34 protein-coding genes and 6 pseudogenes are annotated in these 49,497 nt (G+C 39.8%); 35 read left to right on the plus strand and 5 right to left on the minus strand.

The features are described from left to right. Window positions 1–760 precede the first annotated feature (760 nt). The 10 genes from ltrA (at window position 761) to AC1TO6_RS19665 (ending at window position 15,260) form a co-directional block, all read left to right on the plus strand. Window positions 761–2,578: a group II intron reverse transcriptase/maturase gene (gene ltrA, locus AC1TO6_RS19620; RefSeq protein ID WP_482103293.1), complete on the plus strand. Its 1,818-nt coding sequence runs from the start codon at window positions 761–763 to the stop codon at window positions 2,576–2,578. A gap of 587 nt (window positions 2,579–3,165) precedes the next feature. Continuing rightward, window positions 3,166–4,434 carry a M20 family metallopeptidase gene (locus tag AC1TO6_RS19625; RefSeq protein ID WP_482103320.1) on the plus strand — a complete coding sequence of 423 codons (1,269 nt, stop codon included), beginning with the start codon at window positions 3,166–3,168 and terminating at the stop codon, window positions 4,432–4,434. 447 nt (window positions 4,435–4,881) lie between these two features. Continuing rightward, window positions 4,882–5,388, plus strand: coding sequence for a hypothetical protein (locus tag AC1TO6_RS19630; protein ID WP_482103321.1), 507 nt, complete (start codon window positions 4,882–4,884; stop codon window positions 5,386–5,388). Between the two features lie 193 nt (window positions 5,389–5,581). Next, window positions 5,582–6,559 carry an NAD(P)H-dependent flavin oxidoreductase gene (locus tag AC1TO6_RS19635; RefSeq protein ID WP_482103294.1) on the plus strand — a complete coding sequence of 326 codons (978 nt, stop codon included), beginning with the start codon at window positions 5,582–5,584 and terminating at the stop codon, window positions 6,557–6,559. 225 nt (window positions 6,560–6,784) lie between these two features. After that, entirely contained in the window at window positions 6,785–7,198 is a 414-nt protein-coding gene (locus AC1TO6_RS19640; RefSeq protein WP_482103295.1) for a hypothetical protein, read from the plus strand. Between the two features lie 21 nt (window positions 7,199–7,219). Further along, entirely contained in the window at window positions 7,220–8,875 is a 1,656-nt protein-coding gene (locus AC1TO6_RS19645) for a type IV secretory system conjugative DNA transfer family protein (protein WP_482103296.1), read from the plus strand. Window positions 8,876–8,937: 62 nt separating this feature from the next. Then, window positions 8,938–9,759, plus strand: coding sequence for a S1 RNA-binding domain-containing protein (locus AC1TO6_RS19650; protein WP_482103297.1), 822 nt, complete (start codon window positions 8,938–8,940; stop codon window positions 9,757–9,759). Window positions 9,760–9,826: 67 nt separating this feature from the next. After that, window positions 9,827–10,540, plus strand: coding sequence for a hypothetical protein (locus tag AC1TO6_RS19655; RefSeq protein WP_482103298.1), 714 nt, complete (start codon window positions 9,827–9,829; stop codon window positions 10,538–10,540). A 534-nt stretch (window positions 10,541–11,074) separates the two neighbouring features. Next, window positions 11,075–13,546 (plus strand): beta-glucosidase family protein, encoded by a 2,472-nt coding sequence (locus AC1TO6_RS19660; RefSeq protein WP_482103299.1) that lies wholly within the window; start codon window positions 11,075–11,077, stop codon window positions 13,544–13,546. Between the two features lie 259 nt (window positions 13,547–13,805). Beyond that, window positions 13,806–15,260: a right-handed parallel beta-helix repeat-containing protein gene (locus AC1TO6_RS19665; RefSeq protein WP_482103322.1), complete on the plus strand. Its 1,455-nt coding sequence runs from the start codon at window positions 13,806–13,808 to the stop codon at window positions 15,258–15,260. A 655-nt stretch (window positions 15,261–15,915) separates the two neighbouring features. On the opposite strand, the gene AC1TO6_RS19670 is transcribed toward AC1TO6_RS19665, so the two are convergent. Next, entirely contained in the window at window positions 15,916–16,524 is a 609-nt protein-coding gene (locus AC1TO6_RS19670; protein WP_482103300.1) for a hypothetical protein, read from the minus strand. A 461-nt stretch (window positions 16,525–16,985) separates the two neighbouring features. Between AC1TO6_RS19670 and AC1TO6_RS19675 the strand changes: the two genes are divergently transcribed. Further along, complete coding sequence (locus AC1TO6_RS19675; RefSeq protein ID WP_482103301.1) at window positions 16,986–17,549, plus strand: recombinase family protein; 564 nt, start codon at window positions 16,986–16,988, stop codon at window positions 17,547–17,549. 249 nt (window positions 17,550–17,798) lie between these two features. Here AC1TO6_RS19675 and codY read toward each other — a convergent pair whose 3' ends face one another. Both codY and AC1TO6_RS19685 read right to left on the minus strand, forming a co-directional pair. Continuing rightward, window positions 17,799–18,575, minus strand: a complete 777-nt coding sequence (gene codY, locus AC1TO6_RS19680) for a GTP-sensing pleiotropic transcriptional regulator CodY (protein ID WP_482103302.1) — start codon at window positions 18,573–18,575, stop codon at window positions 17,799–17,801. An 86-nt stretch (window positions 18,576–18,661) separates the two neighbouring features. Continuing rightward, window positions 18,662–19,019 (minus strand): annotated as a pseudogene (locus AC1TO6_RS19685) (HslU--HslV peptidase ATPase subunit); the annotation flags it as partial. 3 nt (window positions 19,020–19,022) lie between these two features. Between AC1TO6_RS19685 and AC1TO6_RS19690 the strand changes: the two are divergent. The 5 genes and pseudogenes from AC1TO6_RS19690 to AC1TO6_RS19710 form a co-directional block, all read left to right on the plus strand. Continuing rightward, window positions 19,023–19,352: pseudogene (locus AC1TO6_RS19690) on the plus strand (glutamate synthase); the annotation flags it as partial. Between the two features lie 638 nt (window positions 19,353–19,990). Further along, window positions 19,991–20,101, plus strand: a pseudogene (locus AC1TO6_RS19695) (lipid II flippase family protein); the annotation flags it as partial. A 168-nt stretch (window positions 20,102–20,269) separates the two neighbouring features. After that, window positions 20,270–20,389: a C39 family peptidase gene (locus tag AC1TO6_RS19700; RefSeq protein ID WP_482103323.1), complete on the plus strand. Its 120-nt coding sequence runs from the start codon at window positions 20,270–20,272 to the stop codon at window positions 20,387–20,389. Window positions 20,390–20,415: 26 nt separating this feature from the next. Continuing rightward, the gene (locus AC1TO6_RS19705) at window positions 20,416–20,628 is read left to right on the plus strand and encodes a Spo0E family sporulation regulatory protein-aspartic acid phosphatase (protein ID WP_482103324.1); all 213 of its coding nucleotides are present in this window, start codon (window positions 20,416–20,418) and stop codon (window positions 20,626–20,628) included. Window positions 20,629–21,016: 388 nt separating this feature from the next. Continuing rightward, window positions 21,017–21,139 (plus strand): annotated as a pseudogene (locus AC1TO6_RS19710) (recombinase family protein); the annotation flags it as partial. A gap of 735 nt (window positions 21,140–21,874) precedes the next feature. Here the strand turns inward: AC1TO6_RS19710 and AC1TO6_RS19715 are convergent. Beyond that, window positions 21,875–22,435: a biotin transporter BioY gene (locus tag AC1TO6_RS19715; protein WP_482103325.1), complete on the minus strand. Its 561-nt coding sequence runs from the start codon at window positions 22,433–22,435 to the stop codon at window positions 21,875–21,877. A 98-nt stretch (window positions 22,436–22,533) separates the two neighbouring features. Between AC1TO6_RS19715 and bioD the strand changes: the two genes are divergently transcribed. The 3 genes and pseudogenes from bioD to AC1TO6_RS19730 form a co-directional block, all read left to right on the plus strand. Next, the gene (gene bioD, locus AC1TO6_RS19720) at window positions 22,534–23,262 is read left to right on the plus strand and encodes a dethiobiotin synthase (RefSeq protein ID WP_482103303.1); all 729 of its coding nucleotides are present in this window, start codon (window positions 22,534–22,536) and stop codon (window positions 23,260–23,262) included. After that, the gene (bioA, locus tag AC1TO6_RS19725; protein WP_482103304.1) at window positions 23,240–24,580 is read left to right on the plus strand and encodes an adenosylmethionine--8-amino-7-oxononanoate transaminase; all 1,341 of its coding nucleotides are present in this window, start codon (window positions 23,240–23,242) and stop codon (window positions 24,578–24,580) included. Before bioD ends, bioA begins: the two co-directional genes overlap by 23 nt. A gap of 33 nt (window positions 24,581–24,613) precedes the next feature. Then, a pseudogene (locus AC1TO6_RS19730) lies at window positions 24,614–24,889 on the plus strand (cupin domain-containing protein); the annotation flags it as partial. A gap of 1,488 nt (window positions 24,890–26,377) precedes the next feature. Here AC1TO6_RS19730 and AC1TO6_RS19735 read toward each other — a convergent pair. Beyond that, a complete protein-coding gene (locus tag AC1TO6_RS19735) occupies window positions 26,378–27,187 on the minus strand; it encodes an IclR family transcriptional regulator (protein ID WP_482103305.1) in 810 nt (269 codons plus the stop codon). Between the two features lie 635 nt (window positions 27,188–27,822). Between AC1TO6_RS19735 and AC1TO6_RS19740 the strand changes: the two genes are divergently transcribed. From AC1TO6_RS19740 to AC1TO6_RS19815, 16 genes and pseudogenes are all read left to right on the plus strand, one after another. Further along, a complete protein-coding gene (locus tag AC1TO6_RS19740; RefSeq protein WP_482103306.1) occupies window positions 27,823–29,016 on the plus strand; it encodes a thiolase family protein in 1,194 nt (397 codons plus the stop codon). Window positions 29,017–29,135: 119 nt separating this feature from the next. Further along, complete coding sequence (locus tag AC1TO6_RS19745; protein ID WP_482103307.1) at window positions 29,136–30,323, plus strand: CaiB/BaiF CoA transferase family protein; 1,188 nt, start codon at window positions 29,136–29,138, stop codon at window positions 30,321–30,323. 1 nt (window position 30,324) lies between these two features. Further along, window positions 30,325–31,173 carry a 3-hydroxyacyl-CoA dehydrogenase gene (locus tag AC1TO6_RS19750; protein WP_482103308.1) on the plus strand — a complete coding sequence of 283 codons (849 nt, stop codon included), beginning with the start codon at window positions 30,325–30,327 and terminating at the stop codon, window positions 31,171–31,173. Between the two features lie 82 nt (window positions 31,174–31,255). Next, window positions 31,256–32,413: an acyl-CoA dehydrogenase family protein gene (locus AC1TO6_RS19755; RefSeq protein WP_482103309.1), complete on the plus strand. Its 1,158-nt coding sequence runs from the start codon at window positions 31,256–31,258 to the stop codon at window positions 32,411–32,413. 90 nt (window positions 32,414–32,503) lie between these two features. After that, window positions 32,504–33,277 carry an electron transfer flavoprotein subunit beta/FixA family protein gene (locus AC1TO6_RS19760; protein ID WP_482103310.1) on the plus strand — a complete coding sequence of 258 codons (774 nt, stop codon included), beginning with the start codon at window positions 32,504–32,506 and terminating at the stop codon, window positions 33,275–33,277. 31 nt (window positions 33,278–33,308) lie between these two features. Next, entirely contained in the window at window positions 33,309–34,286 is a 978-nt protein-coding gene (locus tag AC1TO6_RS19765) for an electron transfer flavoprotein subunit alpha/FixB family protein (RefSeq protein WP_482103311.1), read from the plus strand. Window positions 34,287–34,413: 127 nt separating this feature from the next. Next, the gene (locus tag AC1TO6_RS19770; RefSeq protein WP_482103312.1) at window positions 34,414–36,486 is read left to right on the plus strand and encodes a (Fe-S)-binding protein; all 2,073 of its coding nucleotides are present in this window, start codon (window positions 34,414–34,416) and stop codon (window positions 36,484–36,486) included. Between the two features lie 82 nt (window positions 36,487–36,568). Continuing rightward, entirely contained in the window at window positions 36,569–37,345 is a 777-nt protein-coding gene (locus AC1TO6_RS19775; RefSeq protein ID WP_482103313.1) for an enoyl-CoA hydratase/isomerase family protein, read from the plus strand. A 173-nt stretch (window positions 37,346–37,518) separates the two neighbouring features. After that, window positions 37,519–37,793, plus strand: a pseudogene (locus AC1TO6_RS19780) (IS4 family transposase); the annotation flags it as partial. A gap of 481 nt (window positions 37,794–38,274) precedes the next feature. Then, a complete protein-coding gene (locus AC1TO6_RS19785) occupies window positions 38,275–40,254 on the plus strand; it encodes a sigma-54-dependent Fis family transcriptional regulator (protein ID WP_482103314.1) in 1,980 nt (659 codons plus the stop codon). 829 nt (window positions 40,255–41,083) lie between these two features. Then, window positions 41,084–41,257, plus strand: coding sequence for an IS66 family insertion sequence element accessory protein TnpB (gene tnpB, locus AC1TO6_RS19790; RefSeq protein WP_482103326.1), 174 nt, complete (start codon window positions 41,084–41,086; stop codon window positions 41,255–41,257). A 762-nt stretch (window positions 41,258–42,019) separates the two neighbouring features. Then, window positions 42,020–43,069: a 2,3-butanediol dehydrogenase gene (locus AC1TO6_RS19795; protein WP_482103315.1), complete on the plus strand. Its 1,050-nt coding sequence runs from the start codon at window positions 42,020–42,022 to the stop codon at window positions 43,067–43,069. Between the two features lie 861 nt (window positions 43,070–43,930). After that, window positions 43,931–45,562 carry a flavin-containing monooxygenase gene (locus AC1TO6_RS19800; RefSeq protein WP_482103316.1) on the plus strand — a complete coding sequence of 544 codons (1,632 nt, stop codon included), beginning with the start codon at window positions 43,931–43,933 and terminating at the stop codon, window positions 45,560–45,562. Window positions 45,563–45,907: 345 nt separating this feature from the next. Next, window positions 45,908–47,332: an NAD-dependent succinate-semialdehyde dehydrogenase gene (locus AC1TO6_RS19805; RefSeq protein ID WP_482103317.1), complete on the plus strand. Its 1,425-nt coding sequence runs from the start codon at window positions 45,908–45,910 to the stop codon at window positions 47,330–47,332. 837 nt (window positions 47,333–48,169) lie between these two features. Continuing rightward, window positions 48,170–49,111, plus strand: a complete 942-nt coding sequence (locus AC1TO6_RS19810) for a 3-hydroxyacyl-CoA dehydrogenase NAD-binding domain-containing protein (RefSeq protein WP_482103318.1) — start codon at window positions 48,170–48,172, stop codon at window positions 49,109–49,111. A gap of 101 nt (window positions 49,112–49,212) precedes the next feature. Beyond that, window positions 49,213–49,494 carry an excalibur calcium-binding domain-containing protein gene (locus AC1TO6_RS19815; RefSeq protein ID WP_482103319.1) on the plus strand — a complete coding sequence of 94 codons (282 nt, stop codon included), beginning with the start codon at window positions 49,213–49,215 and terminating at the stop codon, window positions 49,492–49,494. The last annotated feature ends 3 nt before the right edge of the window (window positions 49,495–49,497 follow it).

Consider the following 49,497-nt stretch of genomic DNA (forward strand, 5'->3'; position numbering starts at 1 on the left):
TGCGAAACGTTCCTGATTCAAATGAAATGTGGTCACACAATTTCGGTAAAGGTCAGGCAGTTTCAGGTTTCTGGAAATTGAAGGGTTATATCGAGGAGTCGAATGAGGAGGTAACGCTCTGAAAGGCTTCCCCTGCGTCGAGTAGCACGCTGATTAGTAAGAAAAAGCGTGTTATAAGCTCGGCTAATAGGCGCGAGAATTTACCGTAACAGTCCGGCTGACGAAAGCCTACCCGAGGGGGTGGTGTAAATCATGGTGCTTGGGTTGAACAGATATGGTGAGGATGCAATGTAAAATACAATAACATACTGTATTGCTGACGAACTTCTGAATGTACGGGTCTAGACGCACATTATATAGAAATGTATTTACTACTAAATGTAGGGTTAGCTGTGGATGAGTAAGAATCGACTATATAAAAATCCATCTTGTGTTACAGGCACATGTAATGCTAACAGGCTCATAGGAAGCACCTAAGTTTGTTCTATAATAGATATAACTCAACGTTGTAAGCTGATAACGTGGAGGGCTTACTCCTGGTGAAGCGTTGGAAAGGAAAATAGGCGTGAGAATAGCGACTACATAACTTTTCTTCATATCAGTGAAAGTGGTGGCACAGTACCGTTGAAGCGTGTAATGAACGTGGAGGGATAGCCACTAGACTAATAAAAGATTCATTCAACCATGCAAGACAGTTCTTCAACGATTAATAAGGTTCCTGTAAGACTAATAGAGGTTCAGCTCCGAAGGAGCCACCGACTTGTTAAAACGAAAGAAACTGAGGCACAACGAGTATTATGATATGCAATATCATTTTGATTCTTTATACGCTCGAAGTGCTGATGGTCAAAATTTTTATGGATTACTCGATTTAATGCAATCCGATGAAAACATTCGATTAGCTTATCGTAATATTAAACGAAATACCGGCAGTAGAACGGCTGGATATGATGAATTAACGATTGAGGATATAAGTCAATTGTCCGTAGTGGAAGTTGTATCAACGATTCAACGAATGTTTGAACGTTATAAACCCAAAGCCGTTCGTCGGGTTTTTATCCCGAAGGCAAATGGGAAAACACGTCCATTAGGGATTCCGACCATTTGGGATAGATTATTCCAACAGTGTATTCTTCAAGTGCTTGAGCCAATTTGTGAAGCAAAGTTTTACAAACATAGCTATGGTTTTAGACCGAATCGCAGTACACATCATGCAAAAGCTAGGTTCGAGACGCTCATTAATCGGGCGTGTTTATATCACTGTGTAGACGTCGATATTAAAGGGTTCTTTGACAATGTAAATCATGCCAAACTATTAAAACAAATGTGGTCGCTTGGTATTCGTGATAAGGCACTGCTCTCTATTATCTCGCGTCTACTAAAAGCTGAAATTATAGGGGAAGGATTCCCAACCAAAGGCACCCCCCAAGGGGGTATATTATCGCCCCTGTTATCTAACATTGTATTAGATGAATTAGATTGGTGGGTTAGTAAACAATGGGAAAGCCTAGAAACACGAAAACCATATAAATCGTATGCTGGCAGATACAATGCATTGAAAAAATCGAACTTGAAACACTGCTATATTGTAAGATACGCAGATGATTTTAAAATTCTTTGTCGCACTCGCGCGCAAGCGATAAAAATGCATTATGCAGTGAAAGATTTTCTTCAAACAAGGCTTCACCTTGAAATTAGTGAGGAAAAATCAAAAGTGGTCAACTTAAAGAAAAACTCATCAGAGTTTTTAGGATTTCGTCTTAAGGCACATCGGAAGCAGACGAATAAAAGAACTCTTTACGTTGCACGATCACATATGACCAAAAAGTCACTCGATAATGTACAGATAAAGCTTAAACAAGCAATAAAGGTAATTCAGAAACACCAATCACCTGAAAATGTTTGGCGATTCAATACGGTAATAATGGGCATACAGAATTATTATTCCGCAGCATCGCACATCACATTAGACTTAAATAAGCTGAGCGGTCGTCTTAATAAAGCGTTATTCAATCGTTTAAACGAAATGAGGAAAGAAGCAACGTTTCAGGAACTCACAAAAACCTTACAGAAACGGTATAAGGGTTATGAATGTAAACTTTATAAAATAAAAGGAATGATACTTGTCCCGATCCATGCCCAACGTTGTAAGGTGAATCTTAATTTTTCTCAATCAATCTGTAACTACACTACCGTAGGTAGAAATAAAATCCACCAAAGTTTGCGGGCGATTAATAAACAAACACTTGCTTATGTGATGAAACAATATATACCAAGTCGTTCCATCGACTACAATGATAATCGGATTAGCCGATTTATTGCGCAATACGGGAAATGTGCCATTACAGGAATTGAATTAGGAATGCGCGATTGGCATTGTCATTCTAAGACACCATTCCATCTCACAAAAGATGATTCATACGGGAATTTAATGATATTATACCAACCTGTTCATCGTCTGATTCATATAAGAAATCGAGAGAAAATAAAGGTGCTTTTAAACGCACTCAAGTTAAATGAAAAGCAACTAAAAAAGGTCAATGAATTGCGTGAGCAATGTCTGAACGAAGCAATCTGATTCTATATTTCATCTTGCATATACATAAAAATACTGAATGAATTGGATTAGTTGGAGCGCCGTATGCTGGGGAACTCGCACGTACGGTGTGAAGTGGGGGAAAAGCCGGCGATAACGTCAAAAGCTTACCTATCACTATAACAAAGGTAAGATTTTAAATAATCTATTTGACACAAAACACGTTCCATTCAGCGATTGAATGAAACGTGTTATTTTTATTGTCTTTTTACGGAAGGGAGAAATCAAAACGTGTTCTTCAAAACTAAAATCTGTAAAAATAAGCTGTATATCTACCCGGAAGCGGAAGTCCATGTAGCAAAACGAGACCGAACTAGCTGATACAATTTTCTAGTGTAGCTATTAATTTGAATTTTTAAAAGTATCCTTAATTTATAAAAAAACCATCTGTAATGGATAGCACAGGGAAATTTAGATTTACAGCTTTAAGCACATTTTCAAGACGCTACCTATATAGGTCTTTTGTTCAAAAAACTCTAGTATATGATCTAGGAAAATCACATAGAATAGTAAAGAAATAATGTGACTATTACTGGATGTGGAGGGAATATATTCATATGAGTATCAGAATGATTCGGCAGCTGATTAGGTCAAGGCAACAGGAATTAGTCGAACTTGCTGCTTCATTTATTAGAATTCCATCCGAAAATCCATCGCCCGATTTTAAGAAGCAATCGGCAGAAATGGGAACCCATATTAGCCGATACCTAGCAGCAAAAGGGTTTTTGATTACCGAGCACCGCAGTAGTGAAAATTCGCTAGTTACCGTAGTCTGTGATGCTCCCTTAACTAGGGTACCCGGACCACGACTCCTATTTTGCGGACATACAGATGTCGTACCGGCAGGCGACCGTTCACGTTGGACCTTTGACCCTTTTTCGGGAAAAGTCAGATCAGGTATGCTTTTGGGTCGGGGAGCCTCCGACATGAAGGGCGGCTTGGCATCAATGATCTTTGTGGCTGGACTGCTTCAGGAGTTTGCCCCCACTCTTAATTTGAAAGGTAGCCTAGGATTAATTGCTTCTCCGGATGAAGAGAGTGGCGGTATTGAGGTAGCCTCTCTCCTGGATCAAGGATTGATTAAGGGAGATGCTTGTCTTATTGGCGAACCAACGCACACCCACCATCCAGTTGTTGGTGAAAAGGCCATGGCATGGATGCGGGTGACTATACCAGGTCAGACCGGGCATGGCAGCCAACAACCGCTTTCTGGAATCTCCGCTATACGAAGAGGGGTAGCCGCAGTCGAAGCACTAGCTAAACTATGGGAGCTCAAAGCAACGCCTCCGGCAGAGCTTAGTCAGCTTTTGTACAATACTGAATGGTTCCTGTCTCAGGGTCAAGGACATCCTTTAATGTCACAATTACTATATCGTCCCTCTTACCATCCAGGTATAATCCAGGGCGGAACAAAGGTAAATGTCATCGCAGACAAGTGCATCATTGAAGTGGATACCCGGGTTCCATTCGGTATGAAGACCGAGACTGTACAGAATGTCGCCAAGAGTCTTGTCAAAGCTGTAGCGCCAGGTGCTGTTATAGAGCCAATCGTACCCTATAATAACCCGAACTGGACCCTAGAGAATCGTCCAATTGTGCGGTCTATCGAATTGGGGATTCAGCGTGTCCTTGGAGTGGAGCAACCTGTCTTCAGCGTACTCTCGCTTGGTTCTAGTGATGCCACTCACTTCCGGCGCCATGGCATTGATACCGCCTTTTATGGTCCGGGGCAGCAACATACTATCCATGGGTACGATGAGCAGGTTTCAGTGGAGAACTTAGTAGAATCTGCCGAGATATATGCTGAGACGGCAGTCCAGTATCTTAGGTCAATTTAAATTTATTTTCACCAAAGTTTATGTATAGTCAGGATTTTGACGAATTATAAAGTTAAGATAGAACCACTAGTATTAATAAGGTCTAGCATTATATAGTCTATATATGTATATTGCTATTTCAGTTGTTGAATAAATTTCTATTTATAATTTCACAAAACACGTTTCATTCAACGATTGAATGAAACGTGTTATTTTTATTGCCTTTTTACGAAAGGAGGAAGTCGTAAAGTGGTTTTTTGAACTAAATTTGTAGAAGTGAGCTGTATATCTACCCGAAAGTCGAAGTCAATGTAAAGTAGCTAAGCAAGTTAAGATTTCGCGTTCCTAAATCGTTGAACAAAAGCTATTTTGAAAAGCGTAAAGAGGATAGTGTTGGAAGATTCTGATAGATAGGCTATAATTCTATCTATATAATAAAAAAGTGGGGATGAAAATATGAAGTTTTCAATGGATTCCGGTGATACTAATTTTATTGGTGTAGTAAATGCAGAGAAATATAAATCATTTGTGCATGAAGATTGGAAGTTAGATATTCTCTTACAACATTTTTCTAACGAAATGGAAAAAGGAGATATTTTGGTGTTTCAGATGACGGATGAAGGAATAGAACATTCTTGGAAAGTAGAAGTACAAATTGGAACGGAAGAAATAGTTCGAAATTGTTATAGGAAAGCTGTAGGTTATATTAAAGTAACTGAGAATAAATTATACTTAGTTGACTATGACTGTCTAACTATGGCGGCTCAATTTGAAAGTGATAAAGTACCAAATGAAAATTGCTCCAATTACAAAGTTAATATCGGAAATGGTATTTATATGGTTGAGGTAGTTCAATTTTATAATGTAGATAAGGATGAATATATTGGGAATAAAGATGCCGATATATTACTGAATTTTATAAAAGTATCCGACTTCAAACAAGTAGCTAATACTGTTTTCTGGTGTAACTATTAAGTTGAGTTTCATAAAGCATCCTTAATTTACTGTAAGGGTAGCTTTTTCTTATTGAACAAACGAGCAGAATAGCACATAAGGTCTTTCTTTTTTGGTATACAATCAACTCAAAAGATTATAAAACGTTAGAGGATTAATAATTTTTTGTGTTGATTATATAAAATAGAACATCTGAAAAGGAGTGGGAGAAATATTGAAAACACGAGTAACGGAGATTTTAGGAATTAAATATCCAATTGTACAAGGGGGACTTGCTTATCTTGCTTATGCTGAACTGGCTGCTGCGGTCTCGAATGCAGGGGGACTGGGACAAATTACTGCGGCAACGCTTGGTTCACCTGAAAAACTTCGAGAGGAAATTCGTAAAGTACGCACACTTACCGATAAGCCATTCGCCGTAAACTTTGCTATTGCAAGACATGACGGGCATTATAAAGAACTACTTGAAGTTGCCATTGAGGAAAAAGTACCGGCAATTTCAATTACTGGCGCTAATCCACAACCAATTTTCCAACGAATTAAAGAAGAAAATATTAAAACACTTGTTCTTGTAGCAGGTGTTAGACAAGCACAAAAAGCGGAAGAACTCGGTGCTGATATGGTAATGGTAGTTGGCCAAGAAGGCGGAGGACATTTAGGACGTGAGGATATTGGCACAATGGTTCTTACTCCTCGTGTGGTCGATTCCGTATCAATTCCAGTATTAGCAAGTGGTGGCATTGGAGATGGACGAGGTTTGTTAGCAGCTTTAGCTTTAGGAGCAGAAGGAATCGAAATGGGTACTCGCTTTATTGCTACCCAAGAGTGCGTTCATGCAAATGAGAAATACAAACAGGCAATCCTTCATGCAAAAGAGACGGATACAGTAATTATTAAGAGATCATTAGGCTCGCCGGGACGAGTGTTGAAATCTGAATATACTCTGAATATTATTGAACGTGAAAAGGAAGGCGCAACCTATGAAGACCTGCAAGATATAGTTAGTGGAAAAGCTAATTGTAGGTATATCTATGATGGAATTGAAACAGACGGTTTCGGATGGGTTGGACAGGTAATCGGTCTAATCGACGATATTCCAACGGTTCAGGAGTTATTTGATGAGATGATGTTAACAGCAGAAAAAGGATTGAATCGTATAGATAATATTATTGGAGAACGAACTCACAGATAGTTTTTAACTATATTTATTCCTAATCACTGAATCGGTACTGGTTGCTTCGGAAACCTTTTTTTACAATGAAAAATTGTGAAATAATGTACTTAAACTATAGGGTAGATTTACTTGGACAAGGGTAAGATTTTAAATAATCTATTTGATACAAAACACGTTCCATTCAACCATTGAATGAAACGTGTTATTTTTATTGTCTTTTTACGGAAGGGGGGAAATTTAAGTATGTTTTTCAAAACTAAAATCTGTAGAAATAAGCTGTACATCTACCCGGAAGTCGAAGCCCATGTATCAAAACAAAGCCCAACCGAATTAATCGAGTTGGGTTTTGTCGTCCTTGAAACATCCCTCCAATTGTTGAGGATAATGGATACCCAAAACTTCAAAAAGGATATGCGGTTTTGGGTGAAACGTATATCCCACAATGCCAATACGCTACCTGAATTATTATGGAAAGAAGGTGAACAGTCAAATCAACTAATGATAAGAAAGCAGAACAAAGAGCACCTAGAATTACTCAGATTTAAAATATCCAAAACAATTCAGACGTTGTTCAGCTTTGAAGAATATAATCGTGCACCGTTCAAAATGGACCAGATACATGAGTACTTCGGCAAATGGGATTGGATAAAGAAATGAGATTGAGAGGAGGTGATGCAGATGGGAATGCCCATCGTATGGCAGGGGAGTGATTGCTTCACTCATATGCTTGCCGTAGGCCCTACTCGATGTGGTAAGACGGCAAGCATATTGAAACCTATGATTTATCAATTGTTGCTACAGAAGAAACGAGGTGTTCCGTTAGGTATATCCGTTGTCGAGCCTAAAGGGGATGTGGCGGCAATGGTAAATGAAATGTGTTTAGAAATGGATATCCCGTGTATTCACGTAGACCCTGACAAACCCAATTCTGCGAGCTTTAATCCAATGGAGGGTGATACAGATACAGTGGCGGAAGCAACAGTCGTTGTATTAAAAGGATTGTTTGGAAAACAGGATGCTTTCTTCGCAACCGTTCAGGAACTATCGGCACGTAACGTCACGAAGCTACTAAAAGAACTGCATGGCAACAACATGGATATTGTCGATGTAATGAACACGCTACGTGATCAAAATGTCTTGCAGCAAAAGGTGTCGGAACTGAAGCATCGAGATGGAATGACTGACTTGGTCCATTTCTTTGAATCAGAATTACTCGGAAGCATGCGTGAGAAATACCAGCAATTCGTAATTGGATTAAGAGCCCAACTTGAAAATATCGTCAGTAACGAAGCGCTCCGTACAATCATGACGGGTAAAAGTGATGTGAACATTGATGAACATTTGGAAAAAGGCGGCGTCCTTGCGGTCAATACGGCACTTGGTAAGTTACGTAAAGCGGGTGACGCCTTCGGCCAATTCATGATCATGCACTTGCAAAATGGAACGTTTAGGAGACCGGGAACTGAAGATACACGCATTCCCCATTTTTTGATTGTAGATGAATACAGTCGCTATATTCATCCAGATGTAGAGATCTTCTTATCACTCGCTGCCGAATATAAGGTAGCGGGTATTTTTGCGACCCAATCACTTGGTCAACTTGAAATCGAATCAGGAAATCTTGGTCCGAAAGCAATGAAACAAGCGATTCTTACATCTTGCCGAAACAAAATCTGTTTTGGCGGTATATCCGCACAGGACGCTCAAGACTTTGCAGATGAATTCGGCAAAGATAAAGTCATCATGCGGCAAAGCACATATAAGAATCGAATACTATTGCCACGACTATTCCCTGACTCGTACCGGGACACGGAAGATGAAGAGTATCGTTTCGATCCAACAGATTTAATGGACGGCATACCGAAATTTAACTACGTCCATAAACTCCTGCAGGACGGTACACCGCAGAAGCCAGCGTTAGCTAAAGGTCAATTTGTTCCCCGTAATTGGAAGGAGCTGAGGGAATGGGAAGATGGAACGTCTTTTAAAAAGTTGAAGGGGAACAGGCTACTCAAGCATCTTTACAGTCGAATGAAGATGAAAAAAGAACAGGTGGCTGAACTTAGACAGACGAATCAAGAGGGGTCTGAATCAGCAATTGAAACAATTATCCAGCCCGAACTTGAAGCGCTATATTCTTTTGAAGAAGCTCCTGATAAAACACAACATGATGCTGACATGAAACACGTCCCTAAACCCAAAAAGGAATTGAAAGAACCGATGAAGTCCGATGTCCAACAATTGAAAGCAAAGGATGCACAGTTACCGGTTACAAAAACAAAAATAAAAGATACGAGCAATGTAGTGAAGTCTAATGACGGATTTTGGGATTAGCAAAATGAAACGAGTTTCAATGTCTCGAAAAAAATATACTAATGAAATGGAGAGATATTAAAATGGCTGAAAATAATATGCAAGTTCTAATTGAAGGTTTTGACCCATCGAAAGTGGAAGCGGTAAATAACTTTGATAAGGATTGGAAACAGGTCTACGGCGCACATCAAAATAACTCGATCATCCAGGCTCCAATCATCGGAATTGAAAAGCTACTTGATAAGCCATGTGCCGTTGTAGGTGTTGGAAACATTCGTGGATTCATCCCCTTGGAGTTTACAGGAGCAACCAACCTTCGGCAGCTTCGTGCTATGACAGGGCAATCAATAGCGTTCAAAGTATTGAATTATGACAGGGAGGCGGAAGTGTTCACTGGCTCGCGTCTTGCGGCTCTGGATCACATGGCAACCATTACACTCAAAAAAATCGAAGTGGACGATGAAATCATTGCTGTGGTTCGTAATGTCAGCCCCTCACTTGTCCGTGCTGATATCGGTGGAATAGAAGTGAAGATCCCTCTTGAAGAAATCAGGTACGGTTGGATTGATGATTTAACAGAAGAGGTCAAGCAAGGTGATCATTTGAAAGTTAAAGTCTTGGTAATAGATAAGGATGAGAAGAAGGTGACAGTCAGTGCAAAGGCGACACAAGAGAACCCGTGGCTTCGTTCTATCGGTCGATATTCGTCAGGTAATGAATACGTCGGCACAGTTTCCGGTGTACGTGAATACGGTGTATTCATCAATTTGGAAGACGGTGTGGATTCTTTGGCCCGTCACTTGAAGTTTCAAAACGTTAAAAGGGGTGATCGGGTGCTTGTCCGTGTATTGGAAACAGATGCACAGAAAGAACAGATCCGTACCCGTATTACTCGTGTGCTATGAAAATTATCAGGGGTTGCGTAAGATTGACGTAACCCTATAAAAACTCTAATAAGAGAAGGAGATAGTCATGTCACTTAGTCTATATTCTTTATCACACGATTGGTCGCTGCACTGGACACGTATCCCATCGAATATAAAGCGATCAATCTACGTCAACGGTGAATCACCAAAAGAACGGAAGGCTTTAGAGGCGCTTGCGGCAATAGGGTTAATCGAGGGAGTACAACTCTTCCGTTTATTTTCTTTGGATAAGAAACGTCTCAAACGAATGGTAATAGAGAAGAAAATCGTTCGTCATGAGATCCATCGAAACAAGCAGGTCATACCAATTTTTACACTGGGAATAAACGGAGCAGTCGTTTCTGGGCTGAATGACTGTTACGAAAGTAATTATTGGGTTGAATACAAAACAGAGGATGTTTTGAAACGTCTTCTGTTCTTTCAGTTACATCGACATTTTCCAGAATCAAAAGTATTACCGACACAAGAACCATTCAGTGGGATGATCCAATTTCAGGGCAGTCCAATCTATGTATATGTATTGCGTGGTGATATAAATGATTTGCTCATATATTTAAAGTGGAGCGGTAAACATTTCAACGAGCGTCTAATCATTATTACGGAATCAATTAGACATTTACAACCACTAAAGGTAACTGCCGAAACTCTCAAAGTTAGGGTGGCTGTAGATGTAGATTTACGGGATGATAATGAAGACCGTAAAAAGCTGTTTTATTTCTTGGATGAATCCGCCGAGTTTGTAAGCGAAGTAAAAGTATAGGAGGAACATAGAATTAGCTTCCTTTTTGTGCAAAAGAGACTTGAAAAGGCCATCATTCTCCTGGATTGACCTCCCATACCTATGGCACGCCGGTATAATCAGAAATATAGCTTATATTATTTCCATTTGATCCATATTCAAAGCCTTTTACCGTTCGTACATGAAAATAAGGGTCAATACGTATTTATTCATTACATGCCACCTTCGATTGGATTTCCAAATGTTATAGTAATAATAACTTATTTGATAAATAGAAGTTCTTCCATCTTGTTTCAGCATATTGAGAATAATGAAGTATAATGCTCATTTAAATTTATTTATTTTGATTGTTTATTTGGCGAATCATTGATTGCTACAGCGTTTGAATATTTTCGGGACTTTGGGAGCGTTACTAATATCGTGTTTTTTGTTACTGTTTTGTAATCAAACGATTATACTAGTGTAATAGTATTTCTGTATACTAATATAGTTAGTAAGGGAGTAAACGAAATTATTTCAATACTAATAGAAAAATAGATATAAGGGAGAAATAAGATGAAAAAACGAATTAATTTAATTTTTTTGACAGCAACGATTTTCATGTCTACATTAGTAATTCCTGCTAATGCGATGAACGCGGAAGGGGCTAGCCCCTGGATGAACACCCAGCTCTCTGCTGAGGAGCGCACCGAGCTGCTTCTCGATGAGATGACGATGGAACAGAAGATTCAGCAGACCGCTATCTCGCGCTTCAATGAGAATGACACTGGTGAAACGGTCGTCATCGACAAGAATGGTAGCAGTAAGTACCAGAACGGCGAATTCGCGCCCGAGGGTACCCTGCCTGGGTGTGAGTGGCAGGACACTGGCCGGCAGATCCGTGGGATCGAGGATCTGGGCATCCCCACAATCCGCATGGCCAACGGTGGTACGGGCGTGAAGGGCGGATCGTGTGGCAATGACCCAGAAGCTACTGGCCTGCCGTCATCCCTGGCTATGGCCGGGACTTTCGACCGCGAGTTGAACTATGAGGCCGGCCGGATTCTCGGCGAGGAGACACGGGCCTTCGCGCATCACGTGTTGCTCGGACCAGGCATGAACCTTGTACGTCACCCGTACAATGGCCGGAACTATGAGTACTTTAGTGAGGACCCGTACTTGACGGGTACCCTGGCGACCGAGCAGGTCAAGGGCATCCAGGACCAAGGGGTCCATGCCCAGCTCAAGCACCTGGCCGGCAACGAGCAGGAGACCGAGCGATGGACGATGGGTGTCCAGGTTCCCTCACAGGCCATGAACGAGCTGTACATGCTGCCATTCGAGATGACCGTCAAGGATGCTGACCCAGCCTCCGTGATGTGCTCGTTCCCGGATGTCAACGGCACCTATGCTTGTGACAGCTCTGAATTGCTCCAAGATGCCCTGCGGGACAACTGGGGCTTCGACGGTTACGTCATGAGTGATCGTCGCGCGGTTCACGACACGGTAGCTGCCATCAAGGCGGGCATGAATGTCGAGCTCGACTGGGCACCACAGTACTACACTCAAGAGAAAATCCAAGAGGCCCTCGACTCTGGTCAGGTGACCGATGACGACATTGATAATCTACTTCGTCCGCGGTATATCAAGATGATTGAGTTCGGCCATATGGATGAGCCTTACGACAAGTTCATGCCGGAGATCGTCGATCCGATTGCCAACGGCGCAAGCGCACGTCAGATGGCCGAGGAAGGGTCCGTACTATTGAAGAACAATGACGACTTCCTGCCACTGGACGGCGAGCCGAAGTCGATCGCGCTGATCGGCGTCGAGTGGTTCGCCGGTGAGGCCAAGATGCCCCCGCGCTCCACTAAGGACACCAACGAGAACGTTGTGACCCCTTATACGGTCACTCCGCAAGAGGGCCTAGAGAACGTCATCGAGGAGCTTGGTTACGACACTGAAGTAACGTACAACGATGGCCGTGATCCGGAGGCTGCTGCCAAGCTGGCCGCTGAGTCCGATGTCGTGCTTCTCATGATCGGTGACAACCCACATGAGACCGTGGACCGCCAGACACTCGGCTTCCCGGCTATCGATCTCGACACGCGAAGTAAGCAAGTGGACTGGGTGGAGCAGGAGCCGCTGATCGACGCGGTTCTAGAGGCCAATGCGGAGAACACCGCTGTGGTCCTGAAGACCTCCGGTACGGTGCTTATGCCATGGCTGGATGAGGTCCCTGCAGTCCTACAGGCGTGGTACCCGGGAATGGAGGATGGCAATGCCGTGGCCAACTTGCTCTACGGTAAAGTCAATCCTTCCGGCAAGCTGCCTATGACGTTCGGTGCGACCGAGCGTGAAGCTGCCTTCGCGACTGAGGAGCAGTTCCCTGGAACGCGTCAAGATACTGGCAAGCCAGGTGGCCCAGGCGCGTACGGTGACGGTTCCGACCAGCTAATCGCCCAGTACACCGAAGGCCTTGAGATGGGCTACCGCTGGTACGAGGCTAACGATGTGAAGCCGGTCTTCTCATTCGGGTACGGCCTGTCGTACACGACTTTCGAGTATGACGACCTCAAGATGAAGAAAGTCCGCGGTGAAGGCAACGGCAACAACGGTTCGTTGTCCGGTATTGACGTGTCCTTCACAATCACGAATACTGGTGACGTTGCCGGCAAAGAAGCGGCACAAGTCTACCTGACACTGCCGAACGAGGCAGGGCAGCCAACTAAGCGTCTTGTCAACTTCGAGAAGGTTGACCTTGAGCCGGGTGAGAGTCAACGCGTGACTGTGCGCATTAACCAGACTGACTCCAACCACCCGTTCTCCTATTTCATTCCGGAAGAACCGGACAACTTGGCGAACTGGGCTGATGGCGAGTGGGCTACTGTTGATGGAAAATACCGCGTGCATGTCGGTGGTTCCTCGGCAGACACTCCGTTGGAAAAAGACATCCCGTTGAACTTCAAACTCAACAAGGACAACAACAAAGGCAACAATGGCAACAATAAAGACAACAACAATGGTAACAATGGCAACAACCAATGACAACAGAAATGGCAAGGGGGACTCTAATCGGTAGGCCCCTGCCCATGGGATGACGTCTGCGACCCGGTAGGGGTCGTCAGGCATCCCGAAGGTATGAGCCCGCGGGCTCGGCGAATCAAGCCGAGCTCAGCGGGCTCACTGTTTTTCTCGACGCCTCAATGGGAGACGAGAGGGACGAAAAGATACAAGGAAGGACGTGAGAAGTCTGATGAAGGGACCCTTTGGGAACAGCTGGCGAGGTCCGGCGCATTTGTGGTGGGTGGCCCTTGGCCTAGTGGTCTTCTTGACCGCATGCACCGTCGAGGAATCCGATGGGCCGGTCGGGAGAGATGACGCCGTGGGACCAGCCCCGTCCGGGCACGGCGACTGGCAGGTCCCCGGCTTGGTGAACCGGTCCGGCAAGCCGATCGAGGTGCCGACGCCGGGTCCAGCCACTGGAAGGACCCTGGACGTCACGGACTTCGGGGCAGATCCGGATCCGGACTCACACGACGATGCAGCAGCCATCCGGGAGGCCCTGGAAGCGGCAGAACCGGGTGACGAGGTCGTGCTGCCGGCCGGCACGTATGACCTGCGCTCCACTGACTCGGCTGACGAGTCGACGAACATTGTGTTGCGCAGCGGCGTGGACCTGCGCGGCGAGGGCCAGGAGCGCACCGTGCTGCTGACCTCCCTCGACGGCGAGGATGACAGCCGGGTGATTCGCGGCTCCGGCGTCCAAGACGCTATCGTCGCTGACTTCACCATCACCTCTCGTCATGAGGGTCCACTCGGCGACGACCCCGACGACGGCGACGTGGGTGGCGGCCCGATGTACGGGATCTACCTCGGAGCCTATGAAGGGAAGGCCAGCTCCCGGGTCCTTGTGGAGAACCTGAGCATCCGTAGGTTCGAGCGCCACGGGATCTCCGTCAAGGCCAGCCGTGAAGTGACACTCTCTGGAAACTACGTAAGTGAGGCAACTGCCGTTGGCCCCGGCGGACAGGGCTACGGCATCGCTATCGAGGGCTCAAGGGACCAGCGCGACCCGGATGCTGCCAACGATTCCCGGCACAATGTCGCCATCGGCAATACCTTCGATGGCAGGCATCTGCGGCATGCCATTCTTCTGCAGTTCCCTACGCACAACAATCTCGTGGCGGAGAACACCATCGTCGGCAGCATCCTCGACGCCATCGACCTGCACGGCGAGGGTGAATACCTGAACGAGGTCCGGGACAATACGGTCATCGGCGGGCAGCGTGCGGGCATCGCGCTGGGCAATTCCGGCGGGTCCAAGAACAAGCACGACGCCTCAGGACCTGGAAACTGGGTGTACTCCAACGACCTGATTGGAAACCGTCAGGGAATCCTCGTCATCCTGGGAACTCCTGACACCCTCATCGAGGACAACAGGATCACCGCCGGGGAGGATTCGAAGGCCGGCATCGAGGTCCGCAATGCGCCGGGCACAAGGTTGCACGGTAACCACATCACTGGAGGGACTGACGGGTTCTGGGCCATCCGGCTCAATGAGGACCGCGGTACTGACGGACGGGGCACAGGAATTCCCTCAGGCATCAGGATTGAGTGCAACGTCATTCGACAGGCCGCCAACGGCATCAGGATCGATGCAGGGGAGGACCTCAGCGTGGTGGAAAACGTCTTCGACGGCATCGACGGAGCCGAGCTGAGGGTGGCCGACGGGATTGAGGTGAGCCGGTCGGCCCAGTAATGGTTGGACAGCAGTCCGGTCCGGATGGCTACGGTCTCGGCAATAAAGTGCTTTAGATTGAGTAACTATTTTGCAATTTTTATGTATTAAATATTCCACAATCGGGCGTGATTGTGGAGCAACTCAAGTAGAAAATGACCAAACTTTTTTATGAAAACCAACTTAAATCTGCTAGAAAGGAATCCATTTTTAAAATGGATTCCTTTCTACATTAAAGGTTAAGTAATTCCCTTCGATTTGCTATCACTTTTTGAAATTGATATAATATATACATATTTCATTAGTTTTCACGTCACCTTTTTTCACGGGTGAAAGTTGTTAAACCTTTATTCATTACTAAAGGAGATTCGACACAAATGTTTAGCCTTTGTATTTTTATTTACTTTGAGAAAAGTTAGGCGGACGTTTTACGTCACAAAATTGCTGTATGCACACTAGATACTTACGCATTTTTTGCGTGATATATACTTTAAAAGCCGATTGATCCCATCAAAAAAAACTAGCTACCGGGGCAACTAGTTCAATGATTTTTACTTTAGATAGTCAATTTTCTTTTCGATTTTCTTGGACCCGCACTGAAAAGAATTAGAGAATTCCCTATAAAGCCCTGTACATTCTTATATCCATTACACCAGTAGTCCTACTCCAATCCTATCTAGTTGACTCCTTCTAATCCTTTTAAAAATTCATAACAAATTTCACTTTTAGAAAGACCTTTTTTCTCCATTTCATTATACTCTAAAACTAAACCGGGATTACGAACAACACAAAATGTAACAAATGCACCTGAACCACTCGCCATAAGAGAGAAACGTATGTCATCAATTTTATTAATATCTACCTTGATATCTTTAAAAAATTGAATTGTATTTTCACAAGTTTTCATGCCTTGTATGTACATATCTATTTTTCGATTAACTTCCGCAACGGATTCCAAAGATGATGTCTTTCTTTCTATTTCTCTAAATTCATCACGTATTTTGAAGAATCTGTAGTTTAAGAATTTAGCGTTTGGATGAGATAACTTAAAAACCATAAATGAAAGTCTTTGACCAATTGGATCAATGATAAAAGAGTATGCTATCAGCAACGCAATTCCACCAATCCATCCAGTAAAAATGAAACTAATTATTAGAACAATCCAAGTTGCTATACCTGCCCAAAGATAAATTGACCCACTTTTTGTACCATTATTAGAAGCACCAAGTAAATTTAGAAAATTAGTGACTAAAAGAATAAAAGCAAAAGCATACCACAAATCCATAACAATCCTCCATCCTAAATTTAACTTTCTCGCTAAGTGGTGTTGGGATCAGACTAACGGATGGGCTCTATGGCGCCGTTCATCGACCTTCCTTTCTCAGCCAAAGTATCCCCGTTCTATAAACATTTTAATCCTCTATTGTGTAGCGCCGATTTTGCGCAACATGGCTAACGGATGCGTTACTGAGATTAGCTGTCGCATGACTGTTTGGTGGCTGTTGCCTATTACACTGCCCTTTACTGTGGCGCTATACAGACATCAAAGGACAATTACCTTTTTCAGGGGAATTGTGTTTTTTATCATTTCGTCGATTTTATTGTACTTTTCCTTAAGGTGAGTTGAAGAGAGGTGCCATAACTTTTAAGTATTGACACCATTTTCGGAATGCAGTAATATCAAGGTATCAAGTGGTGTCGTAACTAAGAGTCATAAGTAGATTGTAAAAAAAGGGGCAAATACATATGAAATATGGTTATGGTCGTGTAAGTACAGCGTCACAAGATTTAGAGTTACAGCTGCAGACATTGGAAAGTGAAGGTTGTGACAAAATCTATTCCGAGAAATTCACTGGAACTAAAGCGGATCGTCCCCAATTTATAGAGTTACTTTCATTGCTGAAAAAAGGGGATACATTGGTAGTTACAAAGCTAGACCGTTTCGCAAGATCGGCAGAGGATGGGGTAAATTTAATCAAAGAATTGCTTTCAAAAGGAATCAAAGTCCACATATTAAATATGGGACTTGTAGAGGATACATCAATGGGCAGATTAATTTTAAGAATGTTATCAGCGATTGCGGAATTTGACAGGGATATGATCGTTGAACGATTGGCAGAGGGGAAAGCAATTGCGAGGAAGAATCCTGATTTTCGTGAAGGTAGACCGAAAAAATTCACTAAAAAGCAAGTAGCACATGCTTTACACCTACTGCAAACGAATTCCTATACGCAAGTAGAAGAAATTACTGGGATTTCTAAAAGCACACTAATCCGTGCCAAAAGAGAAGTAGCTAAAGGAGGCAGATAATGATAGCCTAGAAATCACTTTCAGATTATCAAAGGGAGTATGAAAGAATCATCCATGCAGTCCCCTCATGAAACGTTAGGGACTCAGGACGCTTTCAACTGCTCTTTTTTAAAAGATAAGAATGTACAAGTTTTGAAGCGGCCGCATACGCGTTTCGCCGCCACAGTATTAGGGTTTCGGCTCCCCCTTATAAGTCGCCTTCGCTTAGTTTATATAGGAATTCATTTGTTCAACATATCTATTACATATTTATGACTTTTGTTTTTCAAGTTCTTCAAGGAATTTATTATTAAGGACCTTGATATATGTCCCTTTCATTCCTAGGGAACGAGATTCAATGACGCCAGCACTTTCTAGTTTACGAAGCGCATTTACGATTACAGAACGTGTAATACCTACACGGTCAGCAATTTTAGATGCTACTAGTAGACCTTCATTGCCATCAAGCTCATGGAAAATGTGCTCAATCGCTTCGTGTTCACTATATGAAAGTGAATTGATAGCCATTTGAACAACTGCTTTACTACGTGCTTCGATTTCAATTTTCTCTGATTTCTCACGTAAAATTTCCATTCCAACAACAGTCGCACCATATTCCGCAAGGATTAAATCATCGTCCTGGAAATCATCTTTAATTCTTGCCAAGATTAGCGTGCCAAGACGCTCACCGCCGCCAATGATTGGAACAATCGTCGTCAAGCCATCATTTAATAATTCACGATTTTCAATCGGGAAGACAGTATGCTTGCTGTCCACATCCAAGTTAGGAGAAGTCTCTCTCACTTCAAACAAGCGGTTTGTATATTCTTCAGAGAATTTGCGATCTATGAGCATTTGCTTCATGCGTTCATTTTCAATTTGGTGATGTATTTCTAGACCGAGTAATTTCCCTTTTCTGCTGACGATGAAAGCATTACAGTCGATAACAGAACTAAGCTTCTCAGCCATTTCCTTAAAATTCACTGTTTTCCCTGCCGATTCTTGTAGCATTGCATTAATTTCACGTGTTTTTGATAATAAATTCATTTGTTTTTTTCCTCCTCATAATATTTGCTTTGCACTTAATAACACTCTAAATTTTTATAATCATCGGATGAATTTAAGAATTTAAACTAAAGTGAATACTGTGATAAATCTTTATTTTTCGCGATATCATTTAGCTTTTCATCGACATACCTCGGTGTTATTTTGATTGTTGTCGGTCCGATATCAGCCGCTTCATACGATAGTTCTTCGAGTAATTTCTCCAAAATTTTATGTAAACGTCTTGCAACGATATTCTCAGTATCATCATTCACTTAAAATGCAAGTTCAGCAAGTCGGCTGATCGCTTCGTCTGTGAAATTCAAAACAACATTTTCCGTATTGAGCAATTTTTCGTGACGGATGAGAGAAAAATCAGACTCTTTTAAAATACCTTTAAAATCATGCTTTGTCAATTTTTCAAGTTCAATACCGAATTGGAAAGCGAATATTGATGCAGCAACAGAAAGTGTTGGAGCACTTGCTCCACTGATTGATCCGAATCTCCTCAGCTGTGGGACCGTCCATCCGCATGGCGAAGAGGAGTTGAGACATCCGGAGAAGAATTTTTACATCGTCGGTATGAAGAGCTATGAACGCGCTCCTACATTCCTAATGGAAACTGGCTATGAACGAGTGCGTTCAATAGTGGCATATCTGACGGGCGATTATGAATCGGCAAAAAAAGTGGAACTGGATTTACCGGAAACAGGAGTATGTAGTCTGAACCTTACGCTAACAAAGCAAGACAAGTCGTGTTGTAATGCTACATCCTGTTAAGAATACATTGACACTGTTTTATCTGAGATACCGAGTAACACCGAAATTTTGGGGTTACTATTTCAAGTGAAACGGCATGCGAGTTTCTTCCTGCTTAAAAACACCTTTGTGCTCTCGTTCAATTAACGTTAGATATGCTGGTGAATAACTTTCGGATGGATATAAGAAGTGCCTGATGTCAGCGCTTGAATTGTTAATAATGATGAACACCCAACAATTAGCAACCGGACAAACTGAAAAACTCTTACAGTAAATAAACAGCCACCGACTCGATTGAGAAAGTGGCTGTTTGCGTTATCTAAATTTAATCACAAAACTAACACGGAACTAACAAAAGTCACAGTCCAATGTTGAAACCGGAGGAAAGAAAATCAGTAACGTACCACTGAAATTAAAGCTACGGAACAGTGTATATTATCGTCGAACATAGTGTAAGATCAAGAAAAGCGAGCCTTACCCTCAGAAAATAGATTAACGTTTGCGGGAACTCGATTCAGAAGTATTCTTCATGAATTCAAAAAAACTGGCTGTATGTTTGAACATGTGGAATTCGATTGTAACTCATTTCTTGTATGATGAAGATTTGAAATATGCTTAGGAAGTAAATTGCTGTTCCATAAAAAGAAGTTACTATATACGCACTGTATGCAGCCTTACTAATACCTGAGCGAGCTGCCACAGCAGTTATGGCAGCCGGTTTAATTTACAGCATAACCATTTTATTAATTCTTTTCATTGATCCCAAAATGGTCTTTAACTAGTAGGTTCAGAAGTAACTAGTACATCGTACAAAAATCCCCTCTACTAGCGAAGTAGAAGTATATGTTGGAGCAGGATTAACGAAAGAATCGCTCACTTTTACTGTAGAAAAAGAAAGCGAAGAAATTCTGATTCAAACTCATACGCAGCAAACAACAATTGCGGTTCCTGTAGTATTACAAGAACCGGTTTTCCCTACCGGCTGTGAAATCACATCCCTTACAGCCATCTTCAACTACTACGGCGAAACAGTGACGAAGGAGGAAATCATTAATTGAAGCAGAATATATCATTTGGAGGGAGAGTGAAAAGGCTATTGAATGAAAAAGCTTTGTTTCGTCAAATTGAAATCAAGAGAAAACTCATGTCCAGAAGGTCGAAAACTTTCGGATATACGCACCCTCTTGTCGTCGCGTGCAGTCAAGAATTGGATCTGTTAATCAATAGATATCAAGAAAAAAGTATCGTAATCAAAAGAAGAGCTGCTCACTCCATCCAGGGCACCTTCTACAAATGACTGCCATGAAAAATAATTTATGTTAGATTCAAACGAAGAATAAAAAGATCACTCAATATAAAACAGCCTAACCCCTTGATGTGAATGGGTTTATGCTGTTTTTTTCGAATGTAACATATTTATATTATGTTACATTCGACGAAATGATAAAAAAGACAATTACCCCGAAAAAGGTAATTGCCCTTTGATGTACGTGCTAAAAGAAAATGACAAAGGTGTCGACAACACTCCTTGTAGTATTATTTTATCCACCTCGGATATAAATGTTACGACACTTGAACTAAAAAATATTTTAAATCTCCGCAATAGCACTCCTTAGAACGATATCTCTAATAAGGGGATATTTTTTCAGGAGTAAACTTTGAACTTTTCCCAGTTATAGAGAAGGATAGACAAAATCTATTCCGAGAAATTTACTGGAACTAAAGCCGATCGTCCCCAATTTGTAGAGTTACTTTCGTTGCTGAAAAAAGGTGATACATTGGTAGTTACAAAACTAGACCGTTTCGCAGTGGATTATCAAGGGCTTCAACATTCAACTGGTGTGGTTCTCCGGAATCTGATTCTAGTAAAATATCAAAGGTTGTAAACCAATATCAATAAGTCCAATTGACATATTTAAGAAGCGAGTTTAAGCGGGTGGACGTTCGAAAGGTTATATAATAGGTTTTCGAACGATACTTTATTGTGTATTTCATTTCAAACACAGCGTTCGTAAATGTGTACTTTTACGAACGAATTTTGGAACAAACTCTACAAGTGATAGAACAAACAAATGGACACTATGAAATAAGTGGAAAACAGTGAACTTAAAAAAGAAACGGATACGATATTGCATTGTTCACGGGGGGGTAATTAGCGTGCAATTGGGGCCATGACTATATTCTTTGTTAATCTGAAATGAATTATGACCTTGTGAAAGAAGAAATGTAAGAAAACACAAATAGAAATTAAAGAAAAGTGACCAAATTTGAACTGAAAGTCGATTACTGTACAAGCGTTTCAAGAAAATAAAAAGCAATATTTTCAGTGGCCTTCAGCTTCAAGCGTTCTTCTTTAAAAAAGAGATTTTCTGTTCTACTATTGACTATCGTTGCATTCCTTTATAAAAAAGGAATGATTCCATCCTATAGTAGACGAAAACAGCAAGTTTATTACAATGCTGGAACTCCGATGACTTCGGTCGTGGGTGTTTTAGTTTTTTATAGGAAAAGAACTTTCCATTTGTGTAAATACACCGTTTCTACTAAACCTCCACAGAATATCGCGCTTTGAGCTTTAGGGCAGCCTTCACTTTTGGTAGAGCGGTAAGTGAAATAACGGTCACAACGATATCAAGTGGCAAGTATACAACCATCCACGACCAAGCCATCCCGTAACTGAACCCTTCAGGTGCAGCAGCCCAAAACTTCATTGCTAAATACATAAGGTTCGTGCCAATGATATAGTTCATGACTAACACAAAAAAACCAGCAACTATATAGTTTTCTTTCTCGTTCTCTGTAAACTTTCCAACGATATACGCAACGAAAATAAATGAAATAATAAATCCGAATGTAGGACTTACGAGAATGCCAATACCTCCTTTGAATCCCGCAAAAACAGGAGCCCCCGCAAGTCCAATGAAGATATACGCCATCATAGAGATTGCGCCAAGTCGACTCCCCAATAAACCACCGGCCATAATGGCAAACAATAATTGAAATGTAATCGGTACACTACCAATTGTTAGAAAGGGTGCTACATTCGCCCCAATCCCCATCAATGCAGCAAATAGTGCACATAGAATAATGTCTTTTGTTCTCATTTTCATATTATCACTCTCTTTCAATTGGATTGAAAACTATTATTACATGTGTTAACCTTAATGTAAATATAGTTAACGCAAATAGGGAGGGAAGTAGGATGGCAGGCTATTTTATTTGCGGCACAGATACAGATGTTGGAAAGACGGTGGCAACGGTCTTGCTCGGTCAAGCTTTAATTGACAATGATTTAGCGGTTGATTTTTATAAACCGGTCCAAAGTGGAGGGCAGTATATCGATGGTCAGCTCGTTGCGCCAGATGTCGAATTGTATAAGACCGTTCTTGCCGAAGTAGAAAAAAGATATACATACTTATTCAAAAAACCATGTTCTCCGCATTACGCAGCATCGATTGAAGGAAAGTCGATAGACGTAACTGAATTGGTGAGACAATTGAAACGACGCTCATCCGGCACCAAATATTTACTCGCTGAAGGGGCGGGAGGGCTTTATGTTCCACTGAACAATGGGGGGAGTTGTGTCATTGATCTAGTACAAGCGAGCGGACTTTCTACAATTATCGTTGCAAGGACAGGTATCGGAACAATCAATCACACGATATTAACTGTGGAAGCATTACGTAATCGTGGCATTTTAATAGAAGGGGTCATCTTTTCAAGTACGCAGAAGATCGAAAAAGAAAATGAAGAGGATAATATCGAGATGGTTAAAAAACTCACTAATTTATCAATTATCGGAACTATTCCTTATACAAAAAACCTTGAAGAAAAACTTCGGGATCAACGTTTCCGATCATCAATCGTTAGCACGTGGAAAATTGAAAACTTGAAAGAGAGTGATGAAAATGCAAGCAGAACAGCTATATGAGTTAGGTAATAAACATATGTGGCTTCCTTTTACACAGATGAAAGATTATGAAGAAAATCCACTTATTATTGCGAGTGGTGAAGGGGTAAGAGTGAAAGACATCCACGGGAACGAGTATTTGGATGCGTATTCTTCTCTTTGGTTGAACGTCCACGGTCACCGTAAAAAAGAAATTGACGAAGCAATCAAAAATCAGCTTGAGTCAATCGCTCATTCGACTTTACTTGGTGTAATGAATGTACCGTCTATTAAACTTGCGGCGAGGCTCATTGAAATTGCACCGGCATCATTGTCACGTGTTTTCTATTCGGATAGCGGAGCGGAATCTGTCGAAATCGCCATTAAAATGGCTTATCAGTATTGGCAAAATGAAGGATTTAAAAAGAAATCAAAGTTTGTAGCACTTAGTAACGGATACCATGGTGATTCTGTTGGTGCGATGAGTGTAGGAGCAATCGAATTGTATCACCAGGTTTACAGTAAATTAATGTTTGCATCGTATACAATTCCTTTTCCATCTGCTTATCACCATCCGTCAGGAAATGGGGAACTTGCGAAAGAGGAATCATTACAAGCTTTACGGGAGTTATTTGAAGAGAAAAGTGATGAGCTTGCGGGGTTATTTGTAGAGTCCATGGTGCAAGGTGCTGGCGGCATGAACTTGATGCCTCCGGGCTATTTAAAAGGACTGGAGGCGCTTTGCCGTGAGTATGATGTATTTCTCATCGTGGATGAAGTGGCCACTGGTTTTGGCCGTACTGGAAAAATGTTCGCCGTTGAACATGAAAACGTACAACCCGACATTATGACAATCGCAAAAGGCATTACAGGTGGGTATTTACCAATTGCGGCGACTTTGACAAGTGAACGCATTTATAACGCTTTCTACGCGGATTATTCAGAAATGAAAACATTTTTCCATGGGCACTCGTATACTGGAAATCAGCTAGGCTGTGCTGCGGCGCTCGCAAACCTTGATCTCTTTGTAAGTGAAAATTTAGTGGTAGAAGCTGCAAAGAAATCATCTTATGTGCGTGAAAGGCTCGAACAAATCGCCAAGCTTCCACACGTCGGCGATATTCGTCAATTAGGTCTAATATGCGGAATCGAACTTGTCGACGATAAAGAAACAAAAAAAGCGTTTCAAGCTACAGATCGTGTTGCATATAAAGCAACACTAAGTATGCGCAAACAAGGTCTTCTAACTCGTCCACTCGGTGATGTAATTGTCTTTATGCCACCGCTTGCTGCGTCCTACAGTGAACTAGACGAGATGCTTTCAATTATGAAAAATGCGATTGAAGAAATTTCAACTTGAAGGTATCCATTGACTCTCATCAATACGAATATGAAAGCGCCACGCCATACACATTCGGTCATTTACCATGCGCATAAAGGATCGGGTTATACGGTCATTAACGGTATCCGTTTCGACTGGAAGAAAGGCGATTACTTCGTCGTACCGAACTGGGCATAGCATGAACATGTGGCTTCTGAAGACGCTTATCTGTTCTCCGTGAACGACCTGCCGATTATGGATCGTTTCGAATTGGAACAGGGGGAAGTGTACGATTCGAATAATGGCTATCAGGAAGTAACCGGTGAATTCAAAGCGGATTACCGTTAATTTAGAATTCCGAGGCAGTGAATAGAATAACTACGCTACAGCCAAAGAAGAGCAGAGGACCCCTTCTTTAAACAACCTTTCCTGTGGATGTTTGGAAGGGGTTATGTGTTGCTGCATAGCTCTACTAAATAGTTGCTACATAAGGGGTTGAGGACATCTGAATACCATAGATGAATTCAAGTATAATTCTGAAAAGTAAAGGTAAATTAGAATGAATCCCTTGCCATCTAGGATTGCATTGGGAAAAATTATACCATCAAGCATGGGGCATTGATCTTTTAAATAGGCAATACGGAGCGACAGATTTTATTTGATTTCCACTATCTGCGGCAATCTTAATTTACCTCCGCTCGTCCAACCTCGATTTAACATGGACAGGAAAAGGGGAGTCAGTGATTTTAACATCTGCCTTATCTCCTTTGTGAATACAATAACAACACTCCCCAAATATCCAAACTTTGCAGCTGAACAGTGATAGGGCTTGACCTTAGTAGGTTTGGTAGAAATAACTCTTTCAGTTGTCTTTCTAAGCTTTGTTCCTTCGTACTAACTCGTGCATAGCCAAAGATTATTTGAATATGTTTGAACAGGGTATACTCTGAATCAACAATAATAAAATCTACATGTGTTTTGCAAAAACAAAATACAGAGTTGTGAATGATGAGTACATAATATTGCAACTTGACATAGAGCCTCCACGAGTATGAATACTATGCCAGGAAAGCCAGCCTGCCACTTTGGTCGATAAATTGCACTTATTTTAACTAATCTTCTCATGTGAAGGTAGCTGGGTTTTTAAGTTTGAAGTGCAAAATAACACTTAAAGCAAGAGCAAATTAACATCCAAAGTGACAAGAGGTTAATCAGATGTCATATATTAGCGCGTCATAAGTTGTTTTTTAATCAATTATACAAAAAGCAGTAGACCTAAGTCTGCTGCTTTTTGCTTCATTACATCAAAAGAGATTTCAATTACTTTGCATTTTTACAAATCTGAGGAAACTACTTAATCTCGCCTTCATTTCTAATTTTGATTTGCCAATCGAATGGCGGGAAATACCCCCGTCGTTATGCAATTGATTCAATTGGTTGATTATACAATCTCTCTAATAGGAAAGTGTTCTGTGTTGAACAGAATGCTTTCCTTTTCTATTTAGTGTGAACATTAGTGAAAATATTATTTAAGTAACAAAACCTAAGCGTCAAGTAGCACAAAATAAAAAAGTACTCTTTATCAAAAAAATGTTAGTAATTTCGTAAAACCTATATTTCTTTCGAAACTCGTAAAGAAACAAGTAGCTTAGTTTTTATATGAAAATGGAAATCGGTAGCGGACGAAGCTTATCCTTTGATGATTCATGAAATTGATTCGCTTAATATGTTTATTAATGAACAAAATTTAATTTGTTCTTTGATCTAAAAGAAAAGATGCCTCTTTATGTATGAGTTGATGATTACTCATACATAAAGAGGCATCTGCTATCAATTTTACTTTACATTATTTCTAGGAACCTCAATCGGAGTTTTACCACCCATAATATTTGTTAATGTTTTGGAAAGCTCCAATATTTTCTTGCCATAGAAAGATGCATCTATGTCAGGTTCGCTTGATAGAAATAAGCAGCTGACAACTAATTTTACCTCACCTTGCAAACTAAAAATTGGAGCTGCGACCCCGCACACGCCAGACGTATGTTCCTCATAACTTTCAGCATAACCTTTCACTCTAACATTTGCGAGTTCCTTTTTAAACTCTTCTATATTGGTTATGGTCTTGCTTGTAAATTGCTTAAATCCGCTACTATGGATAATTTCTTCTGCTTTACTCTCATCCATAAATGCTAAATAGCATTTACCGAAAGAAGCACTTGTTAAAGGAAAACGTTGACCTATGCTAACAGTAACTCGAACTGGTAAATCTGGCTCTTCCTTTGCTACATACATTAACCTGTTACTGGCAATTGGTTCCAATAAGACTACCGTTTGTTGCGTTTCCTCACATAGCTCCTTCAGGTGATGTTTACAAAGTTCAAGATAGTCAATGAATTCAGTTGCTCTTGCGCCAAGTACAACTAGGTAAGAACCAAGGCTGTATAGCTTTTTTTCATCGTTGTAGAAAACATAGTTATGGTTTTCAAGAACCTTAAGAATCCGATGGCAAGTACTTTTATTGATATCTAGACTTTTGCAAATATCAGCGAGACTACTTGTACTATGATTATAACGGCTAAGATATTCTAATATTCTTATTGTTGTTTCTAAAGCTGGGACATCGGAACGAACTTTTTTATTTTCCATCTAAATAACCTCTTTTATAATATTAGAGTTCTGTGCATGAATAGAATTCCATCCTTACCTGAACAACGCTCTTGTCCACTTAATTGATTTTCATTCTATGAGATGACTTTAACAAATTAAATTGGCTAAACAATCTAGCTTCATTTTCGCCTTCTGTAGTACATTGTTCCGTTTACGGAACAATGTACTACAGAAGTTAATTTTGGTCAATGATGTTTTTGACAATTCGCACTAACCCGGATGAGTCTTTGCTTACAGGAATTGTATCTCCCTTAGATCTGCTTTGGAGAGGTAACCTTATCCATCATAAATTAAATAGTACCTGACCACCGTCAACTTGTAAAACAGTACCGTTAAGATTGGGGAAAAATAGGATCAAAATTCATTCAGATTAAAAAATGTCATTTATAAACATTATAAAAATTAATGTTATTTTAACAATAAAATAGAATAGGTTGACTATTTAGTCTCGCAGGTGGTATTATTGTTCCACATAGGGAATGTCGTTCCTATTACAGGACGTTGAATCTTTTTATATTCTAATTCACACTCAGGGCTAATCAAGAATAAGGTACCTAAAGTAATTCGAAACTGCTAACTTAAAGGGAAAATAAAATGTACAAGGAGGATGAGAAATGAAAAACGCTGTAATTGTTGACACTGTTAGAACAGCTATTGGTAAAATTGGTGGTAGTTTAAAGGAAGTAGAGGCAGACTTCCTAGCTGCAAAGGTCATAGATGAAATTTTAGTACGTACAGGAATTGATAAAAGTGAGATCGATGAAGTAATTTTGGGACAAGCAAAACAGAGTGCCGATGCATCAAATCTTGCCAGATTAGCATTATTGCGCGCCGGACTTCCAGTCGAGGTTCCTGGATATACCGTACATAGACAATGTGGCTCTGGAGTTCAGTCAATAAATGATGCTGCCCTACAAATAATGACTGGTCAATCTAAAATCATTATTGCGGGTGGTGCGGAATCTATGAGCACAGCTCCTTATTATATTCGCAACGCCCGATACGGATTAGGGGCAGGAAATGGTGGTATTTTAGACCCCAATACAGAAAGCCAACCGCGTTCACAGCCAATTGAAATCTATGGAAATCTTACAATGGGATTAACAGCAGAAAATTTAGCAGAAAAATACAATATTTCTAGAGAAGAGCAAGATGAATTTGCCTTGCGTAGTCAGTTGCTAGCGAGTGATGCAATTAAATCCGGTCGCTTTATTAAAGAAATCGTTCCTTACGAAGTCAAACATGAAAAAGAAGTAAAGGTGTTTGGTATCGATGAACACCCTAGATTAACCACTTTAGAAAAATTAAGTAATTTAAAACCTGTTTTCAAGGAAAATGGTACAGTAACTGCCGGTAGCAGTAGTGGTCGAAATGATGGGGCATCAGCTGTATTAATCATGTCGGAAGAAGAAGCGCTTAAACGTGGTTTAAAACCGAAGGCTAGAATAATTGCCCAGGCAACTTCCGGAGTTTCCCCAGAGATAATGGGAATTGGGCCAGTAGCGGCAACAAAGAAAGCATTATCCATGGCTAAACTATCTTTAGATGAAATTGGATTAATTGAATTAAATGAAGCCTTTTCAGCCCAAGCCATTGCAGTAATGAAGGAGTTAAACATGGAGTTGGATAGAGTGAATGTCAATGGTGGTGCCATTGCACTTGGTCATCCAATTGGGGCTACAGGATCTATTTTAATGACCAAATTGTTACACGAAATGGAACGAAGAGATGTTAAATACGGACTGGTCACACTCTGTATTGCGGGTGGACAAGGAATTACAACAATTGTTGAAAATTTACAAGTATAACAACAACAAGAGTGTCGTGAGTTTTTAGAAAAGACACTTTTCTACACTCGAATCACTCCGTATATGGCGATATACTATTATATGCGGATCAATTTCGGGTTTTGAAGGAGGCTTTTTAGATGGGTGGACCATTAGAAGGAATTAAGGTATTAGAGCTATCAAGAACACTCGCGGGACCTTTTTGTAGTATGCAGCTTGCAGATATGGGAGCAGAAGTTTTAAAAGTTGAACAGCCGGGACTTGGGGATGAAACACGAAGTTATATTCCTCCCGAAATAAAAGGTGAATCTACTTATTTTATGAGCCTTAATAAAAATAAAAAAGCAATTACATTGAACCTTAAAACAGAAGAAGGACAACGTATTGTGAAGAAACTTGTGGCGGAATCGGACGTATTAGTTGAAAACTTTCGAAATGGAACAATGGAGAAATTTGGATTAGGATACGAAGTTCTCAAGGAAATCAATCCCCGACTTGTCTACTGTGCAGTCAGTGGGTTTGGAAGAACCGGTCCCATGAAGGATGAGCCAGCTTATGATTTACTCATGCAAGGGTTTGGTGGATTAATGAGCGTTACGGGTGTACCGAATCAGGCCCCCGTGAAAGTTGGTTTTTCAATCGTTGATTTATCGACGGGACTCTACGCAGCGCTTGGGATCATGTTGGCATTATTTTCTAGAGAAAAAACCGGTAAAGGCCAATATGTCGAATCTTCCTTGTTAGATACGGTTGTATCGCTATCGAATTATTTAGGACAGGGTGTATTAGCTACTGGTCAAGCACCAGGGCGCCACGGATCAGGGCATCCTACGCTCGTTCCTTACCAAGCCTTTGAAACAAAAGATGGGTACGCAATTATTGCTGTTCCGAATGATGGATTATGGAGAAAAATGTGTGATGCGCTAGGGCTTACTGAGCTAAAGGACCATCCAAAGTATGCAGTGAATGAGAATCGAGTAGCCAATCGTGAAGAGTTGGTAGGAATTCTTACAGCATATACAAGGCAAAAGGATTCGTCTGAAGTCATTGAAAAGTTAAAACAAGCAGGTGTTCCGAGTGGACCTATTAATGACCTAGCTGAATTATTGGCGCATCCTCAAGTTCATGCCCGAGAAATGATAACAGAAGTAGAACACCCTACTATAGGGACGATGAAAATGTTAGGTGTTCCTATTAAGTTATCAGACACACCTGGATCAGTTAGGAAGGCACCGCCTTTGTTGGGTGAAAATACCGAAGAAGTACTAAAATCACATGGTTATAGTCAAGAAGACATAATAAAACTAAGAGAAAAGGGGGTTATTTAATATGGTTAAACGTATTGCTGTAATTGGTGGAGGTACGATGGGCCGTGGTATTGCCTATACTGCTGCATTAGCGGGATTTGCAGTTACTTTACAGGATATTTCGGAAGAAGCAACCAATCGTGCAAAAGATTATATAGAAGGTCTATTAAATAAAAGTATAGCGAACGGTTATGTACAATCTGATCAGGGTGAACTTGTAATGAATAATCTTTCTTATACGACAAAATTACAGGATGCTGTAATAAATGCTGATTTAGTTATTGAAGCGGCACTGGAAATAATGGAGATAAAAATCGATATTTTTAAACAGTTAGATGAATTTGCACCAGCTCATGCGATTCTAGCAACAAATACGTCAACGATGAGTCCGACTGAAATTGCCGCTTCGACAAAGAGACCTGAGCAATGTGTAGCCATGCACTTCTTTAATCCGGTTCATCGAATGAAATTAATCGAAATTATTAAAGGATTGGATACTTCAGATGCCACGCTAGAAATAGTGAAGCAGGTAGCAGAAAAAATGGGTAAAGAGACTGTGGATGTGAATGAGTTTCCAGGTTTCGTAACAAGTCGCATGAATTGTTTAATTGGAAATGAAGCGATGAATATGCTGATGGAAGGTGTCGCTTCGGCTAAAGATATTGATAAGGGACTAAAATTAGGGCTAAATCATCCAATGGGGCCATTAGAACTTGCGGATTTAGTGGGTCTTGACACTCGTTTACGCAATATGGAATATTTGTACGCAACACTAGGTGAAAAATACCGACCATGTCCACTACTGATTAAGTATGTGAAGGCTGGCCGTTTAGGTAAGAAAAGTGGAAAAGGATTCTATGACTATACGTAAGAGTGTGTTGGATTCTATGAAACAATTGAACACTTACATTTAAAAGAGAAATATTAATCTTAAATAAAAGGGAGAAATGAAAATGGACTTTAATTTATCAGAAGATATTATTTTTTTGGGAGAAGTTGTTAGAAAGTTTGTTAAAGAAGAAGTAGAACCGGTTGCAATGGATATAGAAGAAAATAATCACATTCCTGAAAAAATTGTTGAAATGTCTAAACAGATGGGGCTCTTTGGTTTAAGTATTCCAGAAGAATATGGCGGACTAGGGCTTGATATGGTTGGTAAATGTGCGATTTATGAGGAACTAGGTAAGACCCATAATGGCTATACAACTCTGATTGGTGCTCATACGGGAATTGGCAGTGTTGGGATTGTTGAACTCGGAACTGCGGAACAAAAGAAAAAGTACTTGCCTAAAATGGCTTCTGGGGAATGGATTGGTGCGTTTGCATTAACGGAACCAGATGCTGGTTCAAATGCTGCAAACATAAAAACAACAGCTGTTAAAAAAGGTGACAAATACATTATTAATGGCACGAAGCATTATATTACAAATGCAGTAGATGCGCATATCTTTACGGTAATGGCTGTAACAGATGCTTCGAAAGGTGCGAAAGGAATTAGTTCCTTTATCGTAGAGAAGGATACACCGGGCTTCTCACTTGGCTCAATTGAAAAGAAAATGGGCTTAAAAGGCTCCCATTCAGCTGAATTATTCTTTGAAAATATGGAAGTTCCAGCTGAAAACATATTAGGGGAAGAAGGACAAGGATATATTAATGCTTTGAAAATCCTTGCCAATGGACGAGCAGGTCTTGCAGCTCGTAATCTAGGCTCTTGTGTCAAACTATTAGAACATTGTATGGACTACACGCATGAACGTAAACAATTTGGAAAACCGATTGCTGAAATCCAAGTCATTCAACATATGCTTGCGGATATTAGTATGCAAATCGAAGTATTACGTTCTATGACATACCGTGCAGCTTGGATGACGGACCAAAAAATGCGCGTTGTGAAAGAATCGGCGATCGCAAAATTATTTGGCTCCGAGGTTTATAACAGAATTGCAGATGCTGCCGTTCAAATCCATGGTGGTGTGGGCTACGTTTCCGAATATCCTATTGAACGTTATTACCGCGATGCTAGAATTACAAAAATTTATGAAGGTACTTCAGAAATTCAACGTAATATTATCGCAAACGAACTAATTCGAGATTATGCAAAGAAGAGATGAGAACGCGTGAAGCGATACGACAATCTTCGAAAACATACAAGTAATGTAGAGGAAGATCCACTCACTAAAATGAATTGTAGGAGGTAAATAATGAACATTTATGTATTGGTAAAACGGACCTTTGATACAGAAGAAAAAATTATAGTAACAAACGGTAAAATCGCAGCGGATGGTGCAGAATTCATCATCAATCCTTATGATGAGTATGCAATAGAAGAGGCAATCCAAGTGCGCGATGCACAAGGCGGCGAAGTGACAGTGGTGACAATCGGTGACGAAGATGCGGAGAAGCAGCTTCGCACAGCACTTGCGATGGGCGCAGATAAAGCTGTTCTCATCAATACAGAAGATGAATTAGATGAAATGGATGAATTTTCAGTGGCGAGAATCATTGCGGAATACTTAAAAGACAAAGAAGTCGATTTAATCCTTGCAGGGAATGTTGCGATTGATGGTGGATCTGGTCAAGTAGGTCCACGTGTTGCTGAACTGCTTGGCATTAATTATGTAACGACAATTACGAATCTAGAAATTGATGGTACATCTGTTAAGGTCATTCGTGATGTTGAAGGGGATTCCGAATCTATCGAAATGTCCCTTCCTTTACTTGTCACTGCTCAGCAAGGGTTGAATGAGCCACGCTATCCATCCTTACCGGGTATTATGAAAGCGAAGAAAAAGCCGCTTGAAGAGCTGGAACTCGATGATCTGGATCTCGATACGGATGAGCTTGAAGCGAAAATAGAAACAATCGAAGTGTTCCTACCTCCACAAAAGGCAGCAGGACGAATTCTTGAGGGAGAACTTGCTAATCAAGTGAAAGAACTTGTGACATTGCTGAACGCAGAAGCAAAAGTAATCTAACTTTAAAAGTATCTATTAGGAGGGACTTTATATGTCTAAAAAGGTAGTAGTACTTGGGGAAGTACGAGATGGTGCATTGCGTAACGTTTCATTTGAGGCAATTGCGGCCGCGAGAAAGATTTCTGGAAATGGTGAAGTCGTTGGGGTCCTAATGGGGGATGCTGTTCAATCATTGGCGGATGAATTGATTCATCATGGAGCCGACCGTGTCGTCACTGTAGAGCATCCACATTTGAAAAACTATACATCTGATGGTTTTAGCCAAGCATTTATGGCTCTTTATGAGCAAGAAAATCCAGAAGCGATTGTATTCGGACATACTGCACTTGGGAAAGACCTTTCGCCAAAAATTGCGGGTAAGCTCTCATCTGGTTTGATTTCCGATGTGACGGATATTGAAGGGGAAGGCACTGATGCGGAATTCATTCGTCCGATCTATTCTGGTAAAGCATTCGAGAAAGTAAGGAATAAAGAAGGGCTGTTGTTCATCACAATCCGTCCGAATAATATTGCACCAATTCCACAAGATCCTGGTCGCTCAGGAGATGTTTCATCCATTTCTGTAGATATTAAGAATATCCGATCTGTTATTACGGAAGTAGTCCGTAAGTCAACGGAAGGTGTCGATCTTTCTGAAGCGAAGATTGTCGTTGCTGGCGGACGAGGCGTGAAAAGTGCAGAAGGCTTCGAGCAATTGCAAGAACTTGCTACCTTACTTGGAGGCGCAATAGGGGCATCTCGTGGAGCATGTGATGCTGATTACTGTGATTATTCATTACAGATTGGACAAACAGGAAAAGTTATTACACCTGATTTATATATTGCCTGTGGAATTTCTGGTGCCATTCAGCATTTGGCTGGAATGTCGAATTCTAAAGTGATAGTAGCGATTAATAAAGACCCGGAAGCCTCAATTTTCGAGGTGGCAGATTACGGGATTGTTGGAGATCTATTTGAAGTCTTACCTCTTTTAACAGAGGAGTTTAAAAAGGTGCTAGTTTCAGTTTAAGTGAGAATAATGGTAACTGAAAAACCGCATCGCTTGGATGCGGTTTTTCAGTACATACGACGTTCAACACGTCAGGATGCAATTGGTGGATTGATTAACTTTGAAATAACAATGGAGGATGAACAAAATGTTACAACTGCTGAATTTACTTGCGTTCCTTGCTGTGACTGGATATGCAGTATATTTGTTTGTCAATCTTGTATATTCTAGATATTTATTTATAAAGTTGGGGAAAAAATCGAAATTCGAACCGAATCTCAAAGAACGATTAAATACAGTATTGATTAACGTTTTTGGTCAAAAAAAATTGTTTAAAGATAAGAAAAGTGGATTTATGCACTTAATTCTTTTTTATGGTTTCTTTATCATACAAATTGGGCTTATTGAACTTATCTTAAAGGGTTTTATAAAAGGCTATAAGCTTCCTTTAGGTGAGATGCATAACTATTTCAGTTTAATTCAGGAGTGGGCAACATTCCTTATGATGTTGGCTGTTGTATACGCATTTTACCGCCGGTATGTTGAAAAACTTGAACGTTTGCAATGGTTGCGAGACGGAAAAGCTGCCTTTGTTGTCATCGCTTTATTCGTCTTGACATTATCCATCCTACTAAGTTTAGCATTTGAGAAGATTATGTTAGGATATGAACCTGATCTTGTTTTTACTCCGTTCTCAGGGGCCATTGCAATGTTATTGTCTAGTATTGGACCTACAACAGGAAATGTTTTGTTTTATGCATTTTGGTGGGTACATATGCTAGCAGTGTTTTCATTTATGGTGTTTGTTCCTCAGTCAAAGCAATTACATGAGCTGTTTGCCATGATCAATATCTTTCTCAAGAAAAAAGGACCAGTTGGTAAATTGAGCAAAGTGGATTTTGAAGATGAAGAGGCTGAAGAATTTGGTGTAGGGAAAATTGAGGATTTCACTCAGCATCAGTTAATTGATTTGTACGCTTGTGCTGAATGCGGGCGATGCACAAATATGTGTCCTGCTTCAGGAACTGGAAAAACATTATCTCCTATGAATTTGATTGTTAAAATGAGAAATCATTTAACGGAAAAAGGAGCAATCGCTACTTCTCGAAATGCGTGGCTTCCAAGTAATGTTTTTGGAACCTCCAAACTATCACCATCACCATCGATAGATTTTGCAGAACTCGAAACAGCGGCCACTGCAGAAATGCCTCGTCTAATTGGTGATGTCATTACGGAAGAAGAATTATGGGCATGTACGACGTGCCGAAATTGTGAGGATCAATGTCCTGTAGCTAACGAACATGTAGATAAGATTATTGATATGAGAAGATATTTAGTCATGACAGAGGGGAACGTACCTCAAGAAGCTACACGTTACTTTCAAAATATTGAAAGACAAAGTAATCCATGGGGTATTAATCGTAAGGAACGTATCAAGTGGCGTGAGGAACGTGAAGATTTAACGGTTAAGACAGTAAAAGAAATAGAAGAATTTGAGTATTTATTATGGGTAGGATCCATGGGTTCTTTCGATAAACGAAGTCAAAAGATCATACAATCTTTTGTCAAAATAATGAATATAGCTGGTATTGATTTCGCTATTCTCGGAAATGATGAGCGAAATTCTGGTGATACCGCACGAAGAATGGGGAATGAGTTTTTATTTCAACAATTATGTGAGGAAAACATCGCTAGCTTCCAAAAGCACAATGTAAAGAAAATTGTTACCATTGATCCGCATGCTTACAATACCTTTAAACATGAATATCCTGAATTCGGATTGGAAGCAGAGGTTTACCATCATACTGAATTAATTTGGAGATGGATTCAAGAAGGACGTATCAAACCGACGAAGGAAGTTACTGAAGACGTTGCTTATCATGATTCGTGTTATATCGGACGTTATAACGACATATATGATATTCCACGCCAAATTCTTAAGTCCATTCCAGGTGTGAAGGTTTTAGAAATGGAACGGAATAAAGAAGATGCAATGTGCTGTGGTGCCGGCGGCGGTATGATGTGGATGGAGGAAACTCAAGGAAAACGCATCAACGTGGACCGTACAGAACAAGCATTACTTCTGAATCCAACAACAATAGGCAGTAATTGTCCTTATTGCTTAACCATGTTAAGTGATGGAACAAAGGCTAAAGAAGTGGAAGATCAAGTAAAGACATTAGATATTGTAGAAATTGTTGAACGATCACTGGCTATGTAATCGAGGAGAAACGAGACAAGTACTAGAAGCTAAATATGGTTTTATAGTTGAGATGTTATCAGCAAAGGAGATGGATGAGTTTATGGATTATCAAAATATCCTGGTTGAATTTGAGGATCGTATCGGTATTATTAAGATTAATCGTACTGAGGTTAGAAATGCATTAGATGCCAAAACACTAGCTGAAATGAGCTATGCTTTGGAGGCATTAGAAAATGATGAAAGTGTCGGTGTAATTGTTATTACAGGAGCGGGTGAAAAGACCTTTGCTGCTGGGGCAGATATTGGCCAATTAAGAGATAAACAACCAAAAGACGCTCTTGTACCTGGAATGTCAGGTCTATATCAAAAAATCGAAAATTGTCATAAGGCCACGATTGCGGCTATAAATGGATACGCATTGGGTGGGGGTTGTGAGCTTGCCATGGCATGTGATATTCGAATTGCAGCTGAACATTCGAAATTAGGTCTTCCAGAGCTTAATTTAGCTATTATTCCAGGTGCAGGCGGCACACAGCGATTGGCACGGATTATTGGCAAGGGTAGAGCCCTCGATATGATATTAACAGGTGAAATGTTAACCGCCAAACAAGCTGAAGAAATTGGGTTAGTATCAAAAGCTGTCCCGATGGAAGAGTTATGGCAAGCAGTTATAGAGAAAGCAGATAAAATTTTATTGAAGGGGCCATTGGCTGTGAGCCTAGCCAAAGTGGTTATTAATCGTGGTTTTAATTCGGATATGGAAACAGCACTCATGATTGAAAAGCTAGCACAGGCTGTTTTGTTTGGATCAGAAGATAAAAATGAAGGAACACAAGCCTTTCTTGAAAAAAGGAAAGCTGTCTTTACAGGGATGTAAAAAATTATCAATGAAATAATTATGAAAGGAGGCTATATTTTATGAATAGCCTCCTTTTATAAATAAATCGTTTGCTACATTAAACATTTATAATAAAATTATTAAAGAATAAGTGTCCCAGAATCATGGTAGACCGACAAGGAAATTACTTGACAGCCATAGGTCGCCCCCGTTTTCGCTTACTCAAAGAAAAGGATTCAAGAGGGAGTAAACTACAACTCGTCACCAATCGGTTTGACTTGAGTGCAGACTCTCCGAGATGTACAAATTACGCTGGGCATGAACTGTTTTTAAATGGATTAAACAACATAAGAACAACAAAAAGTTCTATGGTCAAAGCGAGTGGGCTTTTCATAATCAGGTGTATTTCGCACTAATCGTATATTGCTTGAATGTGTCGGTACTAATAGAGGCGCAGAGTAAACGTGAAATCCTGAAAATTAGCCGTGTTAGACTGACCAAACTTGCGTAAACAATGACTAGGATACCAACATGGAAACAGCTCAAATGAATGAAAAACTAGATCAGGCTGTTTTATTTGGATCTTACGACAGAATGAAGGAACAGCCTGTCTTTACAGGGGAATAAATCTGTTCTGTCAATTATTACAGTCAGCATTTTGTTGATTTCTAGCGTCTGCTAATTCCTTATTTGTAGTCGTAATAATTTGTGGAAACTTTTAAGTCTGGTAATTAATATAGTTAGGAATATCTATATTATGTTTCAATTTTTTAATATTTCAGTTAGACTTGTAAATAATATTGAATTCAGTCTCCTGTAAAATTTTAAGAATAGATAAAAATACTACCTGAAATACTTTTGTCTTTTTTGAGTGTATAAATTGGTAATCTAGAGAGTATAAAGTGAACAATGTCCAATATTATATTTTCAAATGGTCCTAAAGAAATAATATTATGGCGGTGTTGAAAATGTCAATTGTCCCGACCTCAAATTACCAACAATTTGAGATAAATGACTTTCCTATTGTAAGGGAAAATCATTTTGAAATGTGGAATCAATTTTTCTTTAATTCAATTGAAAAGCAAAAATTAAACAATGAAATTCCCAAACTTAGAAACTTTATATATGAGTCTTGGGAAAGAAGTACGAAATATGATAATATTGATCCAACTATGCTAGGCACAACAAAAAACTTTTCTATGGATAAAATAAAAGAAATCAGAAAAGGAAATAGAATACTTCATATTGCTGAACCGATACTTAAGTATGAAATAGAAGAACTTAATTCAATTAATAGTATAGTTATGTTTAGTGATAGTGATGGTGTTATTTTGGAGGGATTTGGTAATCCTTCATTAGCAAGTAAAATAGATAAAAATGTTAATGCCGGTATTGGGTCCTGTTGGCAAGAAAAATATGCAGGTACGAATGGAATTGGTATTTCTATACTTGAAAAAAAACCTGTACAACTTGTTTCAGCAGAACATTTTTCTCTGGGGTGTCACGATTGGATTTGTACAGCTGCACCTATTTTGGAACCGCTTACGAATAATGTTTTAGGCGTAATTAACCTTTCTTCAACTATAGAAGCTTATCATCCTCTAACGGTCGCCAAAACTATTTGGCTTACAAATCAAATAGAAAAGTTAGTTTATGAGGATCATTATCAATTAAGAGAAATGTTGAGTAATATTTATTTTGATGCGATTAATCAATGGCGAAATCATAAAGTGATTTTATGTAATGCTGAAGGGAAATCTATTTGGAACAACATTGCTGGTTCCAATTCTGAAATAGAAGTACTATTAGCGAATGAAATTGAAAATAATAAATTATCAGAAGTGAAAGGTTGGGAAAATGAAGTAACGATTTTTGAAGATTCTTACCAAGTGAGATACAAAAAAATTTCATGGAGAAATAGTTTCATTGGTTTAATTGCAATTATGGAGAAAAAAAGGGGAATTATCCCTCAAAGAGTTAATCATAGTCATCATGTAAGATACTCATTCCAATCATTAATCGGACAATCTGATTCATTTAAGAAAGTAATTAAAATTGCACAGGTTGCTGCTTCATGCGACTCAAAGGTTTTAATTACTGGGGATAGCGGTACTGGTAAAGAGTTAATTGCGAACGCAATTCATCATGCAAGCGATAGGACGAATTATCCATTTGTTGCTTTAAATTGTGCGGCAATACCTAAGCACTTGCTGCCGAGTGAATTATTTGGTTATGTGGCGGGGGCATTTACTGGTGCAAATCCGAAAGGAAGTATTGGGAAATTTGAATTAGCTAATAAAGGAACTCTTTTTCTTGATGAAATTGGTGACATGCCTTTGGATTTACAAGTTCAACTATTAAGGGTTTTACAAGAACAAGAAATTACAAGGCTTGGAGATAACAAACGTATACCATTGGATGTTAGAATTATTTCAGCTTCCAATAAAAACTTTTCACGAGAAATAGAAAATGGGAATTTTCGAAAGGATCTTTATTATCGCCTTAATGTTATTTCAATAGAAAGCCCATTGTTGAGCGATAGACGTGAGGACATTCCTATACTTGCGAATCATTTTGTTCAGAAACAATCCCTAAAAAAACATCAAGGTCCATTTCATATCACTCACGAAACAATGGAGATTTTAAAAAAATATTCTTGGCCTGGTAATATACGTGAACTAGAAAATGTCATGGAATATGCTGTGAATTTTTCTGATGGATCCCAAATAATACCTGAAAATCTTCCAAATGAAATTAGTTATCAAAAAAGACAAATTACTCAACAAGTATCTAATCCAGTAGAACAAGCGGAACTAGATTGGATTTTATCTGTGCTGAATCAATCAAACATGAATATTTCAAAAGCTTGTAAGAAATTGAATATGAGTCGTAGTACGGTTTACAGAAAATTGAAGAGATATAATTATGATATAAAAAACATAAAGTAATAGGATATTTGATTAATTTAAAGCTTATTATATTTTTCTTTAGGTAAAGATTAATTTTTATTATATTCATATCAATCTTCGATTTTTAATAATTTGATTACTGTGAAATTAACTTTACTTATTAGCTCTAATCTTTTGATTAGGGCTTTTATTAATTTCGTGAATTCTATAGTTTTAGCGTAAACGTTTATGTGTTATATAGGTATTCTCTCAGACGTGGCAGATGCCGGTAAAGTCGAAGACCCTTTATTAGTGATCTAAAACATTAGTATCCTCTGTATCTACATTGGAAGTATATCTACCTGTCCAACCTTAACGACCAATGGGCTACTATTCTATATCAACCGAAAACCACTAGGTTGATATAGAATAGCTTGCTTCTGAAGATTCCGATCTTCTGTTAATAGCGAAGCTTGTACTTTTTAAGATTTTGGACCGCGCATCATTTTGGTATACTTTGTCCGCTAGTCTTAAAGGCCACAACTTGAGTTTCCCATTCTTTTTTTATTCTGCTTGTGTCATTGAGAAAACCACCTCCTAAACTGTCTTGAGGAAATTATCGCATATTCAAAAAGCGCAAAATAGGTGTGGACTATTTGACGCTCGTATTAGCAAGGTAAGCGTCAAATACACCCAACCTTCTAACCTCTTACTGTTTTGTGGAAATCACATTAACATCATGGTTAGGAGGTTTTTCATGTTCAGAGACGAACAGCGAGTCATGTTACAGGTAAGGATTGAAGCATTTAAAGCGAGTAAACACCGATTGATCGCGTATATCCAGTCTGCGGAGGTACCGATTTACTAAAATCGATTGATGGATTAGCAGATTGTCCAAGAAAGTTATCAGCTTAATCCATTTTTTCCTAGTTTATTCTTCTGTAATCGCAAGCGCGACAAACTGAAAATCCTTCACTGGGGTCATAACGGATTCTGGCTTACTACCGAAGGTTGGAAAACTGTCTATATCAATGGTCCGATGGACAAGCAATACAATCGTTAGCGATTAACTATCGACAATTATACTGGATACTCGATGGTCTACTACACGAACAAAAACATTCCCATACAAAAGTTTCTGCAAACATTGTTTGAAAAAGGAATTCGTCGAGTCATGTCGAATTCCTTTTAATTTATTATGGGAAAATTAGTAGCGTTCATCTCTTCTGCAATTGAAAAACTCGCAGAGAAAACTGCTAATCTGGAAAAACAAAATGTGCGCTACGGGCTAAACTCAACTATAAGCACGAATTATAAAAAGTAAGTGCTCACTGAAAGATAGGCGGGCGCTATTTGACGCTTTCTAGGCAAGCGATATAGAAGCGTTTAATCCAAAAGGAGAAATCTGTCTAAAGGTACAGTTGGTGAATTCCCTTGCTTAGTTGATATCCCCCTTGTTAAAGGAAATGAGATTCTGGTAATAAATTAATTTTTCAAATATAAGTGTGTCAAAAATGAGAAAAAGTGCCTCAATTTTAAGAAACCCTTAATTATAAGGTTTTTTTAGACATAAGGACGTCTGTTTAGTAAAATCTGTATCAAAATTGAGATTCTCTTTTAATCTAAAATACTAAGAATTCGACTTTTTATACTTGGCACGGTTATTGCATTATAAATATACAGAAGTACATAAAAATGAATCAAAGGAGGAATTGTTACTAGAATTACAATTACTAATATGAATTGACGATTGTATGTCCCGTTATCGTTTTACAATTCAATTCATTATATAAACTATTGCAAACAAATATTGGGGGGTATGAATTTGAAAGCAGCAGTTTGGTATGGAAAAGAGGATATTAGAGTTGAAGAAAGAGAACTTAAAGAGATGAAAGATGATGAATTAAAGGTAAAAGTAGCCTGGACAGGAATTTGTGGGACAGATCTACACGAGTATGAACACGGTCCCATTTTTATTCCCGTAGACGGTCCAGATCCTATAACCGGAGGTCAAGCACCAGTCACTTTAGGGCATGAATTTACGGGTGTTGTAGAAGAGGTGGGCTCCAGTGTCAAAGAGTTTAAAGTTGGCGATCGTATTGCTGTTTATCCAATCATAACAAAAGGATTGCAAAATCCAAGAGAGGATATCTTTGATGGGTTTAGTACGATTGGCTTAAACTTAGACGGTGGATTTGCGGATTATGCGGTGATACCAGAAAAAAATGCATTTAAATTGCCGGAAACTTTATCGCTAGCGGAGGGAGCTTTAGTTGAGCCGGCTGCTGTAGCAGTTCAGGCAGTAAAGGAAGCTAGTTTGATTATTGGAGACTCTGTAGCAGTTTTTGGGTCGGGGCCAATTGGTTTACTTACCATTATGGCTGCCAAGACAGCAGGTGCTAGGAAAATCATTGCTTTAGATGTTTCTGAAACTAGGCTCGAGAAAGCATTACAATTAGGAGCAACTCATATCATTAACCCCATTAGAACGAATCCAGTTGATGAGATTAGAAAAATTTGTCCAAATGGCGTAGATGTTTCTTTTGAAGTAGCGGGTATAGCAACTACATTTAAACAAGCTGTTCATTCAACAAAAATTAGAGGATTGGTCATGGTAGTATCAATCTTTTTAGGAAATATCGAATGGAACCCGTTTGATCTTACTAATGGTGGAGTAAAAGTTATGGCAACTTTAGCTTACGAACCGGTAACCTTCAAACAAACTATAGATTTAATTTCTACTGGACAATTGGATGTAAAAAAGGTAATTACGGCCCAAATTGAATTAGATGAAATTGTTGAAAAGGGAATTAAAGCTCTAACAAATGATAAATCTCAGGTGAAAATTCTTGTCAAATTAAGCGGGGAATTGTGATAGATGAATTTCTCGAAGAAATAGGTATCTAAATATTCAATTGATAATAAAAAATCATAATTACCACAAGTTAATAGGATGACTATGAATTTTATAAGCCAAGAGGAGGGGGAAGTATGGCCAAACAAAAAGTAGCTGTTGACCGGTTCTGGACAAGGGATTGCCCTTAGATTAGCAAGTGATGGTTTTGCAGTGGTTATTAATGATATCAATACCTCCGCTAAAAGAGCAGAAAATAGTTTGTTGTAAACTGGGACTTACCCCTCTCATTAGGAAAGCCTAGTTTTATAGAAGTCTTATTATTCGTAGCAAACGCGAGAATGAGAAAATTTTCAAAGTGAAAGTTATCAAAAGCAGCCATTAATCGGAGTACATGCAAACAGATAATAAAAGAGCTTAAGAAAAAGATTCCTTACTGTCACAAAAACAAGGAAAATTGTCGCAAACTTGGGATAAGTAGAGGGGTTTGAATTAGATTAGATTATCCATATTACCTCTGTTATTAAAATGCTTTTTCAATTCTGCAACACTAAATTAAAACTAAATAAAAAAGAGCAGGACAAGCTCAGAATTTAATTTGGCACGATACTTGCATATAAATTAAGTGAATCAACCTAGAAACTATAAAGTTGTAAACGTATTCAATTACAGGGTTGAAAAATCTGGAAAATTGAGGAGGGAATCAGTTATAAAAACTATGGAGAGGAAAACTGAAATGCTATTAGAAAATTAGAATATCTATGAGTGCTGTATCAGAACTGGCGCTACCGCATGGGAGCTGACCTAGAATGAAGAAAATAATGTCCAAGGGTCAACCAAATTAATAAAAAAATAAAACAAATAAATTGGGGGAAAACCATTATGAACAAACTTAATATTGGCAATAAAACGAAATTAGAGAGTTTCGATGCAGTTGTTATCGGCGCAGGTTTCGGTGGTCTTTACGCTGTTCACAAGCTTCGCAATGAACTGGGCCTGAACGTCCGAGCTTACGATAAAGGATCAGATGTCGGCGGTACATGGTACTGGAACCGTTATCCTGGCGCACTTTCAGATACTGAAAGTTATCTCTATCGATTTTCTTTTGACAAGGAGTTACTTAAAGAGTGGACTTGGAAAGAAACATATTTGACAAAATCCGAAATTCTAGAGTATTTCGACCACGTTGCCGACCGTTACGACCTGCGCCGCAGCTATCAATTCGATACAAAGGTAACAGCAACCTATTTTAATGAAGATACGAACTTATGGGAGGTCACAACGGACAGAGGTGAAACAGTCACTGCAAAATATCTTATAACTGGGCTTGGCCTGCTATCGGCAACGAATGTACCAAACTTCAAGGGCAGAGATACCTTTAAGGGCGAGCAATATCATACCGCCGCATGGCCACAATCCGGTGTTGACCTAAAAGGTAAGCGTGTGGGTGTAATCGGTACCGGGTCAACTGGAGTACAGGTCGTTATCGCCACCGCTCCAGAAGTCGAACACTTAACAGTATTCCAGCGCACAGCCCAATACAGTGTTCCGTCCGGGAAACGACCTCAATCAGAAGAGGAAATCAACCAGATAAAGGAAAATTACGATGAGATATGGAATAAGGCGAAGACCTCCTCTGTGGCTTACGGGATCGAAGAAAGCACCGTGCCTGCGAGTTCGGTATCGAGAGAAGATCAGGAACGTGTATTTGAGAAGGCCTGGAATAAAGGGGGCGGCTTCCGCTTCATGTTTGAAACTTTCAGCGACATTACTACAGATCCTATGGCCAACGAAGCCGCCGCTAGTTTTATTCGCAGGAAGATCATGGGAATTGTCCAGGATCCTGAAACAGCACGCAAGCTATGTCCAACTGGATTGTATGCAAGACGCCCACTATGCGACAGCGGATACTATGAAACCTTTAATCGTGACAACGTCTCGCTAGTCGATGTCAAAGAGAACCCGATCGTAGAAATCACATCAAAGGGTGTACGAACAACAGATGGTGAATACGAGCTGGATGTACTGATCTATGCAACAGGCTTTGATGCGGTAGACGGAAACTATACTAAGATTGACATGCGTGGTCGTAATGGTGAATCAATGCGCGAGAAATGGGCAGACGGACCTACCGGTTATCTTGGAATGACGAATACCGATTTCCCGAATCTATTCATGATTCTAGGTCCGAACGGCCCTTTCACGAATCTGCCGCCAAGTATCGAAACGCAGGTTGAATGGATTAGCGATACCGTAAAATTCCTAGTAGATAACGACATCGCAACCATCGAACCAACGCAAAAGGCTGAGGAGGAATGGGTCGAAACATGTCGTAACATCGCAAACCAGACACTATTTGCGAAAACCGGATCGTGGATTTTCGGAGCGAACATCCCTGGCAAGAAGAACACAGTCATGTTCTATATGGGAGGCTTAGGAAACTACAGAAAGATATTGGCAGAGGAGGGCTACAAAGGCTTTATATTCGATCATGCCATGGCTAAAGTGAAATGAGATAATATTACTGAATAAATCTGGAACAGTCCACAAAATCTTTAACATTGGACTAATAACCTATACAGGTGATTGATATTGCAATTTTATATATTACTATTATTGTAGGTTATGAATGAATTTGTGAATTAATCTTGCGATTACTAAAACAGTATTTACTGGTTCTGAAGTAGAACTACTGTTTTAGTAAAAGTATAAACGAATTTAAAACTATAAAAATATACAAGTATATCTAGAATATTTAACATCTCAGAATGATCATGTCGAGGGGTAATTCAAGTTGTCAAAATATATTATTTGAATTAATAATAGAGTATTTCCATAAATGGAAAAGGGGAGTCGGAAATGTATATTAATGGGCAATGGTTAGAGACGAACAAGGTATTAGAAGTGAAAAATCCAGCAAATGGTCTATTCGTTGACAAAGTATTTTTAGTGGGAAAAGAAGAAACTAAACTGGCAATAGAAGCAGCAAAGAATGCGTTCCCATTATGGTCTGGACTAACTGGTGAACAGCGCGGTGCTTATTTGCACAAAGTAGTTGAACTGTTGGAAGAAAAAAAAGATCACCTTGCCCAGACGATTACGAAAGAGATGGGCAAATCGATCCATAATGCTCGCTATGAGGTTGGGAGCACCATCGCCTTTTTTAAATGGTATGCGGAAGAAGCTCGCCGTGTTTATGGGGATATTGTTCCTGCTTCTGCAACAAATAAAAGAATTTCTGTTCTAAAGCAGCCAATTGGAGTGGTTGGTGCCATTACACCATGGAATTACCCTCTATCCATGGCAGCAAGAAAACTAGGGCCTGCATTAGCTGTTGGTTGTACGGTTGTATTGCGGCCATCCCGTGAGGCACCCTTATCATCCGTAGAGCTTTTCAAAGTATTCGATGAAGCTGGTCTTCCGGAAGGTGTTGTGAACCTTGTCATTGGGAATGCTTCTGATATTGTTGGAGAACTAATGGCAAGTGATACGGTTCGAAAAATTACATTTACAGGATCAACAGAAGTTGGAAAGAAACTCATTCGTCAATCGGCTGACACAGTAAAACGTGTTTCGATGGAGCTAGGTGGACACGCTCCGTTTATTGTATTTGAAGATGCAGACATGGACCTTGCCATCGAAGGTGCTATTAGCAGTAAGTTTTCATCAACTGGTCAACAATGTGTATCTGCCAATCGTATTTACGTACATAATTCGATTTATGATACATTTGCACAACGTTTTGCAGATAAAGTTGCATCCTTGGTGGTCGGTGATGGAATAAATGAAAATAATCAAGTGGGTCCAATGGTTAATCAAGATGCTGTTAGTAAAGCACACGATCATGTTATGGATGCAGTAGGTAAAGGAGCTACAATACTTTGTGGTGGTAAAGCGTTAACTGAGAATGAATATGAGGGCGGCAGTTACTATTTACCAACAGTACTAGCAGATGTTAACGAAGAGATGAAAATTACCTATGAAGAAACATTTGGTCCAGTTGCTCCATTAATTCGTTTTAGTACTGAAGATGAGGTTATAGAAAAAGCAAATAATATCGAGTATGGTTTAGCTTCTTACTTTTACACGAATGACCTTTCTAGAACTCACCGAGTTTCAGAAAAGCTTGAGTATGGAATGGTAGGAGTTAACGATCCTGCGCCATTTGCTGTACAAGCTTCCTTTGGTGGAGTAAAAGAAAGTGGGTTAGGAAGAGAAGGTGGTCGATATGGTTTGGAAGACTATCTTGAAACAAAATTAGTTTCTGTAGCAATACGTGGTTAAAATCAGTAAAAAGTTGTATTAAACAAGTTGAGGGGAGAATGTAACCAGATGATTTCGCGGGGTCAATGTCTCATTTCCGCGTTTGCAACTAACTCTGTTGTCCTGGCAAACTTCTACAACCAAATCAGACTTCACTTGGAAACAAAAAAGTTAAGTCCGTTTTAGGACGGGATCTATTCATGGAGGGTTGTCCTTGACCCGACGAAACCAGCTATGGAAGAAAAATAAAATGAACATGACTTAATGATATTTTAGTTGAATAAAAGGTAGCAAGCAAACACTTAACAATGAGCCACTTTTGGTAACTCTAGTTAAGTGTTTATTTGTTATTAAAGTGCGAATGTACATTCCGTGCACTGATTAAAGGAGGAGGAAACATACGTGCATGTTGAGTTGATTAAGTCGATGGATCGGAATCACGTCTTGGATTAAGATGTACATATCAAAAGGCGGTGCAATAAGCAAACGTAGAATCAAGGTACTGCAGGTGGATGAGTTATCATTCTTAATTAGTTTCAAAAATGAGAAAGCATGTATCGAAGTTGAGAAAACGCTGTAATGACAATGATATAAGGACTTGTTGCATTATAATTGTTTCAAAATTGCAACATCATGTTGAAATGTAAATGCAAACAAAGTAGCAATATGTATGGGCTTTGAAGGTTGGCATGATTATTGCGTAGTAATAGGTGTTTCACCAATGAAGTGAAAGGTTAATATTTTCAAAGATATTTCTGGTATAGGTTGGTTTGCTGGGGATTTTTCTATCTGTAAGGAAAAGTCGCTCTAGCTAAAAAACAGATTATTGAAATGCATTTATAAAGTGGAGGTGTAGAGTTGAAGAATACAAAGAAGGAAATAGCAGTAATTGGTGCTGGAACCATGGGGTTAGGCATTGCTCAACTATTTGCACAGCACAATTATATTGTGAGATTAATTGACTTGAATGAAAAAGTGATTCAAGGGGCAAAAGCGAAGATTGAGGAAGAAGTTTCTTTGTTAAGGAAATACGAAATTATCTCTTTATCAGATAGTGAGTCCTTAATGGAAAAAATCTTTGTCTCTACTAGTTTAGAAGATGCAAGTGAATCTTTGCTTGTTGTGGAAGCGATTCCAGAGAATATGAAAATAAAACAGGATTTATTTAAAAAATTGGAAAAAATTTGCGCAAAATCAACCATCTTTTCAACAAATACTTCGGGTTTATCCATTAATACCATTGCCTCAGTATTAGATAATCCTGAAAGATTTATTGGCACGCATTTTTTTATGCCGGCTTCTATCATTCCTTTGGTTGAAGTAGTAAAAGGGGAAAGAACGGCCGATATTACTGCAAATCAAGTATTACAACTTTTCCGGGATTTAGGAAAAGAGCCTGTGCTGATTAAAAAAGATATTCCAGGATTCATCGGAAATCGTATCCAACACGCAATGGCAAGGGAAGCTATTTCTTTATTAGAGGAAGGAGTTGCTACTGCAGAAGACATAGACACAGTTGTTCGTTGGAGTTTAGGAGTACGCTTATTGTTCACAGGTCCATTAGAGCAAAGAGATTTAAATGGATTAGATGTTCATTTGTCTATCGCTTCTTACCTTTATAAGGATTTAGAAAATAGAACAGAGCCAGCAAAGCTTCTTACAGAAAAAGTCGAAAAGGGGGAATTAGGCATCAAAACAGGTAAAGGTTTTTACGAATGGGATGATAATGAAAAGCAGAATGCTTTAAGTAGTAAAAATATTTCACTCTTCCGATTAATGAAAATGCTGAAAAATAATTAATCAGGTAAATCAGTTAATGCCATCCTAACTCATCTGTAGAGAGTAGACTGAATAAAGTCGGGGCTAAGGTATATAAAACACCGGTTAATTGTGATATAACCGTGACTAGTAACGGGGTTAAACACGCAGCTTCGACTGCATGTAAAGACGGCAAAAAGGTAACTGCGCCAGTTGTAAAGAAAACACCTAAGCCAGCACCTAAACCGGTCACATCTAAGCCAGTGGCGAAACCAAAACCAAAACCAAAACCGGCTCCTTCAACACGAACAAATTTTAAAAACTGTACAGACTTAAAGACAGTACATCCTAGCGGCGTCCCACAAGGTCATGCTGCATACCAGTCGAAAATGGATCGTGACAAGGATGGGTGGGCTTGCGAATGACAA

This window comes from Sporosarcina sp. Y352, assembly GCF_056786535.1.

Excerpts from the sequence above, each read along its gene's own strand:
- AC1TO6_RS19625 (WP_482103320.1), top strand. The coding sequence starts at position 3,166 with ATGATTCGGCAGCTGATTAGGTCAAGGCAACAGGAATTAGTCGAACTT.
- AC1TO6_RS19630 (WP_482103321.1), top strand. The coding sequence starts at position 4,882 with ATGGATTCCGGTGATACTAATTTTATTGGTGTAGTAAATGCAGAGAAA.
- AC1TO6_RS19640 (WP_482103295.1), top strand. The coding sequence starts at position 6,785 with ATGTTTTTCAAAACTAAAATCTGTAGAAATAAGCTGTACATCTACCCG.
- AC1TO6_RS19645 (WP_482103296.1), top strand. The coding sequence starts at position 7,220 with ATGGGAATGCCCATCGTATGGCAGGGGAGTGATTGCTTCACTCATATG.
- AC1TO6_RS19650 (WP_482103297.1), top strand. The coding sequence starts at position 8,938 with ATGGCTGAAAATAATATGCAAGTTCTAATTGAAGGTTTTGACCCATCG.
- AC1TO6_RS19655 (WP_482103298.1), top strand. The coding sequence starts at position 9,827 with ATGTCACTTAGTCTATATTCTTTATCACACGATTGGTCGCTGCACTGG.
- AC1TO6_RS19660 (WP_482103299.1), top strand. The coding sequence starts at position 11,075 with ATGAAAAAACGAATTAATTTAATTTTTTTGACAGCAACGATTTTCATG.
- AC1TO6_RS19670 (WP_482103300.1), bottom strand. The coding sequence starts at position 16,524 with ATGGATTTGTGGTATGCTTTTGCTTTTATTCTTTTAGTCACTAATTTT.
- AC1TO6_RS19675 (WP_482103301.1), top strand. The coding sequence starts at position 16,986 with ATGAAATATGGTTATGGTCGTGTAAGTACAGCGTCACAAGATTTAGAG.
- codY (WP_482103302.1), bottom strand. The coding sequence starts at position 18,575 with ATGAATTTATTATCAAAAACACGTGAAATTAATGCAATGCTACAAGAA.
- AC1TO6_RS19715 (WP_482103325.1), bottom strand. The coding sequence starts at position 22,435 with ATGAGAACAAAAGACATTATTCTATGTGCACTATTTGCTGCATTGATG.
- bioD (WP_482103303.1), top strand. The coding sequence starts at position 22,534 with ATGGCAGGCTATTTTATTTGCGGCACAGATACAGATGTTGGAAAGACG.
- bioA (WP_482103304.1), top strand. The coding sequence starts at position 23,240 with ATGCAAGCAGAACAGCTATATGAGTTAGGTAATAAACATATGTGGCTT.
- AC1TO6_RS19735 (WP_482103305.1), bottom strand. The coding sequence starts at position 27,187 with ATGGAAAATAAAAAAGTTCGTTCCGATGTCCCAGCTTTAGAAACAACA.
- AC1TO6_RS19740 (WP_482103306.1), top strand. The coding sequence starts at position 27,823 with ATGAAAAACGCTGTAATTGTTGACACTGTTAGAACAGCTATTGGTAAA.
- AC1TO6_RS19745 (WP_482103307.1), top strand. The coding sequence starts at position 29,136 with ATGGGTGGACCATTAGAAGGAATTAAGGTATTAGAGCTATCAAGAACA.
- AC1TO6_RS19750 (WP_482103308.1), top strand. The coding sequence starts at position 30,325 with ATGGTTAAACGTATTGCTGTAATTGGTGGAGGTACGATGGGCCGTGGT.
- AC1TO6_RS19755 (WP_482103309.1), top strand. The coding sequence starts at position 31,256 with ATGGACTTTAATTTATCAGAAGATATTATTTTTTTGGGAGAAGTTGTT.
- AC1TO6_RS19760 (WP_482103310.1), top strand. The coding sequence starts at position 32,504 with ATGAACATTTATGTATTGGTAAAACGGACCTTTGATACAGAAGAAAAA.
- AC1TO6_RS19765 (WP_482103311.1), top strand. The coding sequence starts at position 33,309 with ATGTCTAAAAAGGTAGTAGTACTTGGGGAAGTACGAGATGGTGCATTG.
- AC1TO6_RS19770 (WP_482103312.1), top strand. The coding sequence starts at position 34,414 with ATGTTACAACTGCTGAATTTACTTGCGTTCCTTGCTGTGACTGGATAT.
- AC1TO6_RS19775 (WP_482103313.1), top strand. The coding sequence starts at position 36,569 with ATGGATTATCAAAATATCCTGGTTGAATTTGAGGATCGTATCGGTATT.
- AC1TO6_RS19785 (WP_482103314.1), top strand. The coding sequence starts at position 38,275 with ATGTCAATTGTCCCGACCTCAAATTACCAACAATTTGAGATAAATGAC.
- AC1TO6_RS19800 (WP_482103316.1), top strand. The coding sequence starts at position 43,931 with ATGAACAAACTTAATATTGGCAATAAAACGAAATTAGAGAGTTTCGAT.
- AC1TO6_RS19805 (WP_482103317.1), top strand. The coding sequence starts at position 45,908 with ATGTATATTAATGGGCAATGGTTAGAGACGAACAAGGTATTAGAAGTG.